The sequence below is a fragment of the uncultured Massilia sp. genome, assembly GCF_913773735.1.
GTDB lineage: Bacteria > Pseudomonadota > Gammaproteobacteria > Burkholderiales > Burkholderiaceae_D > Telluria.
Genome location: NZ_CAJYEB010000049.1, coordinates 110,716 through 168,386, shown reverse-complemented (window position 1 = coordinate 168,386; position 57,671 = coordinate 110,716). Strand labels below are relative to the sequence as shown.

Sequence of the window (57,671 nt, the reverse complement as noted above, 5' to 3'; positions counted from 1 at the left end):
AGTCGAGCAGTTCCAGCCGGCGCGTTCCGGACAGGGCCACGCCCAGCGGGCACTGGTGCGCGGGCGTGAGCACGGCGGCGCGCGCCGCCGGCGCCATCGCGAGCGCCTGGGCGACGGCCAGTCCCCCGGCGTCGACCGGCACCGGCACGGTCTCGATGCCGAGCGCGCCCAGCAGGTGGCGCGTCGGCGGAAAGCCCGGATCCTCGGTCCAGGCCCGGTCGCCCGCCCTGAGCAGCACGCGCGCGACGCGGTGCAGCGTCTCGCGGTAGCCGGCCGTCACGAACACCTGTTCCGGGGCGCAGCCGATTCCGCGCGCGATGCGCAGGTGGGCGGCGATGGCCGCGCGCAGGCCGGGCGCGCCGAACGCGGATTCCTTGAGCATGTGGCGCGCCTGGGTGGCGCGCGCGGCGCCGGCGGCCAGGCGCGCCCAGGTCTTGCGCGGGAACCGGTCGAGCGCGGGAACGCCCATCTGCAGCGCGAGCGGCGCGACGGCCGCGCCCAGGTCCAGCGGCTGGCCGGGGCGGGCCGGCGCCGGCGCCGCGGCCGGCGCTTCGGCCGCCACGGGCAGCGCGGTGACGACGGCGCCGGCCGCCCCGCGCGTCTCGACGCAGCCTTCGGCGGCCAGCAGCGCCACCGCCGCGGCCACGGTGCCGCGCGCCACGCCCAGTTCCTGCGCCAACCAGCGCGCGGCGGGAATGCGGTCGCCCGGCCGCAGCAGGCCGGCGCCGATGGCGTCGCGCACGCGCTGGTGCAGCTGGCGGTAGCGCGGCAGCGTGCTGGCGGGGTCGAGCGTCAGGTAGGAGGGAAGCGGGGCGCGGTTCATGGCGATGGTCGTGGTCGACCGCCGATTATGCCACCGGTGTGCGGCCGCGGGCGAGCGCGCGCCCGGCTGGCGCCTTCTTGGCACAGCCGGAAAGTGCGGACTTGGCACAGCCGGGCGGGCCGCGCGCACGCCGCTGGCCGGCTTGCGACGGCCGGCCGCCGCCGTTCCCGGGGCCACCGAGGATGGCTGACATGCCCGGCGCCGGCTGAAGCGCTCGCGCGGCGCGGGCCGGGCGGCGTCGGTGGCGTCGCGTCCCGGCTGGCCGTCCAGGCGTCCGCCCCGGCCGGCGCCGCCCGTCCGCGCGCGCTGAAGAACGGCGATTCGCGCCAGGGGGAGCAACAGGATGCGTTGCGACAGGGGGCGTCCTTTCGTGACGACGGTTGCGGTCCGGCGCCGTGGCGGCATCCGATTGTGTCGCGCTGCGGTTGCGGGCGGCGGGGAATTCAACGTTGTCAGTACATGTTGCAGGACTGTACAAAATTCCCCGCGTGCTGCACCGCAAAACATCTAGCCAGCATGGAAATTTTCCATCATATTAGCGGGCTCGCACGGTTCGTTCTCCGGCTTGGGCTGTCTTTACGCGCAGATGCGCGGCGTTCGCCGCAGTTGCCTGCCGCCGGCGTCCGTGCGCACGCTCATCTTCTGGAGTCCGACAATGCTGCTAGGCCTGGTCCGCATCGCGCTGCGCCGCCCCTATACCTTCGTCGTGCTGGCGCTCACGCTGCTCATCATCGGGCCGCTGGCCGCCATGCGCACGCCGACCGACATCTTCCCCGACATCCGCATGCCGGTGATCGCGGTGGCCTGGCAGTACACGGGCCTGCCGCCGGACCAGATGGCCGGCCGCATCTCGACGCTGTTCCAGCGCTCGCTGACCACGACGGTCAACGACATCGAGCACATCGAGGCGAACACCTACCCGGGCGTGAGCGTGGTGAAGATCTTCTTCCAGCCGGGCGTGAACATCGCGGTGGCCAACGCCCAGGTGACGGCGATCGCCCAGGGCGTGGTCAGGCAGATGCCGCCCGGGATCACGCCGCCGCTGGTCATCAACTACAACGCCGCCACGGTGCCGATCCTGCAGCTGGCGCTGTCCGGCGCCGGCATGTCGGAGCAGCAGCTGTTCGACGTGGGCATGAACACGCTGCGCCTGCCGCTGGTGTCGGTGCCGGGCGCCGCGATCCCGCTGCCGTACGGCGGCAAGCAGCGCCAGGTGCAGGTCGACGTCAGGCCGGACGCGCTGCAGGCGCGCGGCCTGTCGGCCCAGGACATCGCGAACGCGCTGGCGTCCCAGAACATCCTGACGCCGGTGGGCACGCAGAAGATCGACGCCCTCGAATACACCATCCAGCTCAACAGCGCGCCGTCGGCGATCGCGGACCTGGCCCGCATCCCGGTCAAGGTGGTGAACGGCGCGACCATCCTGCTGAGCGACGTTGCCGACGTCCACGACGGCAACGCCCCGCAGACCAATGTCGTGCACGTCGACGGCGGCCGCTCGGTGCTGATGTCGGTGCTGAAGAACGGCACTGCCTCGACGCTGGCGATCGTCGACGGCGTGCGCTCGCGCCTGGCCGCCATGAAGGGCGCGCTGCCGGACGCCCTGAAGGTCGCGCCGATCAACGACCAGTCGGTGTTCGTGCGCGCGGCCATCAAGGGCGTGGCGATGGAGGGCGCGATCGCGGCGGCCCTCACCAGCGTGATGATCCTGCTGTTCCTGGGCAGCTGGCGCTCGACCGTGATCATCGCGGTGTCGATCCCGCTGTCGATCCTGGGCGCGCTGATCGCGCTGGCCGCCACCGGCGAGACGCTGAACCTGATGACGCTGGGGGGCCTGGCGCTGGCGGTCGGTATCCTCGTGGACGACGCCACCGTCACCATCGAGAACATCAACTGGCACCTGGAACACGGCAAGGCGGTGGAGCCGGCGATCCTGGACGGCGCCCAGCAGATCGTGGCGCCGGCGCTGGTCTCGCTACTGTGCATCTGCATCGTGTTCATCCCGATGTTCTTCCTCGAGGGCGTCGCGGGCTTCCTGTTCGTGCCGATGGCCAAGGCCGTGATCTTCGCGCTGGTCTGCTCCTTCATCCTGTCGCGCACCCTGGTGCCGACCATGGCCAACTGGCTGCTCAAGCCCCACGCGCCGCATGACGCGCACGCGGACCGGGTCGAGCGGCTGAACCCGGCCCAGCGCTTCCAGCGCGGCTTCGAGGCGCGCTTCGAGCGCATCCGCCACGGCTACCGCGGCCTGCTGGAACGGGCGATCCTGCGCCGCAAGGTGTTCCTGCCGGTGTTCCTGGCCGTGGTGGCGCTGTCCTTCCTGCTCGTGCCTTTCCTGGGCAGTAACTTCTTCCCGGCGGTGGATTCGGGCCAGCTGCTGATCCATGCGCGCGTGCCGGTCGGCACCCGCATCGAGGAGACGGCGGCGCGCTTCGCCCGGATCGAGCAGGCGATCCGCCGCACGATCCCGGGCAGCCAGATCGCCACGATGGTCGACAACATCGGCCTGCCCGCGTCGTCGATCAACCTCACCTACAACAATACCGGCACCTCGGGCTCGCACGACGGCGACTTCCAGATCGCCCTCGCCGAAGGCCACCGCCCGACCGCGGACTACGTGCGCGCGCTGCGCGAAGCGCTGCCGCGCGCGTTCCCGGACACCACATTCTCGTTCCCGCCCGCCGACATCGTCAGCCAGATCCTGAACTTCGGTTCGCCGGCGCCGATCGACGTGCAGGTGCGCGGGCGCGACGTCGAGTCCAACCTCGCCTATGCGCAAAAGCTGCTCAAGCGCATCCGCGCGATCCCCGGCGTGGCCGACGCGCGCATCCAGCAGAGCAACCGCGCGCCGGTGTTCAACGTCGACGTCGACCGCACCCAGGCGCAGCTGCTGGGCCTGAGCACGCGCGACGTCGCCAACAGCATGGTCGTCAACCTGGCCGGCAGCAGCCAGGTGGCGCCGACCTACTGGCTCAATCCTGCCAACGGCGTCAGCTATTCGATCGTCATGCAGACCCCGCAGCACCAGATGGATTCGCTGGCCGCGCTGCAGGACCTCCCGATCGGCAACGGCAGCAACGCCAACGCCGCCACGCTGGGCGCCATCGCCAGCATCCAGCGCAGCAACGCCAGCGCGCTGGTCAGCCAGTACGACGTGCAGCCGATGGTGCAGATCCACGCCACCACGCAGGACCGCGACCTGGGCGGCGTGGCCGCCGACATCCGCCAGGCCATCGCCGCCACCGCCGCCGACGTGCCAAAGGGTTCGACCGTCGAGATGCTGGGCCAGGTGCGGACGATGGAGCGCGCGTTCTCCGGCCTGCTGTTCGGCCTGCTGGGCGCCGTGGTGCTGATCTACCTGCTGATCGTGGTGAACTTCCAGTCGTGGAGCGACCCGGCGGTGATCGTGTCGGCGCTGCCGGCCGCGCTGGCCGGCATCGTCTGGATGCTGTTCGCCACCCACACGACGCTGTCCGTGCCGGCGCTCACGGGCGCCATCATGTGCATGGGCGTGGCCACCGCCAACAGCGTGCTGGTGATCAGCTTCGCGCGCGAGCGCCTGGTGGAACTGCGGGACGCGTCGGCGGCCGCGCTGGAAGCGGGCTTCGTGCGCTTCCGCCCCGTCCTGATGACCGCCCTGGCGATGGTGATCGGCATGCTGCCGATGGCGCTGGGCCTGGGCGAGGGCGGCGAGCAGAACGCCCCGCTGGGCCGCGCCGTGATCGGCGGCCTGATCTTCTCGACCGTCGCCACGCTCGTGTTCGTCCCCGTCGTCTTCAGCCTGGTCCACGGCCGTCGCGCCGCGCGCGGCGCGCCGGACCTGCCACACCAACCCGGAGTCCCCGTCCATGCACACTAACACTTCTTCTTCCGCCAGGTCCGGACGCGGCCTGCTGGTGGCCGGCGTCTTCGTCGTCGGCGCCGGCGCCGTCGTCGCCGGCGGCCTGTTCACGCGCCATTCGCAGGCCGAGGCGCTGCAGCAAGACGCGGCCGCCCGCGCGGTGCCGACCGTCAGCCTGGTGGCCCTGAAGGCCGCGCCGAACGCGCCGCTGGAACTGCCGGCCCGCATCGAAGCCTGGGCGCGCGCCCCGATCTACGCGCGCGTCAGCGGCTACGTCGGCAGCTGGAACGTCGACATCGGCACCCCGGTCAAGGCCGGCCAGGTGCTCGCCACGCTGGAGACGCCCGACCTCGACCAGGACCTGCGCCAGGCGCAGGCCCAGCTGGCCGTCGCGCGCAGCGACCTGCAGCTGTCCGAGAGCACCGCCCGGCGCTGGCAGTCGCTGGTGGGCCAGAACGCAGTGTCGAAGCAGGAAGCCGACGAGAAGCAGGGCGCCTGGGTCTCGAAGCAGTCGAACGTGGCGGCGCTGCAGGCCAGCGTCGACCGCCAGCAGGCGCTCAAGCGCTACACGCGCCTGGTGGCGCCGTTCGACGGCGTGGTGACGGCCCGCAATACCGACGTCGGCGCGCTGGTCAGCGCCGGCAGCGCGGCCAGCGGCGGCGAGCTGTTCGTCGTCTCCGACCTGCGCAAGCTGCGCGTCTACGTGCAGGTGCCGCAGCGCCAGGTGGCGTTGATCAAGCCGGGCAGCGAAGCCGTGCTGACCGTGCCGGAACGCGCCGGCAAGACCTACCGGGCCACCGTGCAGTCGCTGGCCCAGGCCATCAACACCGGCACCGGCGCGATGCTGGTCCAGCTGGCCGTCGACAACGCCGGCGGCGAGCTGCTGCCGGGCGCCTTCGCCAACGTGCGTTTCGACCTGCCGGTTGCGCAGGACGCCGTGGTCGTGCCGCCGGGCGCCGTCATCCTCGGCAAGGCCGGGCCGCAGGTGGCGACCGTCGGCGCCGGCGGGCGCGTGGCGCTGAAGACGGTCGCCATCGCGCGCGACCTGGGCAGCGCCGTGCAGCTCGACGGCGTGACGCGCGCCGACCGCATCATCGACAGCCCGCCGGACGGCATCGCCGACGGCGACGCGGTGAAGGTGGCGCAGGCCGCTCCCGCCGCGCGCAAGTCCGGCTGACCGGCGCCGCTCACGCCGGCGGCGCGGCGAGCAGGGCCCGCGTCTGCGGCGCGTGCAGCCCGTGGCGGAAGAATGCGCGGCGCAGCGCGTGCTGGTAGGCCGGATCGCGTTCCAGGCGGTGCCCGCCGCGCACCAGCAGGAAGCGTCCGTCCGGATACGCCGTCGCGATCGCCGCGCCGATGGCGGGGGAGAACACCACGTCCTGGGCGCCCGCCACGACCAGCACTTCCCCCCGGAAGCGGGCGCGGTCCAGCCGCAGGTCCGGCAGCGGCGCATCCGCCGCCATGAAGTCCGCGAGGACCTGCGCGGACCAGGCGTACGGCAGCGGTTCGCCCGCGCTGCCGCCCGCATTGCCGCCCGAACTGCTGCCCGCACTGCCGCCCGCACTGCCGCCCGCGCGCGCCTTCAGGTCCGCGCCCATCAGCTCCACCATGCGCACCTTGACCGCATCGGCGGCCGGCGCGTCCATCAGGGACCGCGCCAGCGGCCAGTTCAGGGACGGATGCAGCCAGTGCCAGGCATAGGCCAGCGGCGCCGCGCTGCCCGTATCGGGCACGATGTCGGCGTAGCGGGCCAGGCCCGCCGCGCCCTGGCGTCCCAGCTGGAACAGCATGTAGGCCAGGTCCGGCGCGACGCCGCCCGCCGCGCCGCGGCGCGCCAGCGCCGCCGCCGTGCGCGGATCGAATTCGTCGAGGCGGCGCGCGAAGCTGCGGCCGCCCAGGCGCGCGAGGTCCGGCGCGCCGGTGGTGGCGAGGAGCGCGCGCGACACGTGCCCGCCATGGCGATGCAGGTACTGCTGGACCAGCATGCCGGCGCCGGAAGCGCCGAACAGCATGATGCGCCCGTCCGGCGGCAGCAGGCCGTGCGCCGCCATGTCCTGGCGCACGCGCTCGATGTCCTCGACCTGCTGCCAGGAGCCGTACAGGTTCATCGCGGCCGCGACGTCGGTGCGGCCGCCGCGGTAGACCTCCGGGAATTGCGCCGGGCCGTGGCCGCGGTGGCCGACCAGCACGTAGGACAGGCCGGGCAGCTGGGCATCGAAGAAGCTTGCGTCCGCGTCCGGGCTCACCAGCTCCATCTGGCCGTCGGTCAGGAAGAACACCACCGGTCCCGCCGGGTCGAACCCTTTGCCGAGCAGGTAGTAGGCGCGGTACACGCCGCGCGCCGGGGCGGCGTGGTCGAGCGGCACCGTCAGGTAGCGATGGCGGACGTCGGCGGGCATGTCCGGATACGCGGCATCCGGCGCGAGGCGCGTGGCCGGCACGGCCTGCAGGCTGGACAGCATCGCGTGGCCGACCGCCGCGCCCAGGGCGGCGAGCAGGCACAGTACGAGGGCGATGCGCTTCGATCGGAACATGAGGTGACCCGGCGGGTGTTCGGTGTCGGATTGTATCCTGCCCGGCGGCCGCGCGATCCGCGTGACAAAGTGCGCATCTGTCGGGCGCCGCTTTTGGTAGAGTAGCGGGCGCATGCCGGCGCCGGCCGGTCGGCGTCCCATCCCCATTTGCGAAGGACGATCATGAAGGTACTGTTCGGTTGGCTGTTCCTGGCTTGCCTGCTCCTCGGCTGCGGCGATCCCGACCAGGGGCCGCCGCTCGGCGACTTCCCCGCCATCACCAAGACCGCGGGCGACGCTCCCTTCACCCTGACGGCGCCCAGCTCGCGCAGCCCGGCCGCGTTCACCTTCACCAGCAGCAATCCGGCGGTCGCCACCATCGAGGGCGCCACCGTCACCATCCGCGGCGCCGGCACGAGCACGATCACGGCGGCGCAGTCCAGCCACGGCAGCTATGGCCCGACGTCGACGTCCACCACGCTGACCGTCACCGGCGCCCCGGCCTGCACCGCCCCGGCGACCGCCGTCAACGGCGCTTGCGTGGCGCCGGCGTCGAGCGCGGCCAGCTTCCCCTCGGGTGGCCTGATCTGGTACGGCGTGACCCGCACCGACACCTGGACCAATGCGGACGCTTTCTGCAAGACGTCGATCATCGACAGCGTGGCCGGCTGGCGCCAGCCGACGGCCGCGGAACTGGGCGCGCTGCGCGGCGCCGGCGCCGCGGCGGGCCGCGGCTGGACGCTGGGCGCGACCTGGGCGTCGGACGGCGCCGCAGCCGGGCAGGAAGGCCATGCCGTCGTCGACCTGGCCAGCGGGGCGACGGCCGCGCGCGCCGACACGGCGACGGCCTACGTCAGCTGCGTGCACTGAGGCGGGCGGCGGCGTCGTGGCCGGGCCGCCCGGCCCACGCGACCGGCCTGCGGGCGCATTCGGGCCGGGACGGCCGGGCGGCGCTCAGTCGTCCTGGCCCGGCACGACCGTCTCGTCCTCCAGGCGCGTCACCAGGACCGTCGCGATCCGGCGTTCCACCACCTCGGCCACCTCGAAGCGGAAGCCGCCGATCGCGAGGCCGTCGCCGGCCGCGGGCAGCGTGCCGAAGCGTTCCAGCATCAGGCCCGCCAGCGAGCTGTAGTCGTGGCCGTCGCCGACCAGGTCGCTCGCCTGCAGCACCTGTTCCAGGTAGTGCAGGTCGGCCGTGCCGTCGACGCGCCAGCGTCCCGGGCCGGCTTCCTGCACCACCGGCTGTTCGTCCTCGTCCGGGAATTCGCCGGCGATCGCTTCCAGGATGTCGATCGGCGTGACCAGGCCCTGCAGCGTGCCGTATTCGTCGGCGATCAGCACCACCTGGCCGTGCGAGCGCTTGAGCGTCTCCATCACCTTCAACACGCCGCTCGCTTCCGGCATCACGATCGGCTGGCGGATGCTGGCCGGGTCGATCGCGCCGTTCAGCGCGATGTCCGCGATCAGGTCCTTGGCGCGCGCCACGCCGACGATCTCGTCGAGCTGGCCGCGGCAGACGGGGAAGAAGCCGTGCGGCGTGGCCAGCACGCGGGCGCGCACGGCGGCCGGGGCGTCGCCGATGTCGATCCACGAGATGTCCGAGCGGTTGGTCATGATCGAGCGGATCGAGCGCTGCGACAGGCTCAGCACCCCGCTGACCATCGCGCGCTCCTCGGCGTCGAAGGCGGGCGCCTCGGCCTGGCCGGCGGCGTCCTGCCGTTCGTCGTCGTGGGCGTGGCGCTGGCGGCCGCCCAGCAGGCGCAGCACGGCGTCGGCGGTGCGGTCGCGCAGCGGGATGTGCGCGTCCTTGCGGATGAAGTTGCGGCGCGCGAGCTGGTTCAGCGCCTCGATCACCACCGAGAAGCCGATCGCGGCGTACAGGTAGCCCTTGGGGATGTGGAAGCCGAAGCCTTCGGCGACCAGGCTCAGGCCGATCATCAGCAGGAAGCTCAGGCACAGCACCACCACGGTCGGATGCGCGTTGACGAAGCGCGTCAGCGGCTTGGAGGCGAACAGCATCACGCTCATCGAGATGATCACGGCGGCCATCATGACGCCGAGCTGGTCGACCATGCCGACGGCCGTGATCACGGCGTCGAGCGAGAACACGGCGTCCAGCACGATGATCTGGGCCACGACGGCGGCGAAGCTGGCGTATTCGCGCTTGCCGCTCTGGACGTGGGTCTTGCCCTCGACGCGCTCATGGAGTTCCATCGTCGCCTTGAACAGCAGGAACAGGCCGCCGACCAGCAGGATCAGGTCGCGTCCGGAGAACGACAGCGAGGCGACGGAAAACAGGGGGGCGGTCAGCGTGACCATCCACGAGATCATCGTGAGCAGGCCCAGGCGCATGACCATGGCGAGCGACAGGCCGAGGACGCGCGCCTTGTCGCGCTGGTGCGGGGGGAGTTTTTCCGCCAGGATGGCGATGAAGATGAGGTTGTCGATGCCGAGGACGATCTCGAGCACGATGAGGGTAAGGAGGCCGACCCATATATTGGGGTCGAGGAGCAATTCCATGGCGGGCTTGCGGAAGTTAAGGAACTGTCATTGTAGGTGACGCCGCTTGCGTGCCGATGCAGGGCATATCGAAGGAATTGTCAGGTTTTTCCGGAAAGCGCCCGCGGCCGCTTGCGAGCCAGGCCGACACGACGCGCACGTCACGCGTGGGCAGCGTGGACGCCGCGTCGTTGCGGAGGCAGGAGGGCAGTCGTCCACCCTCCGGGTTGCAGGCGCGCGGGCCGGCGTGCGCCTAGCCGGCCATCCGGTAGCGCCGGTGGAAGCGGCTGCCCAGGCGCGTGAGCACCTCGTAGCCGATGGTGCCCGCCTGCGCCGCCACCTCGTCCACGTGCTGGTGCGGGCCGAGCAGTTCCACCGCCAGCCCCGCCGCGATGCGCTCGCGCGGGATGGCGCTCACGTCGAGCGTGACGCTGTCCATCGACACCGTGCCGGCGACCGGCACGCGCACGCCGTCGACGAAGGCGAAGCCGCGGTTGGTCAGGGCGCGCAGCCAGCCGTCGGCGTAGCCGATCGCGATGGTGGCGATGCGGCGCGGGCCCTCGGCGATCCAGCGCGCGCCGTAGCCGACGGCGGCGCCGTCCGCGACGTCGCGCACCTGCACGATGCGCGCCCGCAGCGACACGGCCTGGCGCAGGGGATTGGGCTGCTCCGGCTGCGGATTGATGCCGTACAGGGCGGCGCCCGGCCGCACCAGGTCGTAGTGGAAGGCCGGGTCCAGGAACACGGCCGAGGAATTGGCCAGGCTGCACGGCACGCCGGGGAACAGCGCGCGCAGTTCCTCGAAGCGCGCGCGCTGGGCGGCGTTCATCGGATGGCCGGGGACGTCGGCGCAGGCCAGGTGGCTCATCAAGAGTCGTGGCTGCAGCGCGGCCAGCCAGTCGGCCGGCGCGCCCAGTCCGGCCAGGTCGGCCGGCGACAGGCCCATGCGCGACATGCCGGTGTCGACCTGGATGGCGGCCGGCAGGCGCCGCCTGCTCGCGCGGGCGGCGCCGGTCCATTCGTGCACCTGGCCGGGGTCGTTCAGTACCGGCACCAGGTCGTGGGCGAGGAAGTCGGGCGCGGTGCCGGGCATCGGCCCGTGCAGCACGTAGATCGTGCTGGACGCCGGCACCAGGGCGCGCAGGCGGATGCCTTCGTCCAGGTGGGCGGTGAAGAAGGTGCGGCAGCCCTCCAGCACCAGCGCCGGCGCCACCTGCGCCATGCCCAGGCCGTAGGCGTCGGCCTTCATCACGCCGGCCACCTCGGCGCCGCCGGCGCGCGCGCGCAGCAGCCGGTAGTTGGCGCGGATGGCGTCCAGGTCGATGTCGAGCAGGGCGCCGGCGCGGGCCGCGGCCAGGTCTTCCTGCGGCGCCTGGGCGCCATGGCCGGTGCGGGTCATCGTACCCGCCGCGATCGGTGCGCCCATGCTCACGCGCGCGCCAGGGCCGGACGGGCTTGCGCGGCGCCGTTGCCGGCGTAGCGGAACACGGCCAGGTCGTCGGCGTGGATGGCCGGCTTGCGTCCGCCCACCAGGTCGGCGATCACGCTGGCCGAGCCGCAGGCCATGGTCCAGCCGAGCGTGCCGTGGCCGGTGTTCAGGAACAGGTTGCGCAGCGGCGTGGCGCCGACGATCGGCGTGCTGTCCGGCGTCATCGGGCGCAGGCCGGTCCAGAAGGTGGCGTTGGCGACGTCGCCGCCGCCCGGGAACAGGTCGTTCACCACCATTTCCAGCGTCTCGCGGCGGGCCGGGTTCAGCACCTTGCTGTAGCCGGCGATCTCCGCCATGCCGCCGACGCGGATGCGGTCGTCGAAGCGGGTGACGGCGATCTTGTAGGTTTCGTCGAGGATGGTCGACACCGGCGCGCGGGCCGCGTCGACGATCGGCACCGTGATCGAATAGCCCTTGAGCGGGTAGACCGGCACGCGGAACCAGTCCTGCAGCAGCAGGCGCGAATAGCTGCCCAGCGCCAGCACGTAGCGATCCGCGCCGAACGGGCCCTTGCTGGTGTGCACGGCAGCCACTTCGCCGCCCACGATGTCCAGGCGCTGGATCTCGGTGTCGAACTCGAAGCGCACGCCCAGCTCGCGCGCCATCTGCGTCAGGCGCGCGGTGAACAGCTGGCAGTCGCCGGTCTCGTCGTTCGGCAGGCGCAGGCCGCCGACCAGCTTGTCGCGCACGCGGTCCAGCGCCGGCTCGGCGCTGCCGAGCCGTTCGCGGCCGAGCACCTCGAAGGCCACGCCGGCTTCCTTGAGCACCTCGATGTCCTTGGCGGCGCCGTCGAACTGGGCCTGGGTGCGGAACAGCTGCAGCGTGCCCTGCTGGCGGCCTTCGTAGGCGATGCCGGTGTCGCGGCGCAGCTGGCGGATGCAGTCGCGGCTGTATTCGGCCAGGCGCACCATGCGTTCCTTGTTGACGGCGTAGCGCGACGCGTCGCAGTTGCGGTACATCTCCCACATCCACTGGAGCTGGAACAGGCTGCCGTCCGGACGGATCGCCAGCGGCGCGTGGCGCTGGAACAGCCACTTGAACGCCTTCAGCGGGATGCCGGGGGCGGCCCAGGGCGAGGCATAGCCGGGCGAGATCTGGCCGGCGTTGGCGAAACTGGTCTCGAGGGCCGGACCGGGCTGGCGGTCGATGACGGTGACGTCGTGGCCGGCCTTGGCCAGATAATAGGCAGTGGTCACCCCGACCACGCCGCTGCCCAGCACCAAAACGCGCGTTGCTCGCATAGCTATTCTTCCTGAGTTCCTGCAGATTTAGAAAAGATTGCCATGTTACATGTAGGCACGCGATAATTGCTTCGGTAATTACGTGACTTTTTGGTGAAAATTCATGCGCGTGCAAAAAGCGTCGAACCGCGTGCTCGACAAGATCGACCTGCACATCCTGGCCGTCCTGCAGCAGGACGGGCGGATCGTGATGAAGGACCTGGCCGAGCAGGTGGGCCTGTCGCTGACGCCCTGCATCGAGCGGGTCAAGCGCATGGAGCGCGACGGCGTCATCGCTGGCTACCATGCGCGCGTGGCGCCGCAGGCGCTGGGCCTGCAGATCCTGGTCTTCGTCGAAATCACGCTGCACCAGAAGTCCGAGAAGGCCTTCGAGCGCTTCCGCCGCGCCATGCTGGCCATTCCCGAGGTGATGGAATGCCACCTGGTGTCGGGCGACTTCGACTACCTGATCAAGGCGCGCATCCCCGAGATGACCGAGTACCGGCGCCTGCTGGGCGAGATCCTGCACGTGGCCGACGGCGGGCAGTCGAAGAGCTACGTGGTGATGGAAGAGGTGAAGGAGACGCTGGCGCTGGCGGTGGGGCGCTGACGCCGGCGCCCCGTGCGGCCGGCGGCGGCCGACGGGGCCGGCAAGACGTCGATCCCCGATGCGACCCGGGGCGCCCGGCTACGCTTCACTCCGCCTCGTACAGCGGCTGCTTGACCCTCACCGGCCGCACGTCCATGCGCATCCGGTACACCGAATAGGTGTCGGCCACCGTGGATTCCCAGCCCTCGCTCTCGGGCGTGCGCGAGAACTGGAACTCGAAGCCGCGTTCCGGCGTGCCGCTGCCCGGGCCGCCGAAGGCGATGCCGGTGGCGCGCTGCTGGTCGCTGTCGCACAGTTTCTGCAGCAGGTCGACCACCGTCGTGTTGCCGAGGATGTCGGCGGCGAACAGCGGACCGCGCACCGCCGGCGCTTCGGGGTCCACCTTGTTCTTGTCGTCGCCCGGCGTGAAGGCGCCGCTGGCGACGTCGTAGCGGTCGCCGCTGTCCAGGTAGCTGATGCGCGCGTTGGCGATGTTGAAGCCGGGACGCGACGTGTCCGTCGTCGCCTGCGCCAGGTCGAGCAGGATCGCGCCCTTGTAGCCGATCACCTGGATCAGCTGGCGGTTGCCGGCGTAAGTGACGACGGCCGCCGTGTTCTCGTCGATGCCCAGGCCGAGCCGGTAGCGCTTGGCCAGCATCGCCGGAAGCATGCGCGCGAAGCGGCCGCGCACCAGCAGGTGCTGGTCGACGAACACGTCGTCGCCGATGAAGCCCAGGCCCGGCGCGATGTCGCGCCCGTCGGTGATGCCGTCCTTGAGCGTGGGCAGCGGCGCGCGGCCCTCGTAGAACATCGTGCGGCTCATGATCGCCGCGCCGGCGCTGGTGCCTGCGATGACCCCGCCGCGCCGGTACATGGCCCACAGAGCTTCCAGCACGGCGCTGTCGCTGCCGTCCGGACGGCGCAGCGCGGCCGTGATGCGGCCCTGGTCGCCGCCGGTGAAGAAGGCGCCGCCGGCGGCGCGCACGCTGGCCGCCAGCTGCGGGTCCTCGGCCGCGCGGCGCACGTCGCTGCCGGCCAGGCGCGGCGCCAGCGGCACCACGAACGGCCTGGCGCCGTGGCGCGCCAGCACGCCGGCGATGAAGTCGCCCGAGCGCTGCGGGTTGCCGGCGGCGGTCGGGAACACGGCGATGCGGGCGCCGCGCCCGCCGGCCAGTTCTACGATGCGGTCCCACACCTGGTCGTTGTTGGCGCGCAGCGCGCCGCCGGCGATCACCAGCGCGCCCTTCGGCGGCGCGGCCTCGGCGGCATGCGCGGCCGGGGCGGCGAACGGCCACAGCGTGGCGGCGAAGGCAAGGGCGGGCAGGAAGGCTGCGGCCAGGCGTAATGACATGGGACTCGGCTCCGGGGCGAAGGTTGGGTTGGCGTTGCTACAGGATGATACCGGAGATGCCGGACGACGCGCGGCCGTGCGCGTTGGGCGAACGGCGCGCGAACCGGTATGATGCGACCCAGACCAACCGATAGAGCCACGCCATGCTGATTGCAACCCACGGCGGCAAATTCCACGCGGACGACGCGTGGGCCGTCGCCGTCCTCAGGATCCTGTTCCCCGACGCCGGCCTGGTGCGCACGCGCGACGCCGCCATCATCGCGTCGGCCGATTTCGCCATCGACGTCGGCGGCGTCTGGGATCCGGCCAGCGGCCGCTTCGACCATCACCAGAAGGGCTTCGACGGCGCGCGCATGAGCGGCGTGCCGTACGCCAGCGCCGGCCTGGTATGGAAGGAATACGGCGCGCGCTGCGTCGCCGCGCTGGCGGCCGCGCACGCCGGCCACGTGCTGCCGCTGGAGACGGCCCAGCAGATCGCCTGGGCGATCGACGGCGACGTCGTCCAGTACCTCGACCTGTCCGACGTCGGCGCGGCCAAGAGCGCGCCGGGCGGCTACGGCCTGTCGGCCATCGTGTCCGGCTACAACCTGAACTGGATGGACGAACAGCGCCTCGGCTACGGCGCCGCCGCCGAGGACTACCGGACCGCGCAGTTCGAGCGGGCGATGGCCGTGCTGACCGACATCATGGTCAACGCCGTCAAGTACCGCGTCGGCGCGCTGCTGGCGCTGGAGCAGGTGCGCGCCTCCGAACTGCTGGAGGACGGCCGCGTGCTGTTCCTGAAGAACGGCGCGCTGCCTTGGTCGACCGTGGTGCGCAAGGAGATGCCGGGCGTGCTGTTCGTGATCAGCCATAACCTGGCCGAGCAGCGCCACATGATCCACACGGTGCCGACCAGTACCGAGAACTTCGACGCCCGCGCCGACCTGCCGCTGGCCTGGGCCGGACTGCGCGACGCCGAGCTGGCGGCGGTCACCGGCGTGCCGGACGCCGGGTTCTGCCACAACGGCCGCTTCATCGCCGCCGCCAAGTCCTACGAGGGCATCCGCACGATGGCGCGGCTGGCGCTGGCCGATGTCGACGCCCATAAATGACGATTCCATGAAGCGGATCCGCTGGTTTGTGGTTTTTTGGAACCAAACGTTGCGAAATTGACGCCGCCGACCCCGAGTCTTTACACAGTGCGAGGATTCACGACTAGAATTTCTCACAGGAATGATCTTTTTGGGATGGGGACATGAAATCGGTTCAACAGGAAGTCGACGAGCGCAGTAATCTCACCAGCAACAACAAATTCGAACTGCTGCTGTTCCGCCTCGGCGGCGACGACGGCGGCGACCACAGCGAGCTGTTCGGCATCAACGTGTTCAAGATCCGCGAGATCGTCGCCATGCCGACGATCACCAAGGTGGCGGGCGCGCCCGAGCACGTGCTCGGCGTCGTCAACCTGCGCGGCCAGATCATCCAGGTGCTGGACCTGCCGGGCATCACCGGTGTCAAGCCCAGGACCGGCCTGAACATCATGCTGGTCACGGAGTTCGCCCGCACCACCCAGGCGTTCGCCGTCGAGAGCGTGGAAGAGATCGTGCGCCTGGACTGGAGCCAGGTGATGTCGGCCGAGCACAGCGCCGGCAGCGGCATGGTGACCAGCATCGCGCGCCTGCCGCAGACCGACGAGCATCCGCCGCGCCTGGCGCAGGTGCTCGACGTCGAAACCATCCTGCGCAACCTGAACCCGGAAGCCGACAACGAGAACATCGCGCAGGCCGTGGGCGAGAAGATGAAGCTCAAGCCGGGCGCCGTGATCCTGGCGGCCGACGATTCCGTCGTCGCGCGCGCCCTGATCGAGCAGGGCCTGGACGCCATGGGCCTGCCGTTCGTGATGACCAAGAGCGGCAAGGAAGCCTGGGACCAGCTCAATGCGATTGCGGCGTCCGCCGAGGCCGAGGGCAAGAGCGTGCACGACCGCGTCGCGCTGGTGCTGACCGACCTCGAGATGCCGGAAATGGACGGCTTCACGCTGACCCGCAACATCAAGTCGAACCCGCGCTTCGGCGACATGCCCGTGGTGATCCATTCCTCGCTGTCCGGCACCACCAACGAGGAACACGTCAAGAACGTGCGCGCCGACGCCTACGTCGCCAAGTTCTCGGCCGAGGACCTGTCGCGCACGCTGCGCTCGTTGATCAACCGTTGATCGACCGTTGCTCGAGCGCTGATCGGCCGCTGATCCGGCGGCCGTCCGGATCGGCCTCGCACCCGCCCGGCGCCTGACCGCGCCGGCGCACGCCGATGCCGCCTCACCGTTCCGATCCATTCGCCGGCGCCGGCACCGCGCCCGGCACCGCACCCGGCACCGCACCCGGCACCGCACCCGGCACCGCGATGCTGCACCCGGCCCGGCAGCAATTGCTGTGGGACTGGCTCGCGGCCCGCTCGCTGGCGCGCGGCCTGCCCGCGCCCGTCCCCGACCATGGCGGCATGCGCGTGGACACGGGGACGGCGCAGGAGATCCGCCGCCACGTGTTCGCGCTGCCCGTCGACGGCCTGCGCGCCTTGGCCGCGGCGATCCGCCGGCCCGGCATCCCGCTCAAGCTGTGCGCCGCCACCGACGCGCTGCTCGCGCTGGCGCCGCCGGGCTGGACGGCGCAGGCGCAGGGGTGGCTGATGACGCACGCCGGGCCGTTCCCGGCGGGGCCGGCGCTGCCGCCCGGCTACCGTCTCGCGCTGTCGGTGCATGGCGGCGTCGCCGGCGCGCGCATCCTGGCGGACGACGGCACGCCGGCCGCCAGCGGGCATGCGGCCGCCCATGGCGGCGCGTTCGTGTTCGACCGGATCGTCACCGCGCCGGCGCACCGGCGCCGCGGCCTGGCGTCGGCGCTGATGGGGGCGCTGGGCGCGACCCGCGGTCCGGCCGCCGCGCACGGCGTGCTGGTGGCGACGTCCGAGGGCAGGGCGCTGTACGAGGCGCTGGGCTGGACCGTGCTGTCGCCGTATGCGACCATCGTCTTCGCGGACCCGGATGTTAGCGCAAACCGCGAGCCGGTGCCAAAGAGATAACTGTGTTACGATAGCTCAAACAACTCCGCCCGCGCGCCGGCCGCGCCGCCCACAGGAAGCCCCACGCCAATGACCAAAGCCAAACCAGACGCCATCCAGGACGACGTGGAGCGCCGCGGCCAGCCGACCATGGCCGACGTCGCCAAGCTGGCCGGGGTGTCCGCGATGACGGTGTCGCGGGTCATGAACGGCAAGGGACTGGTACGCGAGAGCACGCGCCGCAAGGTGGCGGAGGCGGTGGCCGCGCTGCACTACACGCCGAACCAGGAGGCGCGCAACCTGGCCGGATCGAAGCCGATCCGCGTCGGCTTCCTGTACAGTAACCCGAGCGCCGCCTACCTGAGCGAATTCCTGGTCGGCCTGCTGACCCAGTCCGGCCTGAACAACGTCCAGCTGTTCGTCGAGAAGTGCGAGGCCGGCGAGCACGAGGCCGAGCATGCGAAACGCCTGATCGGGAACGGGCTGGACGGCATCATCCTGCCGCCCCCGCTGTGCGACAGCGACGCCGTCCTGGCGGCCATCGACGCGGCCGGCATCCCCGCGGTGGCGGTGGCGCGCGGCGTGCCGGACCCGCGCGTAGGCGGCGTCAGCATCGACAACTACCAGGCCGCCTACCACATGACGCGGCACCTGATCGCCCTGGGCCACCAGCGCATCGGCTTCGTGGTCGGCCACCCGAACCAGAGCGCCAGCGCGCGCCGCCTGGAGGGGTATCGCGCGGCGGTCGCCGACCGCCACGCCGACGCCGCCGAGGAACTGGTGGTGCAGGGCATGTTCACCTACCGCTCGGGGCTGGACGCGGCCGAGCAGCTGCTGGCGCTCGACGAGCGGCCGACGGCGATCTTCGCCAGCAACGACGACATGGCCGCCGCCGCGGTGGCCGTCGCCCACCGCCTGGGCCTGGACGTGCCGGGCGACCTGACCGTCACCGGCTTCGACGACACGGCGCTGGCCACGACCATCTGGCCCGAGCTGACCACGGTGCGCCAGCCGACCGCCGAGATGGCGCGCGAAGCCGTGCAGGCGCTGGTGCGCCACGTGCGCGCGCTGCGCGAGGGCGTGCCGGCCGCGCCGGAGCAGGTCGACATGGCGTTCGAGCTGGTGCGCCGCCAGTCCGACGCCGCCCCGCGCACGCGCCCGCCGGCACGGCTGCCGGCCAGGGCCGCGAAGCAGCGCCAGGCCGGCTGAACGCGGCCTGACCGCCCGCACTCGCGCGTCGTCGGCAGCGCCGCGGCGCGCTTCTTGTACCCCGTCTTCCCCTAATAGTTCGTCCGTCGAATATTTGATTGACAAGCGCCAATTCCGAACGCTAGACTGGAATGGTTGCGGTAACATTTCTGTTATTCCGATGTTGCGCACACACATAACAAGGACAGGGAGACATCCATGCACCATCCAGGCATCCGCCGGCGCCACGCGCGTCCGGGCGCGGGCATTGCCGCGCATCCGCTTCGCCTGGCGTCCACCCTGCCATCCATCCGCCGCGACGCCGGCACACCACAATAAGCAGGGAGACGAGAAACGATGGCATTCAAGCGCAGGACATTCCTGGCATCGATGGGCGGCATGGCGGGCGCCGTGAGCCTCGCGGCCGTGCCGGGCGCCGCGGCGGCAGCCGCCGCCGGAGCGGCCACACCGTTGTACAAGCAGGCCGGCGCGCCGGTCGCGGCGCGCGTGGAAGACCTCCTCAAGCGCATGACGCTGGAGGAAAAGATCGCCCAGATGCAGTGCCTGTGGGTGAAGAAGGCCGCCGTGCAGAAGGACGACGCCAGCTTCGACGCCGACCGCATGGCCGCCGCCTGGCCGCATGGCATGGGCATGTTCGCGCGCCCGTCCGACCGCCGCCTGGACAAGCCCAGCGCCGCCGGCGACGCCGGCGAGGTCCCCAACCGCGGCCCGCAGGAGACGGCGGAATACGTCAACGCGGTGCAGAAATGGGCGCTGGAGCGCACGCGCCTGGGCATTCCGGTGCTGATGCACGAAGAGGCGCTGCATGGCTACGTGGCGCGCGAGGCGACCAGCTTCCCGCAGGCGATCGGCCTGGCGTCGAGCTTCGATCCGGACCTGGTCACGCAGGTGTACGCCGTGGCGGCGCGCGAGATGCGCGCGCGCGGCGCCAACCTGGCGCTGGCGCCGGTGGTGGACGTGGCGCGCGAGCCGCGCTGGGGCCGCATCGAGGAGACCTACGGCGAGGATCCGCACCTGTGCGGCGTGATGGGCAAGGCCGCCGTGGTCGGCTTTTCCGGCACCACGCTGCCGCTGGCCAGGGACAAGGTCCACGCCACCCTGAAGCACATGACCGGCCACGGGCAGCCCGAGAGCGGCACCAACACCGGCCCGGCCAACGTCGGCGAGCGCACGCTGCGCGAGGATTTCTTCCCGCCGTTCGAAAAGATCGTGCGCGAGACGAACATCGCGGCCGTCATGCCGTCGTACAACGAGATCGACGGCATCCCGTCGCACGCCAACCGCTGGCTGCTCACCGACGTGCTGCGCAAGGAGTGGGGTTTCCAGGGCCTGACGGTATCCGACTACATGGCCATCGACGAGATGGTGGGCCGCCACCACCTCGCCGCCGACGACAAGGAAGCGGCGCTGCGCGCCGTGAAGGCCGGCGTCGACGTCGAGACGCCGGATCCCAAGGCCTACCTGGCGCTGCTGGACCTGGTGCGCGAAGGCCGCATCGCGGTCGCCGAGATCGATGCCTCGGTGCGCCGCGTGCTCAAGCTCAAGTTCGACGCCGGCCTGTTCGACAACCCCTACGTCGACGCCGGCCGCGCCGCGGCGCTCACCGCCACGCCGGACGCCATCGCGCTGGCGCGCGAGGCGGCGCGCCGCAGCGCGGTGCTGCTGAAGAACGACAAGGGCCTGCTGCCGCTCGACGCGAAGAAGGTCGGCAAGGTGTTGCTGCTGGGCACCCACGCGAAGGACACGCCGATCGGCGGCTACTCCGACGTGCCGCGCCACGTGGTGTCGGTGTACGAGGGCCTGCAGGCCGAGGCGCAGGCGCAGGGTTTCGCGCTGGCGTACGCGGAAGGCGTGCGCCTGACCGAGGGCCACGTCTGGGGCAAGGACGAGATCGTGTTCACGAAGCCGGAAGTCAACGCGCGCCTGATCGCCGAGGCGGTGGAGGCGGCGAAGTCGGCCGACACCATCGTCATGGTCCTGGGCGACAACGAGCAGACCGCGCGCGAAGCCTGGGCCGACAACCACCTGGGCGACCGCACCACGCTCGACCTGATCGGCCAGCAGAACGACCTGGCGCGCGCCATCTTCGCGCTGAACAAGCCGACCGTCGTGCTGCTGCTGAACGGCCGCCCGCTGTCCGCCAACCTGCTGGCCGAGCGCGCCGACGCGCTGCTGGAATGCTGGTACCTGGGCCAGGAGACCGGCCACGCGGTGGCCGACCTGCTGTTCGGCCGCGCCAACCCGGGCGGCAAGCTGCCGGTCACCATCGCGCGCGAGGCCGGCCAGCTGCCGATGTTCTACAACCGCAAGCCCAGCAGCCGGCGCGGCTACATCGACGGCGTCACCACGCCCCTGTACCCGTTCGGCTTCGGCCTGTCCTACACGCGCTTCGAGATCGGCGCGCCGCGCCTGGAGCGCGCGCGCATCGCGCGCGACGGCAGCACGCGGGTCGAGGTCGACGTGGCGAACGTCGGCGCGCGGGCCGGGGACGAGGTCGTGCAGCTGTACATCCGCGACGACGTCAGCTCCGTCACGCGTCCGCTGCTGGAGCTCAAGGGCTTCCGGCGCGTGAGCCTGCGGCCGGGCGAGCGCCGCACCGTGACCTTCGACATCAAGCCGGGCGACCTGGCCTTCCACGACGCCACCATGAAGCGTGTCGTCGAGCCGGGCACCTTCACCATCTTCGCCGGACCGAACAGCGTCGACCTGAAGACGGCGACGCTGACGGTGGCATAACCAGAGAGACACCATGACAGCATACCAAGTCAATCCGCTGCCGGACGACCTCGACCGCGCCCTGCTGGTCGGCCGCGTCTGGCGCCCGGCGCCCGCGGCGGGCGGCGTGGCCGGCCCGGCCGTCGTCGCCGTGCGCGGCGGCCGCCTGGTCGACATCACCCGTCACGCCCCCACGCTGTCGGCGCTGTTCGAGCGCGCCGACCTGCTGGCCGTCGCCCGTTCGGCCGAGGGCGAGGACCTCGGCAACGCCGCCGAACTGGCGCAGGCCGCACTGGCCGGCGAGCCCGCCGCGGACGCGCTGCGCCTGCTGGCGCCGTGCGACCTGCAGGCGATCAAGGCGGCCGGCGTGACCTTCGCCGTCAGCCTGCTCGAGCGCGTGATCGAGGAGCAGGCCAAGGGCGATCCGGCCCGCGCGGCCGACCTGCGCGCCGACCTGCAGGCGTCGATCGGCACCGACCTGTCCGAGATCGAACCGGGCGGCGCGGCCGCCATGCGCCTGAAGGCCGAGCTGGCCGGGCGCGGCCTGTGGTCGCAGTACATGGAAGTGGGCATCGGCCCGGACGCCGAGGTGTTCACCAAGTCGCAGCCGATGTCGTCGGTGGGCCACGGCGCGGCGGTCGGCCTGCATCCGGCCTCGCACTGGAACAATCCGGAGCCGGAAATCGTGCTGGCCGTGAACAGCCGCGCCGAAGTCGTCGGCGCCACGCTGGGCAACGACGTCAACCTGCGCGACATCGAGGGCCGCAGCGCGCTCCTGCTGGGCAAGGCCAAGGACAACAACGCGTCCTGCGCCATCGGCCCGTTCGTGCGCCTGTTCGACGACGCCTTCACCATCGACACCGTGCGCGCCCTTGAGGTGCGCATGCGCATCGAAGGCGTCGACGACGGCTTCGTCCTGGAAGGCAGCAGTTTCATGCGCGAGATCAGCCGCGACCCGCTCGACCTGGTGGCGCAGACCTGCGGCCGGCACCACCAGTACCCGGACGGCTTCATGCTGTTCCTGGGAACGATGTTCTCGCCGATCGCGGACCGCGACGCCGAGGGCGGCGGCTTCACCCACCACATGGGCGACCGCGTCGTCATCGCCACCCCGACGCTCGGCGCGCTGGTCAACACGGTGCAGCGCAGCGACGCGATCGCGCCGTGGACCTTCGGCGTGCGCGCCCTGTACGAGAACCTGGCGCAGCGCGGCCTGCTGGCGTCCACCTGAAACCCGAGAACCACATGCCTCACAACCACCAACCATCCTTCGTCTACGCCACCTATCCCGACCTGGCGGGCAAGCGCGTCGTCATCACCGGCGGCGGCAGCGGCATCGGCGGCGAACTGACCGCCGCCTTCGCCGCCCAGGGCGCCCGCGTCTGGTTCCTCGACATCGCCGAGCAGGCCTCGCGCGACCTGGAGCGCGCGCTGGCCGGCGCGCCGGCCGCGCCGACCTTCGTCCACTGCGACCTCACCGACCTCGATGCGCTCAAGGCGACCTTCGCGCGCATCGAGGCCGAGGCCGGCGGCGTCGACATCCTGCTCAACAACGCGGCCAACGACGACCGCCACGAGATCGAGGCGGTCACCCCGGCCTACTGGGAAAGTCGCATGAACGTGAACCTGCGCCACCAGTTCTTCTGCAGCCAGGCCGTGATCCCGGGCATGAAGGCGCGCGGCGCCGGCGTGATCCTGAACTTCGGCTCCATCTCCTGGCACCTGCCGCACACCCAGCTCGACCTGTACATGACCGCGAAGGCGGCCATCGAGGGCATGACCCGCGGCATGGCGCGCGAGCTCGGCAAGGACGGCATCCGCGCCAACACGATCGTGCCGGGCGCGGTGCGCACGCCGCGCCAGGAACAGCTGTGGCACAACCCGGACGAGGAGGCGCGCATCCTGGCCGGCCAGTGCATCCCCGCGCGGGTCGAGATGCAGGACGTGGCCGCGCTGGCCCTGTTCCTGGCGTCCGACAACGCGCGCCGCTGCAGCGGCCGCGAATACTTCGTCGACGCCGGGTGGTACGGCGCATGAGCATCCAGCCGACCTGCATCTGGGAGATCCAGGCCGCGCTGGGCGAGGGCGTCCTGTGGGACGCGCGGGGCCCGTGGGTCTGGTTCGTCGACATCAAGGGCCGGCGCATCGCGCGCTGCGCGCCGGACGGCGGCGACCGCCGCACCTGGCCGGCGCCGGGCCAGCCGAGCTTCATCGTCCCGGCCGACGACGGCGGCATGGTGTGCGCGCTGGAGGACGGCCTGTACCGCTTTTTGCCCGACAGCGGCGAGTTCGTCGCGCTGGCGAAGGTCGAGGCGGACATCGAGGACAACCGCTTCAACGACGGCCACGTCGACGCCGGCGGCGTGCTCTGGTTCGGCTCGATGCACGACGCCGAGGCGCAGCCCAGCGGCGCGCTGTACCGCTTCGACGGCGCCGCCGTGCGCACGATGGACGACGGCTACGTCATCACCAACGGCCCGGCGCTCGGCCCGGACGGGCGCACGCTGTACCACACCGACACGCTCGACAAGCGCGTGTACGCGTTCGACGTGGCGGCGGACGGCAGCCTGTCCGGCAAGCGCACCTTCGTGGAGATCGCCGACGGCGGCTATCCGGACGGGATGGCGGTGGACGCCGACGGCCACCTGTGGGTGGCGACGTTCGGCGGCTGGCGCATCGACCGCTTCGACCCCGCCGGTCGCAAGGTCGGCGAGGTGCGCTTCCCGTGCGCCAACGTGACCAAGCTGGCCTTCGGCGGCCCCGACCTGCGCACCGTGTACGCGACCACGGCGCGCAAGGGCCTGTCGCCCGACGAGCAGGCGGCCCAGCCGCTGGCCGGCGGGCTGTTCACTTTCCGGGCCGACGTGCCCGGCCTGCCGCAGCACGCGCTGCGGCTGCAGGAGCCCACAGCATGAACCAAGCACATCCCCCACGCCGCTTCCGTTCCCAGGACTGGTTCGACAACCAGGCGCGCATCGACATGACGGCGCTCTACCTCGAGCGCTTCATGAACTACGGGATCACGCCCGAGGAACTACGCTCCGGCAAGCCGATCATTGGCATCGCCCAGAGCGGCAGCGACATCACACCGTGCAACCGCATCCACCTGGAACTGGCCAAGCGCGTGCGCGACGGCATCCGCGACGCCGGCGGCATCCCGATGGAATTCCCGCTGCACCCGATCTTCGAGAACTGCCGCCGCCCGACCGCGGCGCTGGACCGCAACCTGGCCTACCTGGGCCTGGTCGAGATCCTGCACGGCTACCCGATCGACGCCGTGGTGCTGACCACCGGCTGCGACAAGACCACGCCGGCCCAGATCATGGCCGCGTCCACGGTCGACATCCCCGCCATCGTGCTGTCCGGCGGGCCGATGCTCGACGGCTGGTTCGAGGGCGAGCTGGTCGGCTCGGGCGCGGCGATCTGGAAGGGCCGCCGGCGCCTGGCCGCCGGCGAGATCGACGAGGACAAGTTCATCCAGATCGCGACGGCCTCGGCGCCGTCGGCCGGCCACTGCAACACGATGGGCACGGCCTCGACGATGAATGCCGTGGCCGAGGCGCTGGGCATGTCGCTGACCGGCTGCTCGGCGATCCCTGCGCCGTACCGCGAGCGCGGCCAGATGGCCTACGAGACCGGCCGGCGCATCGTCGGCATGGCGTTCGAGGACCTGCGCCCGTCGACGATCCTGACGCGCGACGCCTTCCTCGACGCGATCGTCGTCAACGCGGCCATCGGCGGCTCCAGCAACGCCCAGCCGCACATCGTCGCGATGGCGCGCCACGCCGGCGTCGAGATCGCGCCCGAGGACTGGATGGAACACGGCTACGACGTGCCGCTGCTGCTGAACATGCAGCCGGCCGGGAAATACCTGGGCGAGCGCTTCCACCGCGCCGGCGGCACCCCGGCCATCATGTGGGAACTGGAACAGCGGGGCCGGCTGCGGTCCGCCCGCCCGACGGTGACGGGGCGCACGATGGCCGAGAACCTGGTCGGGCGCGAGAGCGGCGACCGCGAGATGATCCGCCCGTTCGACCGGCCGCTCAAGGAAAAGGCCGGCTTCATGGTCCTGAAGGGCAACCTGTTCGACTTCGCGATCATGAAGACGTCCGTGATCTCGGACGCGTTCCGCGCGCGCTACCTGTCGACGCCGGGTTCGGAAAACCGCTTCGAGTGCGGCGTGGTCGTGTTCGACGGCTCGGACGACTACCACCACCGCATCAACGACCCGGCGCTGGACATCGACGAGCGCACGATGCTGGTGATCCGCGGTTCCGGTCCGATCGGCTGGCCGGGTTCGGCGGAAGTCGTCAACATGCAGCCGCCCGACGCCCTGATCAAGCGTGGTATCACGGCGCTGCCGACGCTGGGCGACGGCCGCCAGTCCGGCACCTCGGACAGCCCGTCGATCCTGAACGCCTCGCCGGAAAGCGCGGCCGGCGGCAACCTGGCGCTGCTGCGCACGGGCGACGTGGTGCGCGTGGACCTGAACACGGGGCGCTGCGACGTGCTGCTGGACGACGGCGTGCTGGACGCGCGCCGCCAGGAGGCGCCGCCGCCGATCCCGCCCAACCAGACGCCCTGGCAGGAAATCTACCGCGCCACCGTGGGGCAGCTGCACACGGGCGGGGTGATGGAGATGGCGCTGAAGTACCGGGGCGTGGCGGACGACATGCCGCGGCATAACCACTGACCCGGGCGCAGCCGTCCACCCCGCGATTTCCCGTTCACGTCGACGCATGGCGCGTAGGGTGGACGGGTCTCCCGTCCACGCGTCCAGCCGGCGCTTGCCGGCCCGGTACACCTAGGGTGCGCTCCCCGAGCGCACCGCAAGTGGACGGGTCTCCCGTCCACGCGTCCAGCCGGCGCTTGCCGACCCGGTATACGCAGGGTGCGCTCCCCGAGCGCACCGCAAGCGGCGGCTATCAGGCCAGCTTCAACTCCCCATCCACCACCCGCGCCAGCCCCAGCGGGTTCTCGTCCTTCAACTCATCCGGCAGCAGCCCGGCCGGCACGTCCTGGTAGCACACCGGCCGCAGGAAGCGCTCGATCGCCGCCGCGCCCACCGAGGTGCTGCGGCTGTCCGACGTCGCCGGGAACGGGCCGCCGTGCACCATCGCGTGGCAGACCTCGACGCCGGTCGGGAAGCCGTTGAACAGGATGCGGCCGGCCTTGCGCTCCAGGACGGGCAGCAGGCGCGCGGCGAGCTGCCGGTCGGCCGCCGCGGCGTGGATCGTGGCGGTCAGCTGCCCCTCGACGTGGCGCGCCACGCGCAGCAGCTCGTCCTCGTCGCGGCACACGACGACCAGCGAGGCGGGGCCGAAGATCTCGTCTTCCAGCGCCGGGTTGGCGACGAAGGTGGCGGCGTCGGTCTGGTACAGCGCGGCGCGGGCGGCGCAGCCGGCGCCCTCGGCGCCGCCCTGGGCCACCAGTTCCACGCCGGCGATGCCCGCGCGGCGCGCCACCGCGCCCGTGTAGGCCGCGTGGATGCCGGCGCTGAGCATGGTGCCGGCGCCCTTGGCGCCCAGCGCGGCGGTCGCGGCGGCGCGGAACGCGTCGAGGTCGGGACCGGCCAGCGCGATCACCAGGCCGGGGTTGGTGCAGAACTGGCCCACGCCCAGCGTCAGCGAATCGACGAAGCCCTGGGCCAGCGCGGCGCCGCCGGCGGCCAGCGCGCCCGGCAGCAGGAAGAACGGGTTGATGCTGCTCATTTCGGCATAGACCGGGACCGGCACCTTGCGCGCATTGGCGGCCGCCACCAGCGCCAGGCCACCGCCGCGCGAGCCGGTGAAGCCGACCGCCTGGATCGCCGGATGGCCGACGAGGTCCTGGCCGACCTGGTTGCCTTCGCCGACCAGCATCGAGAACACGCCGTCCGGCATGCCGCAGTCGATGGCGGCCTGGCGGATCGCCCTGGCCACCAGTTCCGAGGTGCCGAGGTGGGCGTTGTGGGCCTTGACCACGACCGGGCAGCCGGCCGCCAGCGCCGATGCCGTGTCGCCGCCCGCGACCGAGAACGCCAGCGGGAAGTTCGAGGCGCCGAACACGGCGACCGGGCCGAGCGGGATCTTGCGCAGGCGCAGGTCGGGGCGCGGCGGCGTGCGCTGGGGCAGGGCGCCGTCGAGGGTCGCGGACAGGAAGCGGCCGGCGCGCACCACGCCGGCGAACAGGCGCAGCTGGTTCACGGTGCGGCCCCGCTCGCCCTCCAGGCGCGCGGCGGGCAGGCCCGATTCCTGGCCCGCGCGCTCGACCAGCGCCGGACCGAGGTCCATGATGCGTTCGGCGATCGTTTCCAGGAAGGCGGCGCGCTGCGCGAGCGGCACGGCGCGGTAGGCGTCCGCCGCGCCTTCGGCCAGCGCGCAGGCGGCGTCGACGTCGGCGCGCGACGCCAGGCCGAACGCGGGTTCGAGCGTGGCGCCGGTGGCCGGATTGAAGGCATGCGTGCTGCCGGAAGCGCCGCGCACGATGCGCTGGCCGATGATCATGTCGCCGTTGATGATGGTCATGGAATTCCCTCTCTGAAGCGGTCGGATGGCGAGGGCGGGGCGCCGTCGCACGTCTCCCTGTTGTTGTCGTGGCGTCGGCAGGATGCCGCGGCCAGAAGATTAACACTATTTGTTAGGCGCTACCATCGAGTGGACGCCATTTTTGCTGGGGATCGTGCCGGGAGGGCGTCCAACCGCGCGGGACGATAAAGCGTTGTGAAACCGGTTGCAGGACATGGCTGCGGCAGGCACATCGAATGGCCGGACGATGCGCGCGCAAGCGCGGCGTCACGTTGCATGCACGGTAGCACGCCAAATGCGCGGCAGTCTTGTATTGATATGCGTTAAGATTCGCGCCGCAGAGCCCGTTTCCTGTTCCAAAAAACAACAAATGTCACCGATATACTCCATCATGTCATGTTCTGAACTCGATTTCACGACGATTGCCACGCAAATCGGCGAAGTTGTGGAAGACGCATGGGAAACCTACTGTTAGCGCGAACATTTCGCTTGCCACGGCTGCGGTCATTCGCTTAGCATTTCCACAGATTTATAAGAACAAGCTAACAATAGCTACCAGGAGACCCATGCGATCCTCGATCTTCCGCCGGCACGGCGCGGGCACGCGCGCGGCATGCGCCGCCGTCGCCGCGCTCGCGCGCAGCGCACCGGCCGTCACGGTCGCGCTGGCGCTGGCGGCGGGCGGCGCGTGGGCCGGCGGCGCCGACGTCGACGCCGCAGCGGCCGTGCCGTCGCCGTCACTGCCGCGCGCCGTCGCATACCGCTGGGACAGCGTCGCGATCGGCGGCGGCGGCTTCGTCACCGCCGTGATCCCGAGCCGCGCCGCGCCGGGCGTCTTCTACGCCCGCACCGACGTCGGCGGCGCCTACCGCTGGGATCCGCAGGCATGGCGCTGGGTGCCGCTGCTCGACTGGGTGGCGCAGGACCAGGCCGGCTTCCTCGGGATCGATGCCCTGGCCATCGATCCGCGCGACGCTTCCACCCTCTACCTGCTGGCCGGCATCCAGTACCTGAACGGCGGGCGCACCGCCATCCTGCGCTCGCACGACGCCGGCAAGACCTTCGACATCGTCGACGTCGGCGCCCGGTTCAAGACCCACGGCAACGGCATGGGGCGCCAGGCCGGCGAACGTCTCGCCGTCGATCCGGCAGACGGCAAGCGCCTGTACGTCGGCACGCGGCGCGACGGCCTGTTCGTGAGCGGCGACGCCGGCAGCACCTGGACCCGGATGGCCGGCCTGCCGGTGACCGCCACGCCGAACGACGCCGGCATCCCGATCGTGCTGCCGGATCCGGCCAGCGTGGCGCGGGGGCGCGCGCAGCGCCTGTTCGCCGGCGTGTCGCGCTCCGGCAGCGGCGGGCCGAACCTGTACCGCAGCGACGACGGGGGCGAGCACTTCGCGCCGGTCGCCGGCGCGCCGTCCGACCTGATGCCGCAGCGCGCCGTCCTCGACGGCGCCGGCAACCTCGTCGTCACCTACGCGAACGGTGCCGGCCCGCATCCGGACAAGGACGGGCGCGAACCGATGGACCGTGGCCAGGTCTGGAAATACCACATCGCCAGCGGCAAGTGGACCGAGATCACGCCGCGCGGCTGGACCCGGCCGTTCGCCGGCGTCAGCGTCGATCCGTCGCATCCGCGCCGGCTGGTGGTCTCCACCATCAACACCTTCGTCGCGCAGGGCGACGCCCGGGGCGACCGCATCTTCGTCAGCAGCGACGGCGGCGCCAGCTGGACCGACGTGATCGGACGCGGCTTCGCGCGCGACGCCGCCGGTGTGCCCTGGCTGCAGGGCCACGGCATCCACTGGACCGGCTCCGTCGCATTCGATCCGGCCGATCCGCGTGCCGTCTGGGTCACGTCGGGCAACGGCGTGTTCCGCGCCGCCGACGTCGACGCCGTGCCGGCCACCTGGACCTTCACGGTCGCCGGCATGGAAGAGACGGTGCCGCTGGGCCTCGTCAGCATCCCGGGCGGCCCGCTGGTGTCGGCCATCGGCGACATCGACGGCTACCTGCACGACGACCCGGCGCGCCCCGGCCGCATCCACGCGCCGCAGATGGGCACGACGACGGGCCTGGACTATGCCGCGCGCAGCCCCCGCACGATGGTGCGGCTGGGCGACAGCATGTACCTGACCCGCGACGGCGGCGCGCACTGGACGAAGACGGCGTCCCTGCAGGGGCGGCGCGGCGTGGTGGCGCTGTCGGCCGACGGCGCGGTGTTGCTGCACGTGCCGGAACGCGCCGCCGTCGCCTGGCGCTCGGCCGACGGCGGCGCGCGCTGGACCCGGGTCGAGGGACTGGCGCGGGCCGGCCTGCGTCCGGCCGCCGACCCGGTCGATGCCGCCGCGTTCTATGCCTACGACCCGGAGAACGGCGCGCTGCTGGCCCGCAGCGACGGCGGCGCGCGCGTCGCGCCGCGCGCCAGCCGGCCTCCCGGCGGCGCGCCGCTGATCCGCCTGGCGCCCGGACGCTCCGGCGACCTGTGGGTGGCGCTGAAGGAGGGCGGCCTGGCCCATTCGGTCGACGGCGGCGCGCAGTTCGCGCTGCTGCCCGGCGTGTCCTTCTGCGGCGCGATCGGCTTCGGCAAGGCAGCGCCGGGCGCCGCGGCGCCGGCGATCTACATCTGGGGCACGGTGGCGAACGTGCGCGGCCTGCACCGCTCGCTCGACGGCGGCGCCAGCTGGGCGCGCATCAACGACGACGCCCACCAGTACGGCGGTCCGGGGGACGGCCAGTTCGTGGTGGGCGACATGAACCGGTTCGGCGTGGTCTACATGAGCACCGCCGGCCGCGGCATCGTCTACGGCAAGCCCGCCACCTGAACCGGGCGCCCCGACCATGCCGCAGAACCGCTTACGTAATCGATTTCACAGGCTGGCCGCGCTGCTCGCCCTGGCCGCGTGCGCAGCCGTGCCGAGCGCGCCGGCCGGCGCCGCACCGGAGCTGCTGCTGCGCTACGACCGTCCGGCGGCGGACAACGACACGGGCTGGGAACGCGAGGCGCTCCCGATCGGCAATGGCCGCATCGGCGCGATGGTGTTCGGCCAGCCGGCGCGCGAACACCTGCAGTTCAACGACATCACGCTGTGGACCGGCGACGACCGCACGATGGGCGCCTACCAGCCCTTCGGCGACCTGTTCGTCGCACTGCGCGGCCACGGCGACGGCATCCGCGGTTACCGCCGCACGCTCGACCTGGCGCGCGGCATCCACGCCGTCGCCTACGAGAAGGACGGGGTACGGTTCCGGCGCGAGGCCTGGGCCAGCAATCCGGCCCAGGTGATCGTGCTGCGCCTGACGGCCGACCGTCCCGGCCAGTACAGCGGCACCGTCGAACTCACCGACCGCCACGGCGCGCACATCGTGGCCGCCGGCCAGCGCCTGTACGCGACCGGCTCGCTGGCGGGCTGGGTGCCGCCGGGGGAGCAGGGCCGGTCGGCGCCGAGCACGAACGCGCTGAGCTATGCGAGCCAGGTGCAGGTGCAGCACGAAGGCGGCCGGGTGCGCGTCGAGGGCGAGCGCCTCGTGTTCTCCGGCTGCGACGCGCTGACGCTGGTGCTGGGCGCCGGCACCAGCTATGCGTTCGACGCCGCGCGCCGCTTCCAGGGCGCGCATCCGCTGGCGCGCGTGACCGCGCAGGTCGACGCGGCGGCGGCGCGCCCGCCGGCGCAACTGCGCGCCGAGCACGAACGCGATGTCGCCGCCCTGCTGGGCCGCGTGGCGCTGGACCTGGGCGACACCGCCCCGCAGCGGCGCGCGCTGCCGACCGACGCGCGCATCCTGGCCTACACGCGGGAGGGCAACGATCCGGAGCTGGAGGCGCAGTACTTCCAGTACGGCCGCTACCTGCTGGCGTCGAGCTCGCGCGGCGCGCTGCCGGCCAACCTGCAGGGCCTGTGGAACAACAGCCTGGCGCCGCCGTGGAACAGCGACTACCACACCAACATCAACGTCCAGATGAACTACTGGCCGGCCGACGTCGCCAACCTGGGCGAGACCGCGCAGCCGTTCTTCGACTTCGTGCGGGCGCTGGCGCCGGTGTGGCGGCGCGCGACCGCGGCCGCGTTCACGGCAGCGGACGGCCAGCCGGTGCGCGGCTGGACGCTGCGCACGGAATCGAATCCGTTCGGCGCCACCGGCTACCTGTGGAACAAGACGGCCAATGCCTGGTATGCGCGCCACTTCTGGGAGCACTACGCGTTCGGCGGCGACGAGGCCTTCCTGCGCGACGTCGCCTACCCGGTGCTGAAGGAAGCCAGTGCGTTCTGGCAGGACCAGCTGAAGGCGCTGCCGGACGGCCGGCTGGTGGCGCCGCAGGGCTGGTCGCCGGAACACGGCCCGGTCGAGGATGGGGTGACCTACGACCAGGAGATCGTCTGGGACCTGTTCGACAACACGGTGCGCGCGGCCACCGTGCTCGGCGTGGACCAGGAACTGCGGCGCACGCTGGCCGGGCTGCGCGACCGCCTGGCGGCGCCGCGCGTGGGCAGCTGGGGGCAACTGCTCGAATGGCTGGAGGAGAAGACCGATCCGGTCCTGGACACGCCGGCCGACACGCACCGCCATGTCTCGCACCTGTACGCGCTGTACCCGGGACGCCAGATCGACCTGCTGCGCACGCCGGCGCTGGCCGCGGCCGCGCGGCGCACGCTGGAGGCGCGCGGCGACGCCGGCACCGGCTGGGGCATGGCCTGGAAGATGGCGTTCTGGGCGCGCCTGCACGACGGCGCGCGCGCCCACCGCATGCTGCGCGGCCTGCTGGCCACGCCGGGCGCGCGCGCGGCGGAGCAGGCCGGCGCCGGCTCGGAACACAACAATGCGGGCGGTACCTACCCGAACCTGTTCGACGTGCACCCGCCGTTCCAGATCGACGGCAACTTCGGCGCCACCGCCGCCATCGCCGAACTGCTGTTGCAGTCGCAGGACGGCGAGGTCGTGCTGTTGCCGGCGCTGCCGCCGGCCTGGCCGGACGGCCGCGTGCGCGGCCTGCGGGCGCGCGGCGGCCTGGAAGTGGACATCGCCTGGAAGGGCGGGCGCCTGGCCGGCGCGACGCTGCGCGCGCGGGCCGGGACGGGCAGGGCAAGGGTGCGCTACGGCGCGCATGCGATCGACGTGGACGTGGCGCCGGGGCAGGACCGGACCGTCGCCGCGAGCGCGTTCGACAACCATTGATGAAGCCGGCCGTCAAGCAGCCGGCACCATGAAGCAGAGAGGGCGCCCGCAGGGACGGGCGCCATGACAGTCAACAGGAGACCGTAATGAAGCAATTCCAGAAAACCGCGATCGCCGTCGCGGCCGCCCAGATCGCCCTGCTCGCCGCCAACGCGGCCAGCGCGCAGACCGATGCCCAGGCCCAGGCCCCGCAGGCCGGCAACGTCGTGGTGGTGACCGGCCAGCGCGCGGCGCTGAACTCGGCGCAGAAGCTCAAGCAGAACTCGGACGAGATCGTCGACTCGATCGTCGCCGAGGACATCGGCAAGCTGCCGGACCGTTCGGTCACCGAGGTGCTGCAGCGCGTCGTGGGCGTGACCATCGACCGCACCATGGCCAAGGGCGACCCGGAGCACTATTCGGTGGAGGGGTCGGGCGTGACCATCCGCGGCCTGACCTATACCCGCTCGGAACTGAACGGCCGCGACTCGTTCTCGGCCAACGGCGGCCGTTCGCTGAACTTCGAGGACGTCCCGCCGGAACTGATGGCGGGCGTAGACATCTACAAGAACCCGTCGGCCGAGCAGATCGAGGGCGCCATCGGCGGGCTGGTCAACCTGCGCACGGCGATGCCGTTCGACTTCAAGGGCCGCAAGGTCGCCGCCTCGCTGTCGAACACCTATTCGGAACTCAAGAAAGGCAAATGGTCGCCGTCCGGCTCGGTGATGGTGTCGGACCGCTGGAAGACCGGCTTCGGCGAGGTCGGCGCGCTGGTCGACCTGGCGTATTCGGAAAGCGGCACCCGCACCGACGCGTTCCAGGTCGAGCCCTACTATCCGCGCAACGACGTCCAGCCGGGCAAGACGGTGTGGGTGCCGAAGGGCTCGCAGTGGCGCACGCTGGAGTTCAACCGCAAGCGCGAAGGCGCCTACGCGGCCCTGCAGTGGAAGAAGGACGCCACCCTGAGCTCCTCGCTGACCTACTTCAAGTCGAAGTACGAGATGCAGTGGGACGAGCAGGCGATCTTCTCGGCCGCCAGCCCGTACAACATCACCGTCGACCCGGGCGCGACATACGACGCCAGGGGCGCGCTGCTGAGTGGCGTGCTGCGCGACACGGTCGACGGCGGCATCGACTTCGGCGCCGACACCCGCTCGGCCAACCGCAAGTCCGACACCACCGACATCTCGTGGCACACCACCTGGCGCCCGAACTCGGCCTGGACCTTCGATGCCGACGTGCAGCGCATCAAGGCCAAGTCGCACAGCTTCGACTCGACCGTCGCCACGGCGATCAAGATGCAGCAGGAGAACCTCGACCTGCGCGGCGGCGTGCCGACGCTGACGTTCAGCGATGCCGACCGCGCCTACCTGGCCAATCCGAACAACTACTACTGGGCGTTCACCCAGGAGCACCTCGACCGCAGCGAGGCGGACGAATGGGCGCTCAAGCTCGATGCGAAATACGCGTTCGACCACCCGGTGCTGCGCGACGTGCGCTTCGGCGTGCGCTTCACCGACCGCGACGCGGTGACGCAGAACAGCAATCCGAGCTACAACTGGGGCGCCGTCACCCAGCCATGGCAGGGCGAGCTGGTCGACGCCAACGGCGTCAAGCACCTGGCCTACCTGGGCGATCCGCGCTTCGGCGGCCAGACCCAGGTGCACGACTTCAACAACTTCTTCAACAACAATACCAGCGTGCCGTCGCTGGTGTTCCCGAACGTGGCCCTGGCCACCGGCTATCCGGGCAGCTACGCGACGCTGCACGGCTACTACGACGTGCTGTGCAAGGAAGTGGCGGCGTCCAAGGGCGTGCCGGCGAGCTGCAGCACCTGGAACGCGGCCACGTTCGGCACCGACCCGGCGGGCACCAACTCGCAGAGCGAGAAGACCGGCGCCTTCTACACCCAGCTGCGCTTCGGCTTCGACGACTGGCGCTTCCCGGTGGACGGCAACGTCGGCATCCGCTACGTCCAGACCGACATGAAGGCGCGCGGCTACACCGTGTTCAACCCGACCGGCATCCCGAACGACCCGTCGAGCATCACCCAGGTCGGCCCGGCGATCCCGATCATCGCCGCGCAGTCGGCGCCGCGCGACTACGACAACAGCTACCACAACGTGCTGCCGAGCCTGAACCTGCGCATGAAGGCGACGGACAAGCTGCAGTTCCGCATGGGCGCCGCGATGGGCATCTCGCGCCCGGACTTCAGCCAGCTGCAGGGCTACACGACGCTGTCCGAAACCGTCGACTCGAGCCTGAACGCGGCCGGCACCGTGCGCACCGTGAACAACGTGGCGCTGACCGGTTCGAGCGAAGGCAATCCCAACCTGCGCCCGGTGAAGTCGAGCCAGGTCGACCTGACCGGCGAGTGGTATTTCGCGCCGGCCGGCTCGCTGACGGTGGCCGTGTTCAACAAGCGCCTGAAGGACATCATCATCACCCAGTCCTACGGCTATGCGCTGCAGGGACAGGACGGCAAGCGCTACGACTTCAACGTGACGGCGCCCGTGAACGGCGCGCGCGGCCATGCGCGCGGCGTCGAGATCGCCTACCAGCAGTACTTCGACAAGCTGCCGGGCTGGATGTCGGGCATCGGCCTGCAGGCCAACTACACCTACGTGGACAGCGCGCAGAAGCTGTACAACCCGGTGTTCTCGGCCTACTGCTCGGGCAGCGACGGCGGCACCGGCAACCTGAACCTGAACCTGAACGGTTGCGACGTCGACGGTCGCACCTTCGGCAACCTGCCGCTGCAGAACCTGTCGAAGAACTCGTACAACCTGGCGCTGCTGTACGACAAGGGCCCGCTGTCGGCGCGCCTGGCCTGGAGCTGGCGCTCGAAGTACCTGCAGGCCGTGAACGTCAACGGCACCCGCGGCACCGACGGCACCGACACCAATCCGAACAGCCCGACCGTCGGCCAGCGCAACATCGCCTGGGCGCTGCCGACCTGGGCGGACGATTTCGGCCAGCTCGACGCGTCGCTGTTCTATAACTTCACCGAGACCCTGTCGCTCGGCGTCGAGGCGCAGAACTTGACCGACGCCAAGTACAAGCAGCTGATGACGCAGGGGATCGGCGACAAGGGCCGCGCGTGGTTCGTCTCGGGCCGCCGCTACACGGCGTCGCTGCGCTACGCGTTCTAAGCAGCGGGGCGGGCGCCGCGGGCTGGTCCCGCGGCGCCCGCCCTCATCGATGTCGTCAACGCCCGTGAGGATACCAACCCGCATGAAGAACAACGCTCCACGCCCGCTCGTCCTGTCCGTGCTGCTCGCCGCGCTCGGCGCGGCCGGCGCCCATGCCGCCGAGATGCCGCGCATCGTCGAGAAGGACGGGCGCCACGCCCTGCTGGTCGACGGCGCGCCCTACCTGATCCTGGGCGGCCAGGCCCACAATTCCAGCAACTATCCCGCCGCGCTGGCGAAGGTCTGGGCCGCGCTCGAGGACGCGCACGCCAACACGCTGGAAATCCCGGTGGCCTGGGAACAGGTCGAGCCGAAGGAGGGCAGTTTCGATTTCTCCTACGTCGACACCCTGGTCGCCGAGGCCAGGAAGCACGACAAGCGCCTGGTGCTGCTGTGGTTCGGCACCTGGAAGAATACTGGCGCCGCCTACACGCCCGAGTGGGTGAAATTCGACAATGCGCGCTTCCCGCGCATGATCGACAAGGACGGCAAGACAAGCTACTGCCTGTCGCCGTTCGGCGACGCCACGCTGGCCGCCGACAGGAAGGCCTTCGTGGCGCTGATGGAGCACATCAAGCGCATCGACGGCGACCGCAAGACCGTCATCATGGTGCAGGTCGAGAACGAGGTCGGCACCTACGGCGTCGCGCGCGACTACGGCAAGCGCGCCGCCGCCGCGTTCGCGCAGCCGGTGCCCGCCGCCGTGCTGGCGCACCAGAAGCCGCCGGCCGGGCGCCCGGCGCGCGGATCGTGGCGCGAGGTCTACGGCGACTACGCCGACCAGTACTTCCACAGCTGGGCCATCGCCCGCTACATCGAGGAGATCGCCCGGGCGGGACGCGCCGTGTACGACCTGCCGATGTTCGTCAACAATGCGCTGCGCGATCCGCTCAAGGACCCCGCGCCGCCATGGAACAAGGATTTCGCCAGCGGCGGCCCGACCCACGACGTGCTGGGCATCTACCGGGCTGCGGCGCCGCACATCGACTTCGCCGGTCCGGACATCTACATGCCGGAGTCGAAGAAGGTCGACGCGATCCTGCGCCAGTTCCAGACGCGCGGAAATCCGCTGATGGTGCCGGAGATGGGCAACGGCGCCAGCTACGCGCGCTACGTCTACCAGATCGTCGGCAAGGGGGCCATCGGCGTGGCGCCGTTCGGCATCGACTACGCCGCGTACAGCAACTACCCGCTCGGTGCGCAAGCCACCGACCGGCGCATGGTCGAGCCGTTCGCGCGGATCTACGGCGCGTTCGCGCCGCTGCAGCGCCAGTGGGCCAGGTGGGCCTTCGAGGGCCGGACGTACGGCGTGGCCGAGGGCGACGACCGCGCCGCGCAGGCCGTCGAGATGACGGGCTGGAAGGCCACGCTGACGTTCCGCGAGTTCCAGTTCGGCGAGCGCGAATACCTGAAAGACAAGAGCGAGTACGCCCCCGGCACCGAACAGCCGTCCGGCGGCGTGGCGATCGCCCAGGTCGGGCCCGACGAATTCGTGCTGGTGGGCCAGCAGATCCGCGTCAAGTTCGCCGGCAGCGGCGCCAACGCCGGCAAGCCGTCGATGTTCGCGCGCGTCGAGGAAGGCCGCTTCGACGCCGACGGCAAGTGGGTCATGGAGCGCAACTGGAACGGCGACCAGACCGACTACGGGCTGAACCTGCCCGCGACGCCGACCGTGCTCAAGGTCCGGCTGGGCACCTACTAGACAACAGCGTCACGAGGAGACAAGACCATGCGTTTGACCCGAATCGCCGCCGCGGCCCTGCTGCTGGCGGCGGCCAGCCAGGCCCTGGCCGGCAGCTACCAGAAGAGCGCCACCGGCATCGAGGTGCGCCCCGACACGGGCGCCGCCCGGGCCGTGCGCCTGAACCTGATGAGCGACAACATCGTCCGGGTGCTAAAGCTCGACCAGCCCGGCAAGGCCCTGACGCCCTCGCTGATGACGGTGGCCAGGCCGTGCGCCTGCGCCTTCACCGTCGCGGCCAGGGGCGGCAGCGCCGGCACCGTGCGCCTGAAGGCGAAGCGCATCGCGGCCGAGGTGTCGCTGAAGGACGGCCAGGTGCGCTTCTTCGACGCCGCCGGCAAGCCCTTCCTGACGCAGGCGTCGGAAAGCATGACCGCCGTGGACGTGGGCGGCAAGCCGATGCTGGCGGTCCGGCAGGGATTCAACCACGGCACCGCGGACGCGTTCTACGGCCTGGGCCAGCACCAGAACGGCCAGATGAACTACAACGGCGAAGACGTCCTGCTGGCCCAGCACAACATGATCGCCGCCGTGCCCTTCGTCGTCTCGGACAAGAACTACGGCGTCCTGTGGGACAACAACGGCATCAGCCGCTTCGGCGATCCGACACCGTATGCCTGGCTGTCGCGCGACCTGGCGCTGAGCGATGCCGACGGCAAGCCGGGCGGCCTGACGGCGCGCTACTACATCGACGGCAAGCTGGCGCTGGAGCGCCAGGAAAAGGACATCGCCTACCAGTACCTGAAGGACGTGGCCGAGCACTGGCCGAAGGAACTGCCGCCGGCCAAGGACCTGGCGGGCAAGGACGTGAAGGTGGTCTGGGACGGCAGCATGGCCAGCAGCAAGCCCGGCGTGCACAAGATGCAGCTGTACGCGTCGGACTACGCGACGCTGTCGATCGACGGCAAGCAGGTCCTGGACGTGTGGCGCCAGGGCTGGAACCCGTGGTACCACAACGTCGAGGTGACGTTCGAGAAGGACCGCCCGGTCAGGCTGCACCTGGAATGGAAGCCGTCGGGCGGCATGGTGGCGATGACGCACAACGATCCGCTGCCGGCGCCCGAGCGCCATTCGCTGACGCTGTCCTCGGAGACCGCGCAGGCCATCGACTACTACGTGATCAGCGCCGACAGCATGGACAACGTGGTCGGGGGCTACCGCCTGCTGACCGGGCAGGCGCCGATGATGCCGAAGTGGGCCTACGGCTTCTGGCAGTCGCGCCAGCGCTACGAGACGCAGCAGCAGCTACTCGACACGGTGGCCGAGTACCGCAAGCGCGGCTGGCCGCTGGACAACATCGTGCAGGACTGGTTCTACTGGCCGGAAGACGGCTGGGGCTCGCACGACTTCGACAAGGTTCGCTTCCCGGATCCGAAGGGCATGGTCGACGCCGTCCACAAGCAGCACGCGCGCATCATGATCTCCATCTGGGGCAAGTTCTATGCGAATACCGCCAACTACAAGGAGCTGGCGTCAAAGGGGTACATGTGGACGAAGAACGTCGAGGATGGTGCGCTCGACTGGGTCGGTCCCGGCTACAAGAACAGCCACTACGACCCGTACACGCAGGAAGCGCGCGACATCTACTACCGCCAGATCAAGAAGGTGGTCGACCTGGGCTTCGACGCCTGGTGGATGGACAATACCGAGCCGGACGTGCTGTCGAACTCGCGCCCGGAGGACTTCAAGACGCTGATCGGCCCGACCGTCTACGGCGCCGGCGAGATCACCTTCAACCCGTACAGCCTGCTGCACTCGGGCGGCATGGTCGAGCACCTGCGGCGCGACCAGCCCGACACCCGCCAGTTCATCCTGTCGCGCTCCGGGTTCGCCGGCATCCAGCGCAATTCGGTCGCCGTGTGGAGCGGCGACACGGCCGGGCGCTGGAACAACCTGCACGACCAGATCGCCTCGGGCGTGAACATGTCGATGTCGGGCATTCCGAACTGGACCCACGACATCGGCGGCTACGCCCAGGAAAACCGTTTCCAGAGCGGCGACGTCGGCGCGGCGCAGGAAAACCGCGCCACGGCGGCGGCCCAGGGCAAGCCGGAAGACATGGCCGAGTGGCGCGAACTGAACTGGCGCTGGTTCCAGTTCGGCGCGTTCTCGCCGCTGTTCCGCTCGCACGGCGAGGTGGTCAAGCGCGAGATCTACAACATCGCCGCCGGCGACGACGCCATGCGCGACAACATGGTGGCCTACCTGAAGCTGCGCTACCGCCTGATGCCCTATATTTACTCGATGGCGGCCGACACCCACTACGCCTCGGGCACGATGATGCGCGGCCTGGTGATGGACTTCCCGCACGACGAGCGCGTCAAGGACGTCAAGGACCAGTACATGTTCGGCCCCGCCTTCATGGTGGCGCCGGTCACGCGCTACCGGGCGCGCCAGCGCACCGTCGTCTTCCCGGCCGGCGCCGACTGGGTCGATTTCGACACCGGCATGCGCCACGAAGGCGGCAGCACGGCCACCGTCGACGCGCCGGCCGACCGCATCCCCGTGTTCCTGCGCGCCGGCAGCATCGTGGCGACCGGCCCGGTGACCCAGTACGTGGACGAGAAACCGGACGCGCCGATCGTGCTGCAGGTGGTGGCCGGCGCCAGCGGCAAGGCGACGCTGTACGAGGACGACGGCGTCTCGAACGGCTACCAGCGCGGCGAAGCCACGCGCATCCCGTTCAGCTGGGACGACAGGACGGGCACGGTGACGATCGGCGCGCGCGCCGGCAGCTATCCGGGCATGGTGGCCAGGCGCCGGTTCAAGGTGCGCGTGCTGCGTCCGGGCGTGGTGCCGGCCGCCGATCTGGACGCGGCCGACCGCACCGTCGACTACGACGGCAAGCCGGTGACGATCAAGCTTTGACGAGGAGAACGACATGAAGCACATCCTGAGCGCCGCACTGACCGCTGCATTGGCAGCCACGGTGGCCGCCGTGCTGGCCAATGCGGCCCACGCCGGCACCGCGATCTCGCCTGCCGACAAGCAGCTGCGCTACACCGGGCGCATCGACGTGGCCGACCCGGCGGCGCCGGTGATCTCCTGGCCGGCGACGGCCATCGCCGGCAACTTCACCGGCACGTCGCTGTCGGTGACGCTGGACGACGAACGGGGCCAGAACTACTTCGGCGTCGTCATCGACGGCAGGGCGGCCACGCCGCTGATCCTGCAGGCGGCCAAGGGCAGCAAGACCTACCAGGTGGCGACCGGACTGGCGCCGGGCCGGCACAGCTTCCGCATCGTCAAGCGCACCGAGGGCGAGGAGGGCGCGACCGTGCTGCGCGGCTTCGAACTCGACGACGGCGCCACGCTGCTGGCGCCGCCGCCGCGGCCGGCGCGCCGCATCGAGGTCTTCGGCGACTCGATCACCAGCGGCATGGGCAACGAGGCGCCGTTCAACGGCGACGACGCGGTCAAGCGCGACAAGAACGCCGACATGTCGTACGCCGCGATCGCGGCGCGCAGCCTGGGCGCCGAGCTGCACATGACGTCGCAGAGCGGCATCGGCGTGATGATCAGCTGGTTCCCGTTCACCATGCCGGACTTCTACGACCAGCTCAGCGCCGTCGGCGACAACGACACGCGCTGGGACTTCGGGCGCTGGACGCCGGACGTGGTCGTGGTCAACCTGATGCAGAACGATTCCTGGCTGATCGGGCGCGACCACAAGCTGCAGCCGGAACCGGACGAGGCCCAGCGCATCGACGCCTATGCGCGCCTGGTCAGGCGCATCCGCGCGCTGTATCCGAAGGCCTACATCGTGTGCGCGCTGGGCAGCATGGACGCCACGCGCGCGGGTTCGCCGTGGCCGGGCTACGTGCGTGCCGCCGTGGAGCGCATGCGCAAGGAAGATGGCGACCGGCGCATCGACACGCTGTTCTTCCCGTACACCGGCTATGGCGCGCATCCGCGCGTGTTCCAGCACCAGGAGAACGGCGAGCGGCTGGCCGCGTTCGTGCGCAAGAAGATGGGGTGGTAAGCCTAGCGCTGCAGCACCTGCAGCGCCGCCGCCACGTACACCAGCGGCGCGTTCCAGTTGATGGCGACCTCGTTGCTGGCGTAGCTGCAGTCGTCGTCCAGCCACGCCAGCGCCGGCAGCGCGGAGCGGTAGCCTGCCTTGCAGTCGGCCGCGTCCTGGCGGCCCGGGTTCGGGCCGCCGACGAGCCAGCCCGGCACCGGAGCGGCGATGCCGTCCGCCACCGACGGACGATGGTGCGGGTGGCGCGGCGCGCGCGCGCCGAACCCGGTCACGTAGGAGGTGCCGAGCGGGTTGCGGCCCAGCGTGTAGTCGAGCGCCGACTGGGCGGCGTCCAGGTAGTCGCGCCGTTGCGTGAAGCGGTAGGCCTGGACCAGCACCAGCGCCTGGTTCAGCGCCACGGCATTGCTGCCCCAGACGAAGTCCCGGTCCGCCATCGCCAGCCGGTAGGGCGACGCCTGCCAGCGCGCCAGCAGGGTGTCGGCCGCCGCCAGCAGGTCGCGGCGCGCCGTCCGCGCATCGTCCGGCAGGCGCCGTTCCTGGCCGGCCAGCGCGATCCAGCCCAGCATGCGCACGTCGCCCCAGTCGGGTTGCGTGGAGCGCGCGGCGCCCGCGGCCGGCGCCGGGTCGCGGTACGCGGCCTTGCCGGTGGCGGCCAGCAGCTCGGCCGCGGCCCAGGCGAATTCGTCGTCCAGGCGATCGTCGCCGTAGGTGCCGGTCCGGATGTCGTCCGGCTGGCGGTAGACCACGTCCGGATGCGCCAGCGCCCACTGCCACGCGCGCTCGGCCGCCGCCAGCCAGCGCGCCGAGCGCCCGGGCGCCGCGGTGTCGAAGCGCGCCAGCACCCGGCTGGCGGCGGCCAGCGTCGCCGCGAAGTCGAGCGCCGCCGCGGTGGTCTTCTGCACCACGTAGCGCGGCGCCGTCGCCCGGTCCGGCATCACCATGCCGTCGAAGCCCTGGTTGGTCAGCTTGTGGTAGACGCCGCCGTCCTGCGGATCCTGCATCGTCGCCATCCAGTCGAGGTTCCACAGGACCTCGTGCACCAGGCCGGGCAGGCGCGGGCCGCCGCCGGCATCCTCCGGCAGGTCCAGCGCCAGCGCGTCGAACCAGGCCGGGAAGTGCGCGTAGGCGGCCAGCAGCGTCCAGGTGCTGATGCCCGAGTTGACGACGTACTTGTTGTAGTCGCCGGCGTCGTACCAGCCTTTCGGGCTGGCGATGACGGTGCGGGCGGGGCGCGCCGCGGAGGCCGCCGACGCGTGCACCAGCACCCTGTCGTCCGGATGGCCGGCCGCGCGCGCGTACGGCCCCGCCACGCGCCGGTCGAGGGCGATGCCGGCGCGGTTCATCGTGTAGGCACGGACCGCGGCGGCGTCGAGCGCGCGGTAGGCGTCGGCGGAGACGGGAAACGGCGTCGACTCGCCCACGCCGTCGACGGCGATGCGGTAGGTGCCGGGCGTGCGCAGCGCCGAGAAATCGGCCACGCGCACCGGCTGGCCGGAGGGGGCCCAGGTGGTGGCGGCGCCGAGCGGCCCGGCGAGCACGGTGCGGCCGGCGGCGTCCCGCACCGCGAAGCGCGCGGCCGCCGCCCCGTCGGCCACCGCCACCACGGCCAGCTTGCGCGCGCCGGGCAAAAAGCCCAGCTGGTTGACCTGGATGGCGTCGGTCCCCTGGGCTGCACCTTGGGCGGCGCCGAGCAGCGCGGCCAGGACGGCCAGCCGGCGCGGATGGAAAGGATGGGCGGCGTGGCGGCGCGCGCGAAGTGGCATGCGGTCTCCCGGGGTGGATGCGGTGATGGTGTGTAATCGATTTCATCCTACCGGCGGCAAGGCGCGCGGTCAACCCGCGCCGGCGTCAGCGTGCGCTGCGCCGCGCGTCCAGCCAGCGCACCACGGCCGCGGCCAGCGCGATGCGCTGGTCGGCGAACGCGTGGTCCGACGCCAGGGTCAGCGCCTGCACCTGCGCGCCCGGCTGCGCCTTGACGGCGGCCACGACCGGCGCGACGGCGGCGGCGGAACCGCGCTGCGCGCCGACGACCAGCAGCGGCTTGCGCGCCAGGCCGGCGGCGGCGTCGGCCAGGTCCCAGTCGTCGGCATGCTGCTCGACCTCGCGCATCAGGGTGGCGGCGTCGGTGCCGGCCAGGCTGGTGCCGAAGTCTTCGCCCATCGCGGCGATGCGGTCCTGGCGGGTTTCGGGATGGGCGCGCACGTCCTTGCCGGTGGCGCCGATGTTCCACGGATCGAGCAGGATCGCGCCGGCGACGTCGTGGCTGGCGGCATGGCGGGCGGCGAAGAAGCCGCCCATGCTGTGGCCGGCGACGACGATGCGGCGCGTGTCGATGCCGAAGCGCTGCACCGTCGCCGGATCGCGCAGGAAGGCCATCGCGGCGTCGACGTCGTCGCCGGCGCCGGCCAGCGTGAAGCGGCCCGCCGAGCCCCAGCTGCCGCGGTAGTGCATGGTCAGCACGTTCCAGCCGGCGCGGCGCGCGGCCTGGGCGAGGTCGAGGTTCTGCTCGTTGCCGGGCAGGCCGTGCAGCAACAGCAGGGTGGGCTTGGGCCCGGCGCCGGCGGCCAGCATGAACAGCGCGTTCATGCCGTCGCCGCGGTTCAGGATCAGCACCTGGCGGTTGGCGGCCGGGTGCCGCGCGTCCTGCGCCGGATCGGCGACGACGGCGCGCGGCGGCGCCGGCGTGGCGGCGCCGGACGGCGGCGCGAGGGCGGCCAGGAAGGTGGAGACGGCGAGGGCGGGCAGGATGCGCATGCGGATGACCTTTCATCGTTGCGGGTTGGCGGAGATCCTGCACATCATACCGGCTTGCGCGCCGTCGCCGGATCGCCGGGATGGCGGGCGAGGGCGGCCGCTGACCGGTTGCGGCGGCCTGCCGCGCCGGCGGATAATCGGCGGCGCGGCCGCGGCCGACGACGGGCACGAGAACCACAATAACAACGAGAACGAGAACGAGAACGAGAGCGAGGAAGAGACGACATGATCACATCCATCCGTGGCGCCGCGCTGCTGTTCGCCAGCATGCTGGCCGGCGCGCCGGGGCCCGCCATCGCGGCGGACGACGGCTTCGCGGTCGCCGTCACCGTCGACGACCTGCCGGCGCACGGGCCGCTGCCGCGCGGCCTGACGCGCGCCGCGATCGCCGGCGCGTACGCCGGCACGCTGCGCGCGCACGGCGTGCCCGAGGCGTTCGGCTTCGTCAACGCCCGCGGCCTGGCCGACGAGCCGGACAGCGCCGCCGCGCTGGCGCTGTGGCGCGCGGCCGGCTACCCGCTCGGCAACCACACCTATGGCCACCTGGGCCTGTCGCAGGCGCCGTCGCTGGACGCCTGGACCGACGACGTCGCGCGCAACGAACCGGCGCTGGCGGCGCGCATGGGCGCCGGGGACTGGCACTGGCTGCGCTACCCCTTCCTCGATGCCGGCGCCGGCCCGCGCCACGACGGCGCGCTGGCCTGGCTGCAGCGGCGCGGCTACCGCATCGCCGACGTCACCCTCGGGTTCGACGACTGGGCCTATTCGGCGCCCTACGCGCGCTGCCTGGACAAGGGCGACGCCGTTGCCATCGCGGCGATGCGGGACGGCTTCCTGCGCCGCGTCGACCAGCAGATCGCGCGCAGCAAGGCGCTGTCGCGGCGCGTCTACGGCCGCGTGATCCCGCAGGTGCTGCTGACCCACGTCGGCGCCTGGAGCGCGGCCACGCTGCCGCAGGTGTTGGCCAGGCTGGACGCCGCCGGCGCCCATTACGTGACCCTGGCCCAGGCGCAGGCCGACGCCGCCTACCGCGACACCGGGCCGCGTTCCGGCAACGGCGCGCTGATGGAGCGCCGGGCCGGGGAGCTGGGCGTGGACACGGCCGGCCTGCCCGAGGTCGAGCCGGTGGCGCCGCTCGACGGGGTGTGCCGCTAGGCGCCTGCGCGGCGGGCGCCCGGGCCCCTCGCGGCCGGCGCGGCCCCCTCGGTCGCGCACGGACGCACGCGATTGCGCATCCCCGGCGGATACGTTAGGATCGTCGCCCGCATCCATGCCCGAGCACGACGAACCATGACCTTCCTGAACGTCCCCTACGCCGAGAAAGACGAAGCCCGCGCCCTGGGCGCACGCTGGAACCCGGGCCGCAAGCGCTGGTACGTGCCGACCGGCGTGGCGCTGGAGCCGTTCCAGAAGTGGCTCGGCGCGGCCGCCGCGTCCGGCGGGCGCAGCGACAGCGCGGCGGCCAAGCTGGCGGTCGGCGCCAACTACGTCGCGCTGGCCCATGCCTGCAATCCGTTCGAGCCCTGCGCCGAGTGCACCGCGCAGCTCGCCGACGGCGCCTGGGCCAAGGCGCGCGCCGCCCTGCTCGACACCGTCGCCGGCCTGGGCAGGGGCCGCTGACGGCTGCCGCGCGGTTGCCCGGCATGGCGCGGGCGCCGATGGATATGCTGGAATTGACGATCGAACATCGGGCTCGTGACGCGTGGCGGGCATGCTTGTGGAATAATATGTCGTAACTGTCGGAAATTTGTCGTCGCCGATGATGCATTCAGGAAATTTGGCTGGCATCGGTGGTATAGTAGGGCTGCCCAATCCCCGCTTCCAGCCCGCTGGCCGACAATCCGCCAGTTTCGCGCCCTCCGGCGCCCTGTCCGGTTTCGCAACGCCCGTGCCGGACCGGCGATACTGGCCACCGCCATGCATTCCACACGCACCGATCCCCAGGGCGCCCAGGCGCCGCAGCAGCGCAGCACCAGCATTCCCGCGACCGTCTATCAATGGTACGTCGATGCCAGCGGCGCGCGCAGCGTCGTGTACCTGTCCGAGCGCTGGGGCGCGCTGACCGGCATGGATCGCGCGGCCATCATGGCCGACTGGACGGCGGTGCCGGTACACCCGGAGGACCGCGCCGCCTGGCTCGAATCGATCGAGCGCTGCGTCGCCGCCGGCGCCGACTGGCGCCACACCTGCCGCATGCTGCTGGGCGACGGCCAGGTGCGCTGGGTCGCGATGCGCGCCGCGCGGACCCTCGTCTCGCCGACGCGGGTCATGTACACGGGCCTGATCACCGACATCACCGCCGAACGCGAGGATGCCGAGCGGCGCTGCGCGGAGGCGCAACGGCTGCGCCAGATGCTCGACCAGGTCAGCGACGCCTTCGTCGAGATCAATGCCCACGGGCGCATCGTCGACTGGAACGACCAGGCCGCCGCGATGTTCGGCTGGACCCGCGCGCAGGCGCTCGGCCAGGAACTGTCGGCCTTGCTGCTGCCGCGCGCGGCGGGGCGCAATCCGCTGGCGGGCCTGGCGCGCTACCCGCACCCCGACCTGGACGCGCTGTTCGACCGCCCGGTGGAACTGACGCTGATCGCCAGCGACGGCGCCGAATGCCAGGTCGAGATGAGCATCGGTCCGGTGCGCCGCGGCGACGCCGTCGATTTCGCCGTCTTCATGCGCGACCTCTCGGCGCGCCAGTCGCTGGAGCGGCGCATGCATTACCAGGCCACCCACGACTTCGTCACCGGCCTGCCCAACCGCTACGAGTTCATGACCCAGCTGGAACGGGCGCTGGCGGCCGAGTCGCGCAGCGGCCAGCACGGCCGCCTGGGCCTGATGTTCATCGACCTGGACGGCTTCAAGTGCGTCAACGACCGGCTCGGCCACGAGACCGGCGACGCCGTGCTGCGCGCCTTCGCCGAGCGCCTGCGCGCGTCGCTGCGCAAGACCGATTTCGCGGCGCGCCTGGCCGGCGACGAGTTCGTCGTCCTGCTGGCCAACCTGGCCCACCCGCAGGAGGACATGGTGGCGCTGGCCGCCAAGGTGCTGGCCGCGGCCGAGAACCCGCTGCCGGGCGCCGCGCGCGTCTGTCCGGTCAGCGCCAGCATCGGCATGGCCCTGCACCGCGCCGGCGCCGGGGCCGATGCGCTGCTGGCCGAGGCGGACGCCGCCATGTACCTCGCCAAGCAGCGCGGCAAGAACACGGCCGCGTTCCACGAGGCGCCGCAGCGGCCGCCGGCGCTCCCCGCCGGCGCGCTGGCGCGGCCGCCGGTGCCGCGCAACGAGGAGCGGCGCCTGCGCGCGCTGCACGCGACCCGGCTGCTGGACAGCGAGCCGGACGAGCTGTTCGACCGCATCACGCGCATCGCCTGCGCCAGCCTGAACGTGCCGATCGCCCTGATCTCGCTGGTCGACGCCGAACGCCAGTGGTTCAAGGCCGGCTGCGGCCTGGGCCTGCAGCAGACGGCGCGCGACATCTCGTTCTGCGCCTACGCGGTGCTGGGCGACGAGCCGCTGGTGGTGACCGACGCGTGGGCCGATCCGCGCTTCGCGGCCAATCCGCTCGTCACCGGCGAGCCGCACGTGCGCTTCTACGCCGGGGTCCCGCTGCGCAGCGAGGGCCAGCGCATCGGCACCCTGTGCGTGATCGACAGCGTGGCGCGCGCGCTGGCGCCGCAGGACCTGGTCGTGCTCGGGCAACTGGCGCGCACGGTGGAAGACCTGATCGCGCTGCGCACCGCGGCGTTGCTGACCGTGCAGCGCCTGCACGGGCGCGGCGCGCGTGCCGTGCCGCCGGGCCGCGAGGACGCGCCGGAACCGCCGCGCCGGCGGTTCATGCGCGATCCGCTCACCGGCCTGCCGAACCGGCTGGCGGTCGAGGACGCGATCGCGCGCCATGCGTCCGGCGCCCCGGACGGCATGGATGCCCTGCTGGTGGCGATCGACATCGACGACCTGGCCGCGGTCAACGAGGGTGGCGGGCACGCCAGCGGCGACGCGGTGCTGGTCGCCATCGCCGAGCGCCTGCGCCGCCAGGTCGGCGCGCGCGACGTGGCGGCGCGCGTCGGCGGCAGCACCTTCCTGCTGTGGATGCTGGCCGGCGCCGACGACAAGGGTTGCCGCCTGCATGGGCTGCGCCAGGCGCTGAACCGCCCGGTGCAGGTGGGGCAGCAGGTCATCCACGGCAGCGTGACCCTCGGCTGCAGCCGCTTCGGCCGCGACGGCGACGACGCCGAGTCGCTGCTGCACAAGGCGCACGCGGCCCTGCGCCATGCCAAGACGCAGGGCCACGGCCTGGCCTGCGAATTCGAGGCCAGCCAGGTCAAGCCGGGCTGGCGCGCCCTCGAGCACGAGCTGCGCGGGGCGCTGGCGCGCGAAGAGCTGACCCTGGTGTACCAGCCCAAGGTCGACCTGCGCAGCGGGGGCGTGGTGGGCGTGGAGGCCTTGCTGCGCTGGCGCCATCCCTCGTTCGGCCAGGTGGCGCCGGCCGAGTTCATCCCGGTGGCGGAAGAGAGCGGCCTGATCGTCCCGATCGGCCAGTGGGTGCTGGAACAGGCCTGCGCCCAGTTGCGCGCCTGGCGCGACGCCGGCCATGCCGGGCTGACGATGGCCGTCAACCTGTCGGCGCGCCAGTTCCTCGACGACGGCGTGGCGGCCCACGTGGTGGCCACGCTGGCGCGCCACCGCCTGCCGCACGGCGCGCTGGAACTGGAGCTGACGGAATCGACCTCGATGCAGGACGTCCAGCGCAGCATCACGGTGATGAAGCGCCTGAAGGATGCCGGCGTGGTGCTCAGCATCGATGACTTCGGCACCGGCTATTCGAGCCTCGCCTACCTCAAGCGCCTGCCGATCGACAAGGTCAAGATCGACCGCGCGTTCGTCTCCGACCTGGGGCAGAGCGCCGAGTCGCGCGCCATCGTGCAGGCGATCGTGACGGCGGCGCGCTGCCTGGGCCTGGACGTGGTGGCCGAAGGCATCGAACAGGAGGAGCAGGCGCGCCTCCTGATGCTCGACGGCTGCTTCGAGATGCAGGGCTATTATTTCGGCCGTCCGCAGGTGCCCGCGGCGTGCGCGCTCGATGCGCGCCACGTGCTCGGCTAGCGGACGGCGGCAGGGGGGCGGCGACATGGGACGAATCACATCGACGGCGCGCATGGGACTGCTGCTGGCGGCGCTGTGGCTGCAGCCTGGTGCAACGGTCACGGCGGCAACAGCGGCTGCGGCAGCGGCGCCGGCGCCGGAAGCGCCCGCGCTGGCGCTGGAACGCCTGGAGGAACAGGTGCGCGCCGGGGCGCCCGGTGCGCTGGCGGCCCTGCTGGCCGAGCGCCGCCACTTCCTGGCGGGCGTGTCGCCGGCGCAGCGCATCGCCTACCTGACGCTGCTGCGCCAGGCCCACGTGGACAAGGGCGACGGCGCCGCGGCCGCCGACGTGGCCATCGAGATCGAACGGGCCGCGCTGGCCGCGGACGACGGCCTGAACGCGGCGCTGGGCGCGCTCGGCCGCATCGAACGGCTGACCGCGTCGCGCCCGGCGGACGCGCTGGCGGCGCTGAATGCGCTGGATGCGCGCAGCGCGCGCCTGGGCCAGCCCGAGTTCGTGGCCGCGCTGCAGCAGGCCTACGGCGACGCCTACCTGGCCCTGGGCCAGTTCGACTTCGCGCTGAGCCACTACCTGAAGGCGCTGGAGGTCTGCCGCCAGCACCCGGCGCTGCTGCGCCCGACCCCGAACCTGCTGCGCCTGTCGATCGCCAAGCTGCAGGTCTACACGCGCGCGCCCGAGCAGGTGCTCGAGACGCTCGGCCAGATCGCGGCGGACGGCGGCGCGCTGCCGCCGGCGGGGCGGGTACGCGCGGCCGTGATCGAAGGCATCGCGCAGAGCATGCGCGGCAACGGCGCGCGCAGCCTGGGCGCCTACCGGCGCGGCCTGGAGCTGGCGCGCACCTACGACCTGCCGGCGCTGGAGGCGAACGCCCTGTCCAACCTGGCCGACGGCTACCTGCAGGAGCGCAGCTGGGTCAAGGCCGAGCAGACCGCGAGCGCCGCCCTGCGCGTGGCCGAGCGCGCGCACGACGTGCACACCGCGCGCATGGCCATGGTCAACCTGGGCATGGCGCTGGCCGGCCAGGGCCGCGTCGACGAAGGGATGAAGCAGATCGACCGGGCGGCGCGCGAGATGGAGGTCGAGCAATCCTGGCCGGACCTGGTCAACGCGCTGTCGGAGAAGAGCCGCGGCCTGGAACAGGCGGGACGCTGGCGCGATGCGCTGGCGGCGCTGCGCCACCAGCAGCGCATCGCCGCGCGCCTGACGGCCGCCGAGCGCGAGAACGCCGTGATGGTGCTCCAGGAGCAGTTCAACGCGCAGCGCCGGGCCGTGCAGATCGAGGGCCTGCGGCGCGAGAACGCGCTCAAGGACGACGAGATCCGCAGCCGCCGCACCTGGCAGGCCGTGGCCTCGGCCGGCGCCGCCGCCGCGCTGCTGCTGTGCGCCGTGGCCTGGCTGCTGTACCGCCGTTCGGCGCAGGGCGCGCGGCGCCTGCAGGTGTTGAACGCGGAACTGGAATTCCATTCGACCCACGACGCGCTGACCGGCCTGCTGAACCGGCGCTCGTTCCGCGACACCATGCTGGCGCGCGCGGCCGCGCAGGAGGGCGCGACGCGCGGCGCCGACCAGTGCTTCGTGCTGCTCGACATCGACCACTTCAAGGCGATCAACGACCGCCTGGGCCATGCCGCGGGCGACGCGGTGCTGGTCGAGGTGGCGCGCCGCCTGCGCGAGACGGCCGGCGCCAGGGCCAGCGTGCTGCGCTGGGGCGGCGAGGAGTTCCTGGTGTACGCGGACGGCCTGCCGGTCGGGCGCCACGCCGGGTTCGTGCGCGAACTGCTGGAAGCGGTGGCGGCCGGGCCGGTCGCGGCGGGCGAGGACGTGGTCACCGCAGTGACGATCAGCGCCGGCGCCCTGGCGCTGCCGGCGGTGGGCGCCGCGCCGCTCGACTGGCAGCAGGCGCTGGCGCTGGCCGACCATGCGCTGTACCGCGCCAAGGACGCGGGACGCCACCGCGGCTACCTGGCCGACGGCCGCCTGGTGCGCGCCGGCGTGGCCGGGCTGCGCCTGGAAGCGGTGCTGCCGGGCCGCAGCGGCGCCGGCGCGCCGCTGTGCGCCTGAGCGGCGCCCGGCGCCGGGTTCAGCGCACGCCCGGCAGCACCAGCACCTGCAGGCCGGACGGGGTCTGCGGCGCGCGGTAGACGCGCTGGGTCGCCTTCCTGAAGTCTTCCGGCTTCGCCTGCGGGATCGAGGTGAAGGTCTGCGGGTTCAGGTCGACCAGCGGGAACCAGGAACTCTGCACCTGCACCATGATGCGGTGGCCGCGGCGGAAGGTGTGGTTGACGTCGCCGATGTCGAAGTCCAGCGCCTCGACCTTGCCCGGCACGAAAGGCTCGGGCTTGTCGAAGGCGTGGCGGAACTTGCCGCGCAGCGGGTTGCCGCGCACCAGCTGCTGGTAGCCGCCCAGCGGGGCAGCCGGCGGCGCCACGTCGTTGCCGCGCGGACGCGGCTCGCCCGCCGGGAACTCGGCCGGGTACACGTCGATCAGCTTGACGACCCAGTCGGCGTCGGTCCCGGTGGTCGAGACGAACAGCTTCGGCCTGACCGGGCCGGCGATCGTCACGTCCTCTTCCAGCACCTCGCTGCGGTAGGTGAGCACGTCCGGCCGGGTGCTGGCGAAGCGCTGGTCCGACACCATGTATTCCTGCGGCACGCCGGTGGCCGCGTAGCCGATGTACGGCACCGGCCTGGCCGGGTCGGACACGTACTCGTCGAAGGCGCCGTCGGCCGGCGCCCTGGCGTCCTGCTGCCAGGACAGCTTGCCGTCCGCGCCGAAGTACAGCGTGCGCGCCCTGGCCTGCACGGGCGGCCAGGCGTCGTACTGGCGCCAGACGTTGGAGCCGGTCTCGAAGGCGGTGACCGGCGCGATCGGCTGGGCCGGTTTCACGCCCTTCAGGTGTTCCTCGAAGAAGGGGAACTGGATCCGGGTGCGGAAGTAGTCGCCCGTCTTGCTGTCGAACGAGACGTTGCCCAGGCGCTTGCCCTCGTAGCGCGCCCAGCCGCCATGCACCCAGGGGCCGATCACCAGCCCGTTGAAGATGCCCGGATTGTAGCGCTTCACCGCGTGGTAGGTGGTGAACGGTCCCTGCAGGTCCTCGGCGTCGAACCAGCCGCCCACCGTCAGCACGGCCGCCTTGATGTTCTTCAGGTGCGGGGCGATGGCGCGCAGTTTCCAGAACGCGTCGTAGGTGTCGTGCTCGATGGTCGGCTGCAGCAGGGCGCGCTGCTGCGGGGTCAGCGTGGCCAGGATGTTCTGCATCGTGCGATGCTTGAGGAAGAAGTCGTAGCCGTCGGCCTCGCCGTAGTCGAAGCCGGACCAGGTCTTGGGCAGCGGGGTCGGGTTCTGCTGCTCCGTGAACGAGGCATAGAAGCCGAAGTTCGCGGCCAGCATGAACGCGCCGCCGTGGTAGGAGTCGTCGCCCATGAACAGGTCGGTGACCGGCGCCTGCGGCGAGGCGGCCTTGATCGACGGGTGCGAATCGATGATCGACGCCGACGTGTAGAAGCCCGGGTAGCTGATGCCCAGGATGCCGGCCTTGCCGTTGTTGTTCGGGACGTTCTTCAGCAGCCATTCCATGGTGTCGTACATGTCCTGGCTTTCCTGGCCCTCGCCGGGACGGCGCTGCGGATTCGCGTGCGGCGTCATCTCGACCCATTTGCCCTCGGACATGTAGCGCCCGCGCACGTCCTGCTTGACGAAGATGTAGCCGGCGTCCTCGAACTCCTTCGACGGGCCGATCTGCTTCGGGAACCAGTCCTGGCCGTAATGCAGTTCGCCCTCCGCCTGCACGCCCGCGCTGTACGGCGTGCGTTGCAGCAGGAACGGATAGCGCTTCGACGCATCCTTGGGCACGTAGATGACGGTGAACAGGCGCACGCCGTCGCGCATCGGGATGCGGTACTCGTACTTGGTGTAGGTCTCGCGCAGGTCGCGCGGGGCGGGCGCTGTATCGGCAGCATTCGCGGCGGCATTCGCGGCGGCATTCGCGGCAGCGGTGTCAGCGGCGGCGGCATGGACGGCCAGCGGCGTGCAGGCGAGCGCTACCAGTAGGGACAGCAGGGGCAGGGGACGGCGGATCATGGGTTCCTTGGCGTGGTGGGAACAGGCAAAACGCGCAGTATAAATCCGCTTGGAAAGTGTTTGCCGGATTTTTAACAGCGGATGCCGTATTGACGCGCGCAATGCGCGCTGCCGTACGGCTTGCGGGGAACTGCGCGCGAGGATCGCGCCAGCACCACGTCGCATTGCCCATGCCGTCCGCTCCCCGCTCCCAGCCAGGCCGCCGCTGCGCCGTCCGGCGGCGTGACAATCCGTGCATTTGCCTGATTCGCGCCTGTGGCATCATGCGGTTTCCGGGCAGGGCGACGACGAGGCAAACACCATGGTAAGAACCAAGACACTGCGGCACGTGGCGAGCGGCCTGCGCGACGCCTTCGTCGGCCGCAATAACGACCAGGACGGCTACTGGGCCCTGGGCAAACTGTACGCGGCGGCCGATCCGGCCACGCCATCGGTCGTGCTGGACCTGCGCGCTGGCGGCGCCACGCCGCCGGCGCCGGACTGCCTGGCGATGGCGCGGCGCTGGGCGGATTACCTGGCGTGGGCCTTGGGCGCGCACGGTATCGCGGTCCCGGCGCTGGCGCGTGCCGAGGTGCTGGTGGAGTTCGACGCCGCGCCCGACGCGGGCTTCGCGGGGCCGATGCGCTACCTGGCCGGGTACGGCAAGCCGTTCCGCTGCACCGTCACGCTGGGCGACGATGCCGGCAGGCTCGTGCAGTCGCGCGCGTGCGGTCGTTGCTGGCTGCACGATCCCGGGCGCGAGTCGCGCCGCCATCCGGCCGACTGGGGACGGCTGCGACCGCATGCGCGCCGCCGCGCCGCCGCCGGCGGCGATCGATGAACGCACCCGGCCTGTTGCTGGAGCGCCGCCGACGCGCGTCCGGGTCCGACGCATCGGTCAGGGGGGGGACGGGTCTCTCGTCCACGCCACGACAAGCGTGCGGGAGCGCCCAGCGCCCAGCGCTCGGCCGCGATGCGCGTCCTAGCGGCCGGACCCGGCCGCGTCGTCCCACCCCAGCCCCAGCGCCTTGTGCAGGGCGATGAAATCCCCGGTCAGCGCCGCCTGCGCCTGCGCCAGGTTCTGTTCCGCCGCCAGCTGCTGGCGCTCGGCGTCGAGCATGTCGATCAGGTTGGCGGTGCCGGCCTTGCGGCGCGCGCCCGTCAGCAGCGCGGCGCGGTCGGCCGTGGCCTTGGCGCGGGCGATCGTCGCCACCGTCGTGCGGCGCTGGCGAAAGCGCGACAGCGCGTCCTCGGCGTCGCGCAGCGCGCCCAGCACGGCCAGCCGGTACTGCGCCTCGGCTTCCTCGCGCACGCCTTCGGCCCGGGCCACGCCCGCCCTGGCGCGGCCGAAGTCGAGGACGTTCCAGCTCAGCTGCGGCGCCGCCACCGCCGTGTAGTCGTCCAGGTGCGTCAGGTCGCGCAGGTGGGTGCCGCCGATGCCGATCATGCCGAGCAGGGTCAGGCGCGGGAAGCGCGCCGCCTCGGCCTGGCCGACCTGGGCGTTGCGCGCGGCCAGCGTGCGTTCGGCGGCGCGGATGTCGGGGCGGCGGCGCAGCATCGCGGCCGGATCGCCGACGGCGACGCTCGCCGGCGGCAGCGGCACCGCGGCGGCGCCGGCGGCGGGCGTGCCCAGCGCTGCGTCGATGGCGCCGGGCGCCTGGCCCACCAGCACCGCCAGCTCGTCGCGCAAGGCGTCGAGCTGGGCGCCGAGCGGTTCGGCGTCGGCGCGGGTCGATTCCAGCTGGCCCTGCAGGCGTTCCAGGTCGAGCCGCGATGCCGTGCCCGCGGCCACGCGGCGCGCGGTCAGGTCGAGCGCCTGCTGCTGGCGCGCGATGGCGGCGTCGCTCAGCGCGATCCGGGCCTGGGTGGCGCGCAGGTTGACGTAGGCCTGCGCCACTTCCGCGGCAAGGCTCAGCTGGGCGTCGGCCAGGTTGGCCGCGGCGGCGTCGGCCAGCGCGCCGGCGGCCTCGGCGGCGCGGCGGCGGCCGCCGAACAGGTCGATTTCCCAGGTGGCGTCGAAGCCGGCGCTGTACAGGTTCAGCGAGGACGGCAGCGCCGCGCCGCCCTGGCTCGCCGCCTGCCCCTGGTCCGGCTGGCCCTGGGCGCCGCCCGCCAGGTCGCCCAGCGGCGGCAGGTGCGCATGGGCGGCCAGCAGGGTGGCGGTGCCGTTCGGGAGACTGGCGGCGCGTTCGCTGCGCAGCGCGGCGCGGGCCTGGCGCAGGCGCGCCGACGCGACGGCCAGAGTCGGGTTGGCGTGCAGCGCGCGTTCGACCAGGGCGTCCAGCACGGGGTCGTCCAGCGCGGTCCACCAGTGCGCCAGCACCTGGCCCGGGACCGACGCGGGATCGGCGGGCGCGCCGGCGCGCGCGAACGCGGCGCCCTGGACGGTGGCGGGGGGACCCGCGTAGTCGGTCCCGACGGTCGTGCAGCCCGCCAGCGACAGGGCGAGGATGCCAGCAAGTAGGGTTGGCTTCATCGTGACTCCTCAGTGGCCCGCCACCGGGGCGCTCTTGTTCAGGGGACGCAGGAATAGCACCAGCGGGATCACGCAGCAGATGCCCACCGACAGGATCCAGAACAGGTCCATGTACGTCATCGTCAGCGCCTGCAGCTGGATCGTGCCCTGCAGGCTGCGCAGCGCGCCGGCCATGCCGCCGGACCCCTGCGCCTGGGCCGCCAGCCAGTCCTGCACGGCCACCCGGTTCGCGCCCAGCGTTTCCTCGATGCGCCGCTCGTGCAGCCACAGGCGCTGGTCCTGCAGCACGGCGATGCCGGCCAGCGCCAGCGAGCCGCCCATATTGCGCGCCGCGTTGAACAGGCCGGCGGCGTCGCTGGCATGGTCCGGCGTGACCGACTGGATCGCCGCCTGGTTCAGGAACAGCATCGCGAAGATGGTGCCGACGCCGCGGATCAGTTGCCCGGCCACGAAGTCGCCGCCGGCCGCCTGCGCCGTCAGGTCGCTGTCGAGCCAGGCGCTGAAGGCCAGCACGGCCAGGCCGAAGCCGACCGCCAGGCGGATGTCGACGTAGCGGATCAGCAGCGGCACCAGCGGCATCATCAACAGGCTGGGCAGGCCGCCCAGCGCCACGATCTTGCCCGACTGGAGGGCGTTGTAGCCGCTGATCGCGGACAGGAACTGCGGGATCACGTAGGAGGTGCCGTAGATCACCATGCCGATCACGATGCCCATCGCGACCACGCTGCCGAACTGGCGGTCGAGCAGGAGCTTGAGGCGGATGACGGGCCGCCTGGCCGTCACCTGGCCGACCATCAGCAGCACGAAGCCGATCGCCGAGACGATCGTCAGCCAGACGATCTCGCGCGACGAGTACCACTGTTCGCGCTCGCCTTCCTCCAGCACCACCGTCAGGCCGCCGAGGAACGCGGCCAGGCCCGCGATGCCGAGCCAGTCGGCCTGCAGCAGCTGGCCGGCCTGCGGCTTTTCGTGCGGCAGGCCGACCAGCAGCAGGATCACCAGGCCGATGCAGATCGGGACGTTGAGGAAGAAGGCATAGTGCCAGCTCAGGTTCTCGGTCAGCCACCCGCCGATCAGCGGGCCGACCACCGGCCCGAGGATGGCGGTGGCGCCGAACATGGCCGTGCCGACCGGCTGCTGGCTGCGCGGCAGGCGGGTGGCGATGATGGTCTGCGCGGTCGGGATCATGGCGCCGCCGGTGAAGCCCTGGCCGACGCGCCCCGCGATCATCATCCCGAGCGACGTCGACAGCCCGCACAGCACCGAGAAGCCGGTGAACAGCGCGGCCACCAGCAGCAGGAAGGTGCGCAGCCCGAACACGCGTTCCAGCCAGCCCGAGAGCGGGATGATGACGATTTCCGCGACCAGGTAGCCGGTGGCGATCCAGGTGCCCTCGGTGCCGCTGGCGCCGATCT

At 71.7% G+C, this 57,671-nt stretch carries 37 protein-coding genes (2 of these 37 only partly in view); 25 read left to right on the top strand and 12 right to left on the bottom strand.

Annotated elements, in window-relative coordinates:
- On the bottom strand, positions 1-823 hold the 5' portion of the coding sequence (locus tag QZ749_RS25615) for a PLP-dependent aminotransferase family protein (RefSeq protein ID WP_307726679.1). Its footprint begins 41 nt before the window's first position; the window shows 823 of its 864 coding nt (coding positions 1-823); the start codon lies at positions 821-823; the stop codon falls past the left edge of the window.
- Positions 824-1,481: 658 nt separating this feature from the next.
- Here QZ749_RS25615 and QZ749_RS24730 point away from each other — a divergent pair.
- Positions 1,482-4,682: an efflux RND transporter permease subunit gene (locus QZ749_RS24730; RefSeq protein ID WP_296953119.1), complete on the top strand. Its 3,201-nt coding sequence runs from the start codon at positions 1,482-1,484 to the stop codon at positions 4,680-4,682.
- Positions 4,672-5,841 (top strand): efflux RND transporter periplasmic adaptor subunit, encoded by a 1,170-nt coding sequence (locus tag QZ749_RS24725; protein WP_296952983.1) that lies wholly within the window; start codon positions 4,672-4,674, stop codon positions 5,839-5,841. The genes QZ749_RS24730 and QZ749_RS24725 overlap by 11 nt, the downstream gene beginning before the upstream one ends.
- A 10-nt stretch (positions 5,842-5,851) precedes the next feature.
- Here the strand turns inward: QZ749_RS24725 and QZ749_RS24720 are convergent, their stop codons facing one another.
- Entirely contained in the window at positions 5,852-7,198 is a 1,347-nt protein-coding gene (locus QZ749_RS24720; RefSeq protein WP_296952980.1) for a hypothetical protein, read from the bottom strand.
- A gap of 162 nt (positions 7,199-7,360) precedes the next feature.
- Between QZ749_RS24720 and QZ749_RS24715 the strand changes: the two genes are divergently transcribed.
- Positions 7,361-8,047 carry a hypothetical protein gene (locus QZ749_RS24715; RefSeq protein WP_296952979.1) on the top strand — a complete coding sequence of 229 codons (687 nt, stop codon included), beginning with the start codon at positions 7,361-7,363 and terminating at the stop codon, positions 8,045-8,047.
- An 84-nt stretch (positions 8,048-8,131) separates the two neighbouring features.
- On the opposite strand, the gene QZ749_RS24710 is transcribed toward QZ749_RS24715, so the two are convergent.
- From QZ749_RS24710 to QZ749_RS24700, 3 genes are all read right to left on the bottom strand, one after another.
- Positions 8,132-9,697, bottom strand: coding sequence for a TerC family protein (locus tag QZ749_RS24710; RefSeq protein WP_296952976.1), 1,566 nt, complete (start codon positions 9,695-9,697; stop codon positions 8,132-8,134).
- 232 nt (positions 9,698-9,929) lie between these two features.
- Positions 9,930-11,102: an alanine racemase gene (gene alr, locus QZ749_RS24705; protein ID WP_296952973.1), complete on the bottom strand. Its 1,173-nt coding sequence runs from the start codon at positions 11,100-11,102 to the stop codon at positions 9,930-9,932.
- A gap of 2 nt (positions 11,103-11,104) precedes the next feature.
- Positions 11,105-12,406: a D-amino acid dehydrogenase gene (locus QZ749_RS24700; RefSeq protein ID WP_296952971.1), complete on the bottom strand. Its 1,302-nt coding sequence runs from the start codon at positions 12,404-12,406 to the stop codon at positions 11,105-11,107.
- 103 nt (positions 12,407-12,509) lie between these two features.
- Between QZ749_RS24700 and QZ749_RS24695 the strand changes: the two genes are divergently transcribed.
- Positions 12,510-12,995, top strand: a complete 486-nt coding sequence (locus QZ749_RS24695) for an Lrp/AsnC ligand binding domain-containing protein (RefSeq protein ID WP_296952968.1) — start codon at positions 12,510-12,512, stop codon at positions 12,993-12,995.
- An 85-nt stretch (positions 12,996-13,080) separates the two neighbouring features.
- Here the strand turns inward: QZ749_RS24695 and QZ749_RS24690 are convergent, their stop codons facing one another.
- Positions 13,081-14,325: a cyanophycinase gene (locus QZ749_RS24690; RefSeq protein WP_296952967.1), complete on the bottom strand. Its 1,245-nt coding sequence runs from the start codon at positions 14,323-14,325 to the stop codon at positions 13,081-13,083.
- Between the two features lie 143 nt (positions 14,326-14,468).
- Between QZ749_RS24690 and QZ749_RS24685 the strand changes: the two genes are divergently transcribed.
- The 9 genes from QZ749_RS24685 to QZ749_RS24645 all read left to right on the top strand — a co-directional run bounded on the left by QZ749_RS24685 (position 14,469) and on the right by QZ749_RS24645 (position 25,981).
- The gene (locus QZ749_RS24685; protein ID WP_296952965.1) at positions 14,469-15,419 is read left to right on the top strand and encodes an MYG1 family protein; all 951 of its coding nucleotides are present in this window, start codon (positions 14,469-14,471) and stop codon (positions 15,417-15,419) included.
- 143 nt (positions 15,420-15,562) lie between these two features.
- Positions 15,563-16,522: a chemotaxis protein gene (locus tag QZ749_RS24680; RefSeq protein ID WP_296952964.1), complete on the top strand. Its 960-nt coding sequence runs from the start codon at positions 15,563-15,565 to the stop codon at positions 16,520-16,522.
- A 95-nt stretch (positions 16,523-16,617) separates the two neighbouring features.
- A complete protein-coding gene (locus tag QZ749_RS24675) occupies positions 16,618-17,385 on the top strand; it encodes a GNAT family N-acetyltransferase (protein WP_296952961.1) in 768 nt (255 codons plus the stop codon).
- 69 nt (positions 17,386-17,454) lie between these two features.
- Positions 17,455-18,573, top strand: a complete 1,119-nt coding sequence (locus tag QZ749_RS24670) for a LacI family DNA-binding transcriptional regulator (protein WP_296952957.1) — start codon at positions 17,455-17,457, stop codon at positions 18,571-18,573.
- Positions 18,574-18,909: 336 nt separating this feature from the next.
- A complete protein-coding gene (locus QZ749_RS24665) occupies positions 18,910-21,309 on the top strand; it encodes a glycoside hydrolase family 3 N-terminal domain-containing protein (RefSeq protein ID WP_296952954.1) in 2,400 nt (799 codons plus the stop codon).
- A 13-nt stretch (positions 21,310-21,322) separates the two neighbouring features.
- Entirely contained in the window at positions 21,323-22,519 is a 1,197-nt protein-coding gene (locus tag QZ749_RS24660; RefSeq protein WP_296952952.1) for a fumarylacetoacetate hydrolase family protein, read from the top strand.
- Positions 22,520-22,533: 14 nt separating this feature from the next.
- Positions 22,534-23,325, top strand: coding sequence for an SDR family NAD(P)-dependent oxidoreductase (locus QZ749_RS24655; RefSeq protein WP_296952950.1), 792 nt, complete (start codon positions 22,534-22,536; stop codon positions 23,323-23,325).
- Positions 23,322-24,203, top strand: coding sequence for an SMP-30/gluconolactonase/LRE family protein (locus tag QZ749_RS24650; RefSeq protein WP_296952948.1), 882 nt, complete (start codon positions 23,322-23,324; stop codon positions 24,201-24,203). The genes QZ749_RS24655 and QZ749_RS24650 overlap by 4 nt, the downstream gene beginning before the upstream one ends.
- A complete protein-coding gene (locus QZ749_RS24645; RefSeq protein ID WP_296952946.1) occupies positions 24,200-25,981 on the top strand; it encodes an IlvD/Edd family dehydratase in 1,782 nt (593 codons plus the stop codon). Before QZ749_RS24650 ends, QZ749_RS24645 begins: the two co-directional genes overlap by 4 nt.
- A 232-nt stretch (positions 25,982-26,213) precedes the next feature.
- On the opposite strand, the gene QZ749_RS24640 is transcribed toward QZ749_RS24645, so the two are convergent.
- The gene (locus QZ749_RS24640) at positions 26,214-27,794 is read right to left on the bottom strand and encodes an aldehyde dehydrogenase (NADP(+)) (RefSeq protein WP_296952944.1); all 1,581 of its coding nucleotides are present in this window, start codon (positions 27,792-27,794) and stop codon (positions 26,214-26,216) included.
- 566 nt (positions 27,795-28,360) lie between these two features.
- On the opposite strand from QZ749_RS24640, the gene QZ749_RS24635 reads away from it, so the two are divergent.
- From QZ749_RS24635 to QZ749_RS24610, 6 genes are all read left to right on the top strand, one after another.
- Complete coding sequence (locus QZ749_RS24635) at positions 28,361-30,622, top strand: exo-alpha-sialidase (protein WP_296952941.1); 2,262 nt, start codon at positions 28,361-28,363, stop codon at positions 30,620-30,622.
- Between the two features lie 16 nt (positions 30,623-30,638).
- Complete coding sequence (locus tag QZ749_RS24630) at positions 30,639-32,972, top strand: glycoside hydrolase family 95 protein (protein WP_296952938.1); 2,334 nt, start codon at positions 30,639-30,641, stop codon at positions 32,970-32,972.
- An 86-nt stretch (positions 32,973-33,058) separates the two neighbouring features.
- Positions 33,059-36,103 carry a TonB-dependent receptor gene (locus QZ749_RS24625; RefSeq protein WP_296952934.1) on the top strand — a complete coding sequence of 1,015 codons (3,045 nt, stop codon included), beginning with the start codon at positions 33,059-33,061 and terminating at the stop codon, positions 36,101-36,103.
- A gap of 82 nt (positions 36,104-36,185) precedes the next feature.
- The gene (locus QZ749_RS24620) at positions 36,186-37,844 is read left to right on the top strand and encodes a DUF5597 domain-containing protein (protein ID WP_296952932.1); all 1,659 of its coding nucleotides are present in this window, start codon (positions 36,186-36,188) and stop codon (positions 37,842-37,844) included.
- Between the two features lie 27 nt (positions 37,845-37,871).
- On the top strand, positions 37,872-40,751 hold the full coding sequence (locus QZ749_RS24615) for a TIM-barrel domain-containing protein (RefSeq protein WP_296952930.1): 2,880 nt from the start codon (positions 37,872-37,874) through the stop codon (positions 40,749-40,751).
- A gap of 13 nt (positions 40,752-40,764) precedes the next feature.
- Complete coding sequence (locus QZ749_RS24610; RefSeq protein ID WP_296952928.1) at positions 40,765-41,865, top strand: SGNH/GDSL hydrolase family protein; 1,101 nt, start codon at positions 40,765-40,767, stop codon at positions 41,863-41,865.
- A 2-nt stretch (positions 41,866-41,867) separates the two neighbouring features.
- Here the strand turns inward: QZ749_RS24610 and QZ749_RS24605 are convergent, their stop codons facing one another.
- Positions 41,868-43,628 (bottom strand): glycoside hydrolase family 9 protein, encoded by a 1,761-nt coding sequence (locus QZ749_RS24605; RefSeq protein WP_296952925.1) that lies wholly within the window; start codon positions 43,626-43,628, stop codon positions 41,868-41,870.
- 85 nt (positions 43,629-43,713) lie between these two features.
- Positions 43,714-44,619 (bottom strand): alpha/beta fold hydrolase, encoded by a 906-nt coding sequence (locus QZ749_RS24600; RefSeq protein ID WP_296952921.1) that lies wholly within the window; start codon positions 44,617-44,619, stop codon positions 43,714-43,716.
- Here QZ749_RS24600 and QZ749_RS24595 point away from each other — a divergent pair.
- The 5 genes from QZ749_RS24595 (at position 44,618) to QZ749_RS24575 (ending at position 51,781) form a co-directional block, all read left to right on the top strand.
- A complete protein-coding gene (locus QZ749_RS24595; RefSeq protein WP_296952917.1) occupies positions 44,618-44,848 on the top strand; it encodes a hypothetical protein in 231 nt (76 codons plus the stop codon). The two genes, QZ749_RS24600 and QZ749_RS24595, sit on opposite strands and share 2 nt — an antisense overlap.
- On the top strand, positions 44,845-45,774 hold the full coding sequence (locus tag QZ749_RS24590; RefSeq protein WP_296952914.1) for a polysaccharide deacetylase family protein: 930 nt from the start codon (positions 44,845-44,847) through the stop codon (positions 45,772-45,774). The genes QZ749_RS24595 and QZ749_RS24590 overlap by 4 nt, the downstream gene beginning before the upstream one ends.
- Positions 45,775-45,909: 135 nt before the next feature.
- A complete protein-coding gene (locus QZ749_RS24585; RefSeq protein ID WP_296952912.1) occupies positions 45,910-46,239 on the top strand; it encodes a DUF5710 domain-containing protein in 330 nt (109 codons plus the stop codon).
- 297 nt (positions 46,240-46,536) lie between these two features.
- Positions 46,537-49,719, top strand: coding sequence for an EAL domain-containing protein (locus tag QZ749_RS24580; RefSeq protein WP_296952909.1), 3,183 nt, complete (start codon positions 46,537-46,539; stop codon positions 49,717-49,719).
- Positions 49,720-49,744: 25 nt separating this feature from the next.
- Positions 49,745-51,781: a diguanylate cyclase gene (locus QZ749_RS24575; protein ID WP_296952906.1), complete on the top strand. Its 2,037-nt coding sequence runs from the start codon at positions 49,745-49,747 to the stop codon at positions 51,779-51,781.
- A gap of 19 nt (positions 51,782-51,800) precedes the next feature.
- Here QZ749_RS24575 and QZ749_RS24570 read toward each other — a convergent pair whose 3' ends face one another.
- Entirely contained in the window at positions 51,801-53,801 is a 2,001-nt protein-coding gene (locus tag QZ749_RS24570; protein WP_296952902.1) for a CocE/NonD family hydrolase, read from the bottom strand.
- 301 nt (positions 53,802-54,102) lie between these two features.
- Here QZ749_RS24570 and QZ749_RS24565 point away from each other — a divergent pair, with 301 nt between their 5' ends.
- A complete protein-coding gene (locus tag QZ749_RS24565; RefSeq protein WP_296952901.1) occupies positions 54,103-54,621 on the top strand; it encodes a hypothetical protein in 519 nt (172 codons plus the stop codon).
- A 141-nt stretch (positions 54,622-54,762) separates the two neighbouring features.
- Here the strand turns inward: QZ749_RS24565 and QZ749_RS24560 are convergent, their stop codons facing one another.
- Positions 54,763-56,256: an efflux transporter outer membrane subunit gene (locus tag QZ749_RS24560; protein ID WP_296952898.1), complete on the bottom strand. Its 1,494-nt coding sequence runs from the start codon at positions 56,254-56,256 to the stop codon at positions 54,763-54,765.
- A 9-nt stretch (positions 56,257-56,265) separates the two neighbouring features.
- On the bottom strand, positions 56,266-57,671 hold the 3' portion of the coding sequence (locus QZ749_RS24555; RefSeq protein ID WP_296952896.1) for an MDR family MFS transporter. 145 nt of this gene lie beyond the right edge of the window; only the last 1,406 of its 1,551 coding nucleotides appear in the window; its start codon lies off the right edge, out of view; its stop codon occupies positions 56,266-56,268.

What these genes read in the sequence shown, in the direction of transcription:
- QZ749_RS24725 (WP_296952983.1), top strand. Translation starts at nt 4,672, where the DNA reads ATGCACACTAACACTTCTTCTTCCGCCAGGTCCGGACGCGGCCTGCTG.
- QZ749_RS24720 (WP_296952980.1), bottom strand. Translation starts at nt 7,198, where the DNA reads ATGTTCCGATCGAAGCGCATCGCCCTCGTACTGTGCCTGCTCGCCGCC.
- QZ749_RS24715 (WP_296952979.1), top strand. Translation starts at nt 7,361, where the DNA reads ATGAAGGTACTGTTCGGTTGGCTGTTCCTGGCTTGCCTGCTCCTCGGC.
- QZ749_RS24710 (WP_296952976.1), bottom strand. Translation starts at nt 9,697, where the DNA reads ATGGAATTGCTCCTCGACCCCAATATATGGGTCGGCCTCCTTACCCTC.
- alr (WP_296952973.1), bottom strand. Translation starts at nt 11,102, where the DNA reads ATGGGCGCACCGATCGCGGCGGGTACGATGACCCGCACCGGCCATGGC.
- QZ749_RS24700 (WP_296952971.1), bottom strand. Translation starts at nt 12,406, where the DNA reads ATGCGAGCAACGCGCGTTTTGGTGCTGGGCAGCGGCGTGGTCGGGGTG.
- QZ749_RS24695 (WP_296952968.1), top strand. Translation starts at nt 12,510, where the DNA reads ATGCGCGTGCAAAAAGCGTCGAACCGCGTGCTCGACAAGATCGACCTG.
- QZ749_RS24690 (WP_296952967.1), bottom strand. Translation starts at nt 14,325, where the DNA reads ATGTCATTACGCCTGGCCGCAGCCTTCCTGCCCGCCCTTGCCTTCGCC.
- QZ749_RS24685 (WP_296952965.1), top strand. Translation starts at nt 14,469, where the DNA reads ATGCTGATTGCAACCCACGGCGGCAAATTCCACGCGGACGACGCGTGG.
- QZ749_RS24680 (WP_296952964.1), top strand. Translation starts at nt 15,563, where the DNA reads ATGAAATCGGTTCAACAGGAAGTCGACGAGCGCAGTAATCTCACCAGC.
- QZ749_RS24675 (WP_296952961.1), top strand. Translation starts at nt 16,618, where the DNA reads ATGCCGCCTCACCGTTCCGATCCATTCGCCGGCGCCGGCACCGCGCCC.
- QZ749_RS24670 (WP_296952957.1), top strand. Translation starts at nt 17,455, where the DNA reads ATGACCAAAGCCAAACCAGACGCCATCCAGGACGACGTGGAGCGCCGC.
- QZ749_RS24665 (WP_296952954.1), top strand. Translation starts at nt 18,910, where the DNA reads ATGGCATTCAAGCGCAGGACATTCCTGGCATCGATGGGCGGCATGGCG.
- QZ749_RS24660 (WP_296952952.1), top strand. Translation starts at nt 21,323, where the DNA reads ATGACAGCATACCAAGTCAATCCGCTGCCGGACGACCTCGACCGCGCC.
- QZ749_RS24655 (WP_296952950.1), top strand. Translation starts at nt 22,534, where the DNA reads ATGCCTCACAACCACCAACCATCCTTCGTCTACGCCACCTATCCCGAC.
- QZ749_RS24650 (WP_296952948.1), top strand. Translation starts at nt 23,322, where the DNA reads ATGAGCATCCAGCCGACCTGCATCTGGGAGATCCAGGCCGCGCTGGGC.
- QZ749_RS24645 (WP_296952946.1), top strand. Translation starts at nt 24,200, where the DNA reads ATGAACCAAGCACATCCCCCACGCCGCTTCCGTTCCCAGGACTGGTTC.
- QZ749_RS24640 (WP_296952944.1), bottom strand. Translation starts at nt 27,794, where the DNA reads ATGACCATCATCAACGGCGACATGATCATCGGCCAGCGCATCGTGCGC.
- QZ749_RS24635 (WP_296952941.1), top strand. Translation starts at nt 28,361, where the DNA reads ATGCGATCCTCGATCTTCCGCCGGCACGGCGCGGGCACGCGCGCGGCA.
- QZ749_RS24630 (WP_296952938.1), top strand. Translation starts at nt 30,639, where the DNA reads ATGCCGCAGAACCGCTTACGTAATCGATTTCACAGGCTGGCCGCGCTG.
- QZ749_RS24625 (WP_296952934.1), top strand. Translation starts at nt 33,059, where the DNA reads ATGAAGCAATTCCAGAAAACCGCGATCGCCGTCGCGGCCGCCCAGATC.
- QZ749_RS24620 (WP_296952932.1), top strand. Translation starts at nt 36,186, where the DNA reads ATGAAGAACAACGCTCCACGCCCGCTCGTCCTGTCCGTGCTGCTCGCC.
- QZ749_RS24615 (WP_296952930.1), top strand. Translation starts at nt 37,872, where the DNA reads ATGCGTTTGACCCGAATCGCCGCCGCGGCCCTGCTGCTGGCGGCGGCC.
- QZ749_RS24610 (WP_296952928.1), top strand. Translation starts at nt 40,765, where the DNA reads ATGAAGCACATCCTGAGCGCCGCACTGACCGCTGCATTGGCAGCCACG.
- QZ749_RS24605 (WP_296952925.1), bottom strand. Translation starts at nt 43,628, where the DNA reads ATGCCACTTCGCGCGCGCCGCCACGCCGCCCATCCTTTCCATCCGCGC.
- QZ749_RS24595 (WP_296952917.1), top strand. Translation starts at nt 44,618, where the DNA reads ATGCGGATGACCTTTCATCGTTGCGGGTTGGCGGAGATCCTGCACATC.
- QZ749_RS24600 (WP_296952921.1), bottom strand. Translation starts at nt 44,619, where the DNA reads ATGCGCATCCTGCCCGCCCTCGCCGTCTCCACCTTCCTGGCCGCCCTC.
- QZ749_RS24590 (WP_296952914.1), top strand. Translation starts at nt 44,845, where the DNA reads ATGATCACATCCATCCGTGGCGCCGCGCTGCTGTTCGCCAGCATGCTG.
- QZ749_RS24585 (WP_296952912.1), top strand. Translation starts at nt 45,910, where the DNA reads ATGACCTTCCTGAACGTCCCCTACGCCGAGAAAGACGAAGCCCGCGCC.
- QZ749_RS24580 (WP_296952909.1), top strand. Translation starts at nt 46,537, where the DNA reads ATGCATTCCACACGCACCGATCCCCAGGGCGCCCAGGCGCCGCAGCAG.
- QZ749_RS24575 (WP_296952906.1), top strand. Translation starts at nt 49,745, where the DNA reads ATGGGACGAATCACATCGACGGCGCGCATGGGACTGCTGCTGGCGGCG.
- QZ749_RS24570 (WP_296952902.1), bottom strand. Translation starts at nt 53,801, where the DNA reads ATGATCCGCCGTCCCCTGCCCCTGCTGTCCCTACTGGTAGCGCTCGCC.
- QZ749_RS24565 (WP_296952901.1), top strand. Translation starts at nt 54,103, where the DNA reads ATGGTAAGAACCAAGACACTGCGGCACGTGGCGAGCGGCCTGCGCGAC.
- QZ749_RS24560 (WP_296952898.1), bottom strand. Translation starts at nt 56,256, where the DNA reads ATGAAGCCAACCCTACTTGCTGGCATCCTCGCCCTGTCGCTGGCGGGC.